Below are 57,106 nucleotides of genomic sequence, written 5' to 3' on the forward strand. Positions count from 1 at the left end.
TCATCGAGAAGCGCTCTGAGTTTGGTTTCAAACTCAATTTCGCGCTTGAGTTCTGCGTCGTTCTTGAGGCTGTTCAGCGCGGCAAGTTGTTCCGCGAGCTGTGCTTCCAGGCGTTTAAATTCGGCCAGTTTGCTCATTGCATTCTCCTTAGCGTGATGCAAATAGACACCGCAGTTGACCGATTTCGCGTGAAATTACTCTGGCGCTGGGCATTGCCCTTGGTCAATTTGCAAGGAACGCGTTGTTCGAGGCCATCAGTCCAAATTCTCAGCTATGTACCTGACTAGCTTGAGAGGTTCGGTGCTGTCGATGATGGAGAACATCACGTCCCGTTTGCTGCGGGGAAGACGTTGAGCGCAGCGTTTCGCCGTAGCTTTGATTGCTTTATCCGAACAGTGAATCTGAGCGGCGAGCAAGAGGGCAATGGTGGCGTCCAATAAAGTCAAACTGCGATGCCTTGTGTCAGTTAGTAAGCCAGTATTCGCCAACTTGTAGGTCACTTCAAGTTAGAGGATGCGCTGTTCGATGACGTCCGCCGGGGCGTTGACGTAGGCCTTGCCGGCGATGAGTTTGGCAGTGGCCTACTTGTTCTCATCGTTGGCGTTGATTATGCGGCTGGCGTCGAGCAGAGCCATTACCAGGGCCCGCGCGGTAACGGGGTTCTGCTCGACGAAGTCGCGCGAGCAACCCAGCACTTTCTCCGGATGGTCCGCCCAGATCTGCTGGGTGGTGGTGGCGGTGAAACCGATCTTGTCGAAGATCGCCGATGCACCACAGGACTCGCCGACGCAGAAGCCGTCCATGTTGCCGACGTGCAGGTTGGCGGCCATCTGCGGCGGCGGCACGGTGATGTCTTCACATCGGCTATCGAGTTGATGCCGTGGCTGGCCAGACAGTAGTAGAGCCACATGGTGTCCTGGGCATGCGCGTCGGCCCCTGGGAAACTGATATTCCATAGACCTACTGGCCATAGCACGTACCTCTGTGTCCCCCGTCAGGGGGGCAGACACTCATGCCGGCATGCTGGAACCTAACCCAAAGAAGCTTTCGGGCGGCGCTCTGCCAAGGACGTTCAATTCGGCATGCAGCGCCTTCTTTTGTCGCAAATTGCTCTTGGGAGAGATTCGGATGTCGCTTGATCCAGAGGTCACGGCACTGCTGAGTTTGATTGAGGAGCACCTACCTGCGCTTGGCAGTGTGCCAATCGATGTGTATCGCGGCATTAATGGCAGCTTGGTCTCCGCTATGCCCCCGGGGCCTGAGTTACATCAGGTGAAAGACATGGACTTCGCTGGACCTGGTGGCAACCTACGGCTACGACTGTACGTGCCGCAGGCCGTTAATCCTGAACTAGTGATCTTGTATTTCCATGGTGGTGGTTGGACCGTTGGGGATCTGGACAGCCATGACGCGGCGCTACGAATGCTGGCAAAGGACACTGGAGCAGCATTGGTGTCAGTCGATTATCGATTGGCGCCGGAGCATCCTTTCCCGGCGGCTATTGACGATGCCTACGCCGCGCTGACCTGGGTAAGTGATGCCTTACCGCACTGGTTTGGCTCCCCGCTCCCGCTGGTGGTAGCTGGAGACAGCGCGGGGGGGAATCTGTCTGCGGTGGTTTCTATTATGGCCCGCGATCGTCAGGGGCCATCGATCACTGCTCAGCTGCTTCTCTATCCCAGCACTGCCGGCTGTGAGTTTATCAATTCACCGCATCTATCTGGTGAAGAGCCACCATTTCTCCGGCTGTCGGACATCAATTGGTTCTTTGATCAATACGTGCCTGACAGTGCCACTCGCCGCGATCCTCGTTTTGCACCACTGCTCATGGACGACCTTCGTGGTCTGCCGCCAACACTGGTATTGACTGCTCAGTACGACCTATTGACAGCGGAGGGCAAGACTTATTCGCGGCGTCTCAATGATGCGGGAACCCCATGTGAATTCTTGTGTTACGACGGCACGGTACATGGGTTCTTCTCACTGGCGCCTGCTCAACGTCAGGCTGTTCAAGCACGTAAGGATATAAGCGCATTTCTGAAAAGAGTGGTGGGGAGCACACCCGTAAAGTCGTAAGAAACTTTTCATCCATATTTGTGGGTGAGAAGAATTGCAAGAAGTTCAACCCTTGCCAATGGCGTCGAGTGCGCGGCTCGCTGTAAAATAATTGCAGTTAAGGGCCGGCTGCATCAGATTCCGATTATAAAAACAAAACTAAAGTCGGGAGTATTGTAACTGTGAACGTTCAGAAAAGTAGTAATGATCACCTGGCCATTCCAGCGCGAATCGGCGCAAAAATATCTGTGGGTTCCAGCGTTCTGTTGCTGGCTGCTTCAGCCCACGGTATTGAGTTGGGATCAAACCCCGATTTACAAATAAAATGGGATAACACTCTTGCGTACACTATCGGTGCCCGCGTAAAGGATGCTGATAGACGCATTGCTACTAACGTCAATTTCGACGAATCTGACAACCTCTTTTCTGACGCTGGTGACGTGGTCACCAACCGAATTTCAGTTCTTAGCGAGTTCGATACCGTCTACAAGGAAAACTACGGTTTCCGAGTGAGTGCTTCTGCCTGGAAGGACTTCGCGTACGACAACTCATCCTCCACCGCCTCGGGTGATTTTATACCAGGGGTGCCTTACCGCGAACTGGCAAGCTATGACAATCGGCGATACTCCTCTTACACGAAGCGTAACTATGTGCAAGGCGCTGAAATATTGGATGCCTTCGTGTTTGGCGGTTTTGATTTGGGCGATCACCGAGTGGACCTTAAGCTCGGCCAGCTAATGCAATACTGGGGTAACTCGATTTTCCAAGGTTTTCACAGTATTTCCTATTCACAATCTCCTCTTGATCTGGGTAAGGCCTTGGCTAACCCGGGTGCTCGATTGAATGAACTGTTCCTGCCTCGGGAGCAGATCGCCGGTCAAATTCAGTTGACCCCGGACCTTAGTCTGGCGGCCCAGTATTTTTTTGGCTGGGATCACGATCGACTACCTGAAGGTGGCACCTACTTGGGCTTTGCCGACTTCTTGTTTAACGGGCCTGACAAGGCATTTTTGGGCCAGTTCGATCCCGTCACGGGAGCGCCAGTATTGGTACGGCGAAGCAGTGCCTTCGAGCCGGACGATAACAACGGGAATTTTGGCTTGGCCCTGCGCTGGTCGCCTGAGTTCCTACGGGGAACTGTTGGGGCTTACTACCGGCATTTTGATGAAACACAGCCTTGGGCTCCTTTGCTGGGAGTGGACCCATCCACCGGTGGTCTGAATTATCACTTGGCATACGCCAAGGGCGTCGACATGTTTGCGCTGAGCCTCGACAAGCAGATTGGCGATTACAGCTTCGGCTTTGAGCTGTCTCACCGCAGAAACACAGCTCTGATGTCCACGACCGGCCCGTTACCCAGCGATCTTTCTGGGAAAGAAGGTGCACGAGGCAACACAGTGCATGCAATCGCCAACGTGGCCATAGGCCTGACACCGACCCGGTTCTACGACACTGGCACTGCGCTTGTTGAGTTGAGTTGGGGTCACCTGCTGAGTGTCACTGAGAATAAGGAGCTCTATAACGGTGAAGGTACTGCTGCGTGCCGTCGCAAGTGGGACGGCTGTTCTACCGATGACGTGGTGAATTTGGCGTTCCAATTTGAACCACAATGGCTGCAGCCTATCGCTGGAGTGGACCTGTCGTTACCGATCAGCGGAACGTACGGGGTATATGGCAATGGCGCGACCCTATCCAGTGGATATCAGGGTTCGATGAACTATTCAGTTGGACTGAGTGCCGATATCCAGCGGCAGTACAAAGTCAAACTGGCCTACAACGGCTACTACTACCGCCCAGGCTCGCAGGCGTCCTATACGCCCGGTGGTCCTGAGCATTACGAGTCCGGCAATGGCTATTACTGGCTCAACGACCGTGACTGGGTGTCGCTGACATTCCAGGCGACTTTCTGACCATCGACCTTCACGCGAGCGAGGATTAACCATGAACCGAGGCCGTATTTACTCATTTCTTTGCATGACTCTGATTTTCAAGGCGAGCACAATTTATGCCGCTGAAGATCTGACACCATGGGGCGCAATAAAGGGTGCAAACGCTGACGGCTCAATTCCTGTCTACAGTGATGCGCCCACTCAGCCACCGGCGGGCTTTTCCGGCGAGGCCGGGCACTATCCAGATCCATTTGCCAACGAAAAGCCGCTGTACTCTGTGAGCAACGGTAACCAGGGCCAGTATGCTGACGTCCTCACTGACGGCGTTAAAGAACTTCTGAAACGATTCCCCAGCTATCGAGTTGATGTTTACCCGACCCATCGTACCCACCGCTATTCGACCTGGGAGCTTCAGCAGATTGCCAAGAACGCCACTTCAGCCAAGTTGGTAGGTGAAGGGGATGGTGTCGAAGGTTCCTACGGCCCCGTGCCGTTTCCTAAACCGAGCAACGGTTATGAAGTGCTGTGGAATCATTACAACCGGTCGGAACCGGCAGCCTTCCAGTTTCGTGCATGGGGTTACTTGGTGGATGCTTCGGGTCGGCCGACCCTCATCGAAGACCTTTCTCTAAAAACCCTCAAGCTGGTTCATGATCAGCGCAAGACTAGTCTGGAGGGCCCTTATAAGCAGAAAACTCGCATGACCTACCAAGGGCCTGCGTCTCAGTCCGGCACGCAGTTGCTGTGGTTCTACTCGCAGAACTACAGCAAGGATAATCAGATCTTTTATTCGTACACGCCTGGTCAGCGACGTGTGCGAATAGCTCCGGAGTTTGCCTATGACACTCCGGTAGCCAGCAAGGGAGGGGCAATTGTCTATGACGAAGTATCTCTTTTCGAGGGGCGTCCGGATCGCTTTGATTTCAAGATTGTAGGCCGCAAAGAAATAATTGTGCCCTATAACAACAACCGCATGAACGAACCATCTGCTACTAAGGAGTCCGTTCTCGGCAAGAATTTTATAAGCCCCGACTGGATGCGTTGGGAGAAGCATCGGGTATGGGTGCTTGAGGCGAACCTAAAACCCGGAAAGCGCCACATTTACAGTAAGCGCCGATTTTACGTGGATGAGGACAGCTGGGCGATCTTGGCTTCTGAATCCTATGATCAAGCTGGAAAGCTTTACCGTGTGGGTATGATGAACCCTGTACTGATGTATGACACCGGTACTCAATGGTGCAATTCGTTCATCATTTATGACTTAATCAAGAACAACTACTCAATCTCGGTTTGGTTGGGCGGCAACGAACGCAATTTCCTCAAGGCTCAAAAAGAGCTGTTTGCAGAGAAGGAGTTTACTCCCGAAGCAGTTCAGGCATCTGGCGTGCGTTGAAATTGCACAAAAAAGGCCCGCGTAACATTGCGGGCCTTTCATGGGATCAGGAGAGAGGAATGAAAGCTCTTGTTTATGCCGGGCCTCGGAAAATTACTTATACCGACATGCCTGACCCGATTATTGAAGAAGATCGGGATGTCATTGTGCAAGTCAGTGCCTGCAGTATTTGCGGTAGCGATCTTCATATTTATGCAGGTGAATCCTTTACAGGTGAATCGGGCGGCTTTTGCGTGGGGCACGAAGCTGTCGGCGAGGTGGTGGCAGTTGGCTCAGGGGTGCGTCACCGAAAGGTAGGCGACCGAGTCATGCTGCCAGCGGCGGTTGGTTGCGGCGAATGTCGTAAATGCCTGGCGGGCGATGTCCTGCAGTGCCTGAATTTCCGGCAGCAGTGCTACGGCTTGGGATCGGCTTTACAGGGTTGCCAAGCGCAACTGGTTCGAGTGCCAGTCGGTGACCTCAACAGCAGCATTATTCCCGATGGGCTGAGTGACGAGCAGGCGTTAATGCTGACCGACAGTATGGCCACGGCATGGTATGGCTGTCGCAACGCTGCAATTCGTCCTGGGGCGGATGTGGCTATTGTAGGGCTCGGTCCTATAGGTCTGATGGCTATTGAGGGCGCCTTTGCCATGGGGGCTGCCCGGGTGTTTGCTATTGACCCGGTGAAGGAACGGCGTGCATGGGCTCAGTCTCTGGGTGCCATTGCTCTGGAGCCGTTGACTGCAGCTGAGGTGATCCGCGACGCGACCGCCGGACAGATGCTGGATTGTGTTGTGGAGGCAGCAGGGACTACCCCTGCGTTGACGAACGCTTTGAAGTTGGCCGGACGAGAGAAAAATGTATCGGTTATCGGCGTCAACCTTTCACCCAACTTCCCCTTTCCACTTGGTGAAGTGCTTTTGCGTGGCGTGAATCTGGCGATTGGTACCTGCTCGGTCCCGCGTTACTGGCCCGAGCTGATTCCGCTGGTGCGGGAGGGACGGCTTAACCCCCATCGTTTCATCACCCATCGCGCTCCTCTGGCAGAAGGCGCCGCAATCTACACAGCTTTTGCCGAACGTCAGGAAGGCATATTGAAGGCGGTCCTTAGACCCTAAGGGGTCACAACTGAGTCCGCGGGCTCGGTACGAGGATTTGCTTGGTGCTTCGTGTCCCTCTTCAGGGGGGCAGACAGATCATGTGCCTTGCCTGAAGCTGGGGTCACGAGATGATGGCTGTGAATCGTGATTGCAGCAGATTTACCCAACCAAGGGCGCTCAAGTTCGAAGCTTGTGAAGCTGACTGACTTGTCTAGATCCGCTTGAATACGGCGCCACATTACAAGAACAACAGATGGTCCGGAGTGATGGTAGAGTGAAGAGCCTGCCTGGTAATACCTTTTCTTTGCGCCTGTTCCACCGTGGCGCATGTTCGTTCGGGCTGCGCAGCGGCGTTTTTATGGGTTTGCTGCTTAGCACAGCCACCTTGCTTGCGGCCGATTATCAATTTCGCGATCCATTGAGTCAGCCCGCATTATTTTCCCAATCGCCTCAAACACAGCCAGCTTTCGCGGTGGCCGAAGCGGGTACACGGCTAGTTGCTGTGGGGCCGCGTGGAATGATCTTGGTCTCTGAGGATAAGGGTACCAGTTGGCACCAGTCGCCCGTTGGGGTTAGCTCGGATTTGACATCTGTGTACTTCATCAACGGTCAGAAGGGATGGGCCGCAGGCCACGATGGAGTGATCTTACACAGCGAAGACGGCGGCGAGTCCTGGGTCAAGCAACTTGACGGGCGTCAGGCCGAATACGAGTTCATCCAGCATTACAAGCGCCGCGTGGACGCCGGCCAACTGGGTTACCAAAGATACTTGGACGAACTGGCGGCAAACTTCCGCAGCGGTCCTAGCCTTCCATACCTTGGCATTTGGTTCGAGAACGAGATGGTGGGCTATGCATTGGGTTCCTTCGGCATGCTCGTGGCCACGTTTGACGGCGGCAAGAGTTGGAAACCCTGGCTGGACCGCATTGATAACCCTCAGGCTCTGAACCTCAATGCCGTACGCGCTATCGATGGTGAACTCTACCTGGTCGGTGAGCGTGGCGCAGTGTTTCGTCTGGACCGCAGCCAGGGGCGCTTTGTTTCACTGCCCACTGGATATCAAGGAAGTTTCTTCGGCATCACTGGCGGCAGCGGGGTGCTGTTGGCTTTTGGTTTGCGAGGTTCTGTCTGGCGCAGTGCCGACAGCGGGCGGAGCTGGAACCGGGTAGAAAGTGGAGTCACTGGCTCCATTAGCGACGGTGACAGCAGCGCCGACGGAAGAAAAGTGCTGCTGGTCAGCGCCACTGGCGACGTGGTGGAAAGCCTTGATGCCGGACTTTCATTTCATTCGCTGACGGTACCGCCCAAGGCCTACACCGGAGCTCGGCTACTGCCTGGCAGCGCGGTGCTTGCCACCCTGCAGGGCATCTACCTCCTGCCGCTGAACCCTTGAACCATTGGCACCGAACTGAGTGGGACTTTCTTATGCGACCTGACAAACAGCAACCTGATGCTATGCCAACGGTGCCTCGTTTTGAGGATTTCAACCGGCATTCGGGAAATGTGATCGAGCGTATCGTGTTCAACAATCGACGGTCGATCATCTCGGTCTGTCTGTTGATCAGTTTGCTGCTGGGTTGGAACGCACTGCAACTGCGGATGAATGCTAGCTTCGAGAGAATGATTCCGCAGTCCCATCCCTACATCCAAAATTATTTGAACAATCAGGACGCCTTACGTGGTCTGGGCGACTCGGTTCGCATCGCAGTAGAGAATACCCAAGGCGATATTTACGATCCTGCGTACCTGGAAGTTTTGCGCACCATCAACGACCGGATCTTCCTGTTACCCGGTGTCGACCGTGCCTTCATGCGTTCGCTGTGGACGCCGCTGGTACGCTGGACTGAGGTCACCGAAGAGGGTTTTACCGGTGGTCCGGTTATGCCCGAGAGCTACGACGGTTCTGTAGCGAGTCTGGCCCAGCTGCGTGGAAATGTGCAGCGCGCAGGTATCGTCGGATCCTTGGTTGCCAACGATGGCCGCTCCAGCTTGGTCCTGGTGCCGTTAATGGAGCGCGATCCGCATACAGGGGAGCCACTAGACTACGCGGCGTTTTCCCGAGCGTTGGAGCATGAGGTCCGCAGTCTTGAGAACGCTCAGATCAAGATCCACATCATTGGTTTCGCGAAGCTGGCGGGGGATCTGATCGACGGCCTGGTTCAGGTGACGCTGTTCTTTGCTGGTGCGGCATTGATCGCACTGCTGATTATTTACCTCTACACCCGCTGCGTGCGTAGCACCTTGATTGTGGTGCTGTGCTCGGTGGTGGCAGTGGTCTGGCAGTTAGGCGTCATGCAAATCCTGGGGTTTGTCGCTGATCCCTATTCGATATTGGTGCCGTTCTTAGTGTTCGCCATTGGTGTATCTCATGGTGCGCAGAAAATGAACGGGATTATGGAGGACATCGGCCGTGGCACCCATAAGTACGTGGCTGCCCGATACACCTTCCGCCGTCTGTTCATTGCTGGCGTCACCGCATTGATAGCCGATGTCGTGGGTTTTGCGGTTCTGACCCTGATCGACATACCCGTGATCCGTGATTTGGCGCTCAGCGCCAGTATCGGCATCGGCATTCTGGTATTCACCAACTTGCTACTGTTACCGATACTGCTCTCGTACACGAGCGTCAGCCCTAAGGCTGCGGCGCGGAGTCTCAAGGCGCAGGCGAAGCAGGGCGGAGTCTACGCCGTCCTGGAAGGCTTTTGCGGGCGGCGGGGTGCGCTGCTAGCGGTAACGGCAGCGGCTTCGCTGTTACTGGTGGCTTTAGTCATCCGCACTGATTTGCAAATTGGTGATTTGGACGCCGGTGCGCCGGAGTTGCGCGCGGACTCACGATACAACCGCGATAACCAGTTCATTACCCAGAATTTTGGCCTGTCGAGTGATCAGTTCGCAGTTATCGTCAAATCTTCAGATGGTGGCCTTGGCCAGTTCCCCACGCTGATCGAGGAGGATCGCCTTGAGCAGTTACTGCTTGCTACGCCTGGCGTCCAGACCACAATGGCGGCGGCGAGCTTAGTGCGGCGCACCACGCCTGGCTTCTTCGAAGGCAACTTGAAATGGTTCACCCTGAATCGCGACCCAGCGGTAATCTCCGACGCTCTGAATCAAGTCAGTCTGGCCAATCCGGAGGTGATCAGCGAGGACCGCAGCGTCGGAACGGTAATTGCCTATCTTTCTGATCATAAGGCCGAAACTCTTCAGCGGGTGGTCAAGGCTACCGAGGCCTTCGCTGCTGCTAGTGAGGGCGGGCCGGCGCAGTTCTTGCTGGCCGCAGGCTCTTCCGGTATCGAGGCGGCGACCAATATTGTTGTTGCCGAGGCCAATCACCGTATGCTGTTGCTTGTATACCTGGCTGTGATGCTGTTGTGTTTTATCACTTTCCGGAGTTGGCGCGCAGTGATAGTGGCGGTGCTTCCGCTGATCGTGACCTCGATTCTATGTGAGGCGCTAATGGTGCTTCTGGATATTGGCATCAAGGTTGCTACCTTGCCGGTAATCGCCTTGGGTGTAGGGATCGGCGTGGACTACGCGCTGTACCTGCTTAGCGTGCAGTTGGCGCACCAGCGTAACGGCGTACCGCTGCGTGAGGCCTATAGCCGCGCCTTGCGCTTCACAGGCAAGGTCGTGGCGCTCGTGGGACTTACTCTGGCTGCGGGCGTGGTGCTCTGGGCCGTGTCACCAATAAAGTTCCAGGCAGATATGGGCATCCTGCTGACGTTCATGTTCCTTTGGAACATGGTTGGGGCCTTGGTCTTGATTCCGGCGTTGTCACATTTTCTGCTGCGTACCGAGCATGTATTCAAGCCGGGCTCTGTGAGCTTGACGGCCGCTTCCGCGACCTGAGCAGGCTTTCTGCGGGCTCGGGCTCTGTCCGAGCCGTGCCAGCTCAGCACACGTTCAGTGGTAGTTTTTCCACCAGTACCATAGTAGGGTGATTGCTAGGACGTATCAGCGCGATGGATACAGGCAAAAATAAGAATTACAAGCAATCGCTTGGGAGAATCCTATGCGAAGTTCTCACTTGGAGTCTCGCCAGAAATCAGGCCCGGTTGTCAGGATATTGGATCTGTTCCCGAATTCCTCTCAGCGTGCTACTCCTGGTGGACCGATAATCAACCGCGGCCGTCAGCCAACCCCTGCCAATCCTTTTGCCTTTAACGGATTCCTCGATCTAGTCAGCGCGATCGGCACGTCACGTATGCCTGAGAAGCTGCTGACTGTGCTGCAGGATGTTTGCGGTGCAGACCATTGCGCGGTGTTTGAGCAGCGTGCCGACCATCTAATACAACATGACTCTGCTGGCTTTGACGGAGGAAATCGCATCCTAGAAATGGGCATCACCTACGTCGAGGAGCAGTATTGGCGAGGCGATCCTGTCTACCAGCAGCTGCTGCACAGCCCCCAAGCGCAGGCGGCGGTTGTCTCAAGAATCAACACTGAGGCACTCGAAGACCAAAAATTGCGCACTCTGTACAGTCAAATCAATGCTGAACGCTTTGTCATTAGCGGTCTTCAGTCCGGAAGCGTGTATGGTCTGCATGTCCTGCGTGAGCGTCGTCGTGAAAGCATCAGCGACCTTGAAATCTGTTCCCTCAGTGGGATTGGTTCTTCGCTGATCAGCATTCTGGCCAAACACATCGAAGTGCTAGGGCAGAGACAGCGTATAGGTCGGGTTTGGCAGCTGTCGGAAATCGAGCTGCTGATCAACCAGCAGCCCTCCGATTTGAGCCTGCGAGAGCGCAGCGTATGCGCCAGGATTATCTACGGGATGTCGTCGGCAGGTATTGCGTTGGATTTGGGGATTGGCGAGGAAAGTGTGAAGACCTACCGTAAGCGCGCGTACCAGCGTCTGGGTATCGGTAGCTCTTATGAATTGGGTAAGTGGTTCACCACCTTGCAAGGCATTGCAATGGTCGAATGAGTACCGAAGATTGACGCAACGAGTCATCACTCCTCTCTGATTCCCCTAGGGCGCCGCGACAAACGCGCGCGGCGTTCTTGTTTTTTGCTCAAGAATCTCGCGATCGTAACCCGGTTCGTAAGCGTCTGCCCAACTCACCTTGCGTGAGTTAGGCGGGCTCCCACTGATGCGGCAGCAATTGCTCGATCTCACTCGGCCGCTGCGTCGGCAGCTGTGTGAGCACATCCTTGAGATAGGCATACGGATCGTGCCCGTTGAGGCGTGCTGACTGGATCAAGCTCATGATCGCCGCCGCCCACTTGAGCTGGCTGGTGCCTTTCGCAGAACGCCTGGTTCCTCTAATACTCCCCCCCCCGCTTTAGCACCCTTCTTGACGTCCCTAGCTAGGGGGACAGACAAGTTCTGTCCGCCAGCCGACCATTAACCCAACGAAAACGCCCTCGGGTGTCTCTCCGAAAAACAACAACATCGTTGGGTATTGATTATGGCTATTGCAACGCACAAAAGGCTTGTGGAACTGTCCAGCGCAGAACTCGGCTTTGATCCAGATTCGCTTCGCGAAAAATATCGCCAAGAGCGCGAGAAGCGACTCAAGCCTGAAGGCAATGAGCAATACATCGAGACTGGCGGGGAGTTTAGTCACTACGTTGATGATCCCTATGCCTCACCGGGCTTCACTCGTGAAGCATTGGATGAGGAAGTTGACGTGCTCATCGTCGGCGGTGGATTTGGAGGCTTGATTGCTGCGGCGCGTCTTCGCGAGGCAGGGCTGCACAACTTCCGAATTGTCGAGAAGGCTTCTGACTTCGGTGGTGCTTGGTACTGGAATCGCTATCCAGGCGTGCAGTGTGATATCGATGCTTACATTTACCTCCCCTTGCTTGAGGAAACCGGGTACATCCCCAAGGAGAAGTATTCCTATGGCCCCGAGATTTTCCAGCACGCGCAGCGTATTGGCAGGCATTTTGAGTTGTACCCAGTGGCGCTGTTTCAAACTCAGGTTTCTGGCGCTCAGTGGGATGAGAGCGCTGGTCGCTGGATCGTCACAACTGACCGCAATGACCGAATCCGGGCGCGCCATGTCGTAATGTCTGGTGGCCCGCTGAATCGGCCAAAGTTGCCAGGCATTTCTGGTATTCAGAAGTTCAAGGGGCACACCTTCCATACCAGCCGCTGGGACTACGAATACACCGGCGGCAATACAGAAGGCGGATTGCACAAGCTTTCGGATAAGCGGGTAGCTGTGATCGGTACAGGGGCTACGGCGATTCAGGCGGTTCCGCATCTGGGGCAGTATGCCCAGCATCTCTATGTGGTCCAGCGTACGCCCTCCTCTGTGGATGCCCGGGGCAATCGGCCGACCGATCCGGAATGGGTGAAAACCCTTACACCAGGTTGGCAGCGGCGCCGAATGGACAACTTCAACACCATTGCATGCGGTGCCCAGGCCTCGGAAGACCTGGTGCAGGATGGCTGGACAGATCTGTTTCTCAACCTGACCCAGGAAGATTTCGCCGGGTCGCCGCACGAGCTGATGCAGGCCATTGAGCTGGCGGACTTCAAGAAGATGAACCAGATCCGCGAGCGCACAGCATCTATCGTGAGCAAACCTGACACTGCGGACGCGCTGAAACCCTGGTATCGCCAGACCTGCAAGCGTCCAGCGTTCAATGATGGTTACCTCCCGACCTTCAATCGACCAAATGTCACGCTAGTAGACACGGACGGAAAGGGGGTCGAACGCCTCACCGAAAACGCGCTGGTGGTGAATGGGGTCGAGTACGAAGTTGATTGCATTGTGTTCGCCACGGGCTTCGAGGTAGGCACCAGCCAATCGCGTAAGGCCGGTTTCGAAATCGTTGGCAGTGGCGGCAAGACTCTCAGCGAGCATTTCTCCGAAGGGCCGCGCACGCTTCATGGCTACTACAGTCATGGTTTCCCGAACTTCTTCCATCTAGGCATTAGTCAGAACGGATACAAGGTCAACTTCATCGACATGCTCGAAGAGCAAGTTGGCCATGTAGTGAAGGTGCTGTCGCACCTTAAGCAACACAACGCAACTCGCATTGAGCCCACCGCCAAGGCCGAGGCCGAATGGGTCAAAACCATCCGTGATAAGTCCGAAGTCTTTGCAGCTTTCGTCGCCGAATGTACACCAGGGTACTACAACGGTGAGGGGGGCGACGTCCGCAAGGGCTTGCTGGTGGAGTGTTATGGCGGTGGCGCCGGTTCGTTGGAGTTCACTGAACTAATGGCCAGTTGGTATGCCGATGGTCGAATGAAAGGTCTCGATATCCGTTAGGTGCGTGCTGCAAGGCTGTCGTTGAAACAGTGACTACAGCCTTTTGTTTAACTCACCTATTCGGCTATCACATGAGGTCTAACGATGTCTTCGATTAATTATTCAGGTAAGTCCATCGTAGTTACCGGTGCGTATTCGGGGATTGGTGCGGCTCTGGTACCTCTGTTGCAGGCGTTTGGTGCTGAGCAGATCACTGTACTAGATGTGCGGCGCCCCACATATGAGGTGGCGCAGTTTATCGAAGTTGACTTGGGTGATCCTGACAGTATTGACGCGGCATTGCCGCTTCTGCCGTCCAGAATTGACGTTCTGTTTAACAACGCAGGTATCCCGGGAACCAGGCCAGTAGAGCAGGTTATGGGGGTCAACCTATTCGCCGTGCAGCGTCTGTCTCGAGCGTTGCTCCCACGGATCCCTCAAGGCGGTTCCATCGTTAATACCGCCTCCATTGCGGGAATAGGCTGGCCGGCAAACCTTTCGGAAATTCTATCGCTACTTCAGCTGGATGACTGGCAGGAGCAATTGGCCTGGCTGCGGGAAAAATCTGAGTTGGTTGGAAATGGCTACAACTTCTCAAAGGAGTGCCTGCAAGTTTACACGATGCTACTTGGGCGAAGTGCATGGTGTACTCGTGGTGTCCGGGTCAACTCAGTGTGTCCGTCCCCGGTAGATACGCCGATTCTCGCAGACTTCCGCGCCACCATGACCGACGCGGCTATTGATCAGGCGATCAGGGAAGGGGGTGGGCAACTCTGCACTCCCCGCCAACAAGCGCAGGTACTGGCGTTTCTCGGTTCTGAGCTCGCCTCTTACGTGAATGCCATCAATATCAATGTTGATGGTGGATACGGTGCTGGATTGATGCTCGGTGAAGTGCGGATTCCACCGTTGTCGGATTGAGTCGCCAGCACAGTCGCTTTACATTACAAGAGGCTCTCCATGTCTGAAATTTACAATCCGATACTCACCATCGGAGGCGAGTCTGTAAGTACTGCTCGCGCGCTAGAGGTAATAAATCCGGCCACTGGCGAAGTGGTTGGTCGGGTACCTGATGCTGGCCTGAAAGAACTGGAACAAGCGGTGCAAGCTGCACAGCAAGCGTTCCTTGTCTGGCGAGCGGCGTCCCTCGATGAGCGAAAAGTAGCGCTCAATACCTTCGCCAAAGTGCTTGAGGATAACGTTGATGAACTGTCTCGCCTCCTGACACTTGAACAAGGACGTCCGTTAACCCTGGCAAGGGATGAAATTCTTGGTGCTGCATTTTGGATCAGAGGAATTACTCTCCTAGAACTTCCAGTCGAAGTTCAGTTGGAGACTCCGCTCAATCGAGTTGAGGTGCACCAGGAGCCACTGGGTGTGGTCTGCGGAATCGTACCGTGGAACTATCCGGTGATGCTGGGGGCTTGGAAGATCGCCCACGCGCTCTTTACTGGCAACACGTTGGTGCTAAAACCGTCCCCATTCACACCACTGACTACCCTACGGATCGGTGAACTTACCCGAGAGATATTGCCGCCGGGTGTGCTGAACATTATCAGTGGTGGAGATGCCTTGGGCCCAATGATGACCGGACATAAGGCCTTCGCCAAGATTGCATTTACCGGCTCGACCGCCACCGGTAAACGCATCATGGCTTCTGCTGCACAAGACTTAAAACGTCTGACGCTGGAGTTGGGGGGCAATGATGCAGCGATCGTGCTCGCCGATGTCAATGTTGACGATGTAGCTCAGGCGCTTTTCGACGGTGCATTCACCAACAGCGGACAGATCTGTGTTGCCTGCAAGCGTTTGTATATACACGACAGCATATACGACGTACTTCGCGACAAGCTTCATTCTCTGGTGAAGGCTGCCAAGGTCGGGAATGGATTGAATCCGGATGTGCGCTTCGGCCCAGTCCAGAACCTATCGCAATACCGCCGAGTACGACAGCTACGTGACGAGGCCCGCGAGAGTGGCCTGATCTTACTTGAAGGTTCTCCAGTTCCTGACAGTGGCTACTTCCTTCCCCTGACCCTGGTTGATAACCCGCCGGACACTGCGCCTGTGGTCACAGAAGAAGCCTTTGGTCCAATTCTCCCTTTGTTGCGCTTCCACGAAGTTGATGAAGTGATCGAACGGGTCAACCAAAGCGACTTCGGGCTGGCGGCCGCTGTCTGGAGCAGCGATATAGAGCAGGCAAAAGCAATCGCTATGCGCTTGGAGGTGGGCACGGTGTGGATCAACCAGAACCTTGTGTTGCAGCCGGATGTGCCAATGGCTGGATACAAACAGTCCGGCTTCGGCGTAGAGAACAGTGTATCGGGGCTCTTGGCTTTTACTCAGCCTAAAGCAGTTTTCGTTCCCAAGGTTGGGTGACTACATCACCCGAAGGAGAGAGACCATGAAGAAGTCTTACACACGCGGAACGCAGGATCAGCCCCTCCTCTGCCAGACCATTGGAGAAGCTTTTGACGAGGCCATCGTGCGCTATGGTAATCGCCCTGCTCTGGTTTCGGCGCGCCAAGGGCTGCGCTACAGCTGGAAGGAGTTGGGGGAGGTTGTGGAAATATGTGCCCGGGCCTTTCTTGCATTGGGAATTGGCCGTGGTGAGCGCATTGGCATTTGGTCGACAAATTGTGCTGAGTGGACTGTTGTACAGCTGGCCAGCGCAAAGGTCGGTGCCGTCCTAGTCAACATCAATCCGGCTTACCGACGTTCAGAGTTGGAGTACGTGCTGGCGCAATCGGGCTGTTGCTGGGTGATCTGCTCCGACTCATTCAAGTCGACCAACTATCACGAAATAGTCCGCGCTGTGGTTCCGTCGATTGTCTCCTCGAGTCCAGGCAATCTGAACGTAGGCGAGTTTCCCCAATTGCGTGGCGTCATCACGTTAGCCGACGAGGCTCCTGAGGGCTTTTTGCCTTGGGCGGCTCTCGCTGGTTTGGCCGAGCACATTGGCTCAGACCTGTTGCGTCAACGTGAGCTCACCTTGCAGTTCGATGACCCAATCAATATCCAGTACACGTCCGGGACTACGGGGTTTCCGAAGGGGGCCACGCTCAGCCACTACAACATTCTAAACAACGGTTACATGGTTGGTGCTCGGTTGGGGTTGACCCAGCAGGACAAGTTAGTAATCCCAGTTCCGCTGTATCACTGCTTCGGCATGGTTATGGGTAACCTGGCTTGCTTGACTCATGGCGCAACAATGCTTTACCCCGGTCCGTCATTTGAGCCTGATGCCACTTTGCGCATGGTCGCTGAAGAGCGTGCCACCGTGTTGTATGGCGTGCCGACTATGTTCATTGCGTTGCTGGATCACCCGGCGCGGGCCCAGGTTGATCTAAGCAGCCTGCGTACAGGCATCATGGCCGGTGCCACTTGCCCTATAGACGTGATGCGTAGGGTAATCGGCGAATTGCATATGACCCAGGTGCAGATCGCTTACGGAATGACCGAAACCAGCCCTGTGTCGTTGCAGACCCATTCCGATGATGATCTGGAACTACGGGTCACCACTGTTGGCACCACGCAGCCACACCTGGAAACCAAGATCGTTGACACCGAAGGTCGCATCTTGCCTCGTGGCATTGTGGGTGAGCTGTGTACCAGGGGCTACAGCGTAATGCTCGGCTACTGGAATAACCCCCAGGCAACACAAGAGGCCATAGATAGCGCCGGCTGGATGCATACAGGTGATCTCGCCGAGATGGACGACGCTGGCTACGTACGCATCGTAGGGCGCAGCAAGGACATGATCATCCGCGGTGGCGAGAACATTTACCCGCGCGAGATCGAGGAGTTGCTTTATCGCCATCCGGCAATCGCTGACGCTCAAGTGATTGGCATTCCCGACTCGCGCTACGGGGAAGAAGTTGTGGCCTGGATCAAGTTGCGCTCAGGGCAAACTTTAAACGAAGAGTTACTGCGCACCTACTGCAAGGAAAATATCTCGCATTTCAAGGTTCCGCGCCATTTTACCTTTGTCGATGAATTCCCAATGACTGTGACCGGCAAAGTGCAGAAATTTCGCATGCGTGAAATAAGTTTTGCGGAGATAAACAAAATCTCTGATTCTCATTAATAACGTCTTGCTAATTATTGTTGTGTTTGGCAAGTGCTGTTTAAAACAATAAAGGACCTAGACTCATGCAAATACATGAAACATCTGCAGTTGTAACCGGCGGAGCTTCTGGCCTAGGCGAAGCGGTCGTACGTCGACTTTCCGCCGCTGGCGCAAAAGTGGCGATTATTGACCTGAACCGTGAACTGGGCCAACGACTTGCTGAGTCCATTGGTGGGGTATTTATTGAGACTGATGTCACCGACGAACTAGCGGTAGAGCGCGCCCTTGACGCCGCTGAGGAAGTAAATGGACTGCCTCGTATACTGGTAAATTGCGCTGGTATCGGAGCCCCGGCAAAGGCGATCAATCGCGACGGTACTGCTTTGCCGCTCCAGAAATTTAATCAGATTATCAACGTCAATCTCACGGGCAGCTTTAATGTTCTGTCGAAGTTTGCTGCGCGCTTACATGTGGCTGATGCACTGGGCGAAGAGCGTGGGGTGATAATCAATACTGCCAGTGTTGCTGCCTTTGACGGCCAAGTTGGACAGCCGGCCTACGCGGCGTCTAAAGCAGGCATCGTTGGTATGACGTTGCCACTGGCGCGAGAGTTCGCCCGCTACGGCATTCGTGTGATGACTGTCGCTCCAGGTATTTTCCTTACGCCGCTACTCGCCACTCTGCCAGAAGAGGCTCAAGTTTCTTTGGGGCAGCAGGTCCCGTTCCCGAGCCGACTCGGGCAACCGGATGAATTCGCGCAGCTAGTCGAAGCGATTGTCGTGAATCCCATGCTTAACGGTGAAGTCATCCGCCTGGACGGTGCAATTCGGATGGCCCCGCGATGAACGACGATCTGCAACAGGCTGCGGTGATCGCTGATCGGGTGGAGCGGTTTGTGCGAGACGTGGTTGTGCCCTATGAACAGGACTCTCGTCGTGATCACCACAATTGCCCTACGGACGCGCTCGCCATCGAACTGCGGGAGCTGGCTCGGGAAGCTGGCGTTTTAACACCTCATATCCTGGCTGACGGACGTCACCTGAGCCAACGTGGCACTGCGTTGGTTTTGGCAAAAACTGGTCTTTCCCCTCTTGGACCGCTGGCTTGCAATACTGCCGCGCCTGACGAAGGAAACATGTATCTGTTGGGCAAGGTTGGTAGCCCCACGATCCAAGAGCGCTTTTTGCGGCCGTTGATCGAAGGGCAAATGAGGTCGGCGTTCTTCATGACCGAACCGGCTGAAGAAGGTGGTGCCGGTTCTGATCCGTCGATGATGAAGACCACCTGTCACCGTGAAGGCAACGATTGGATCATCAACGGCCGCAAGGCATTTATCACCGGCGCTGAGGGAGCTGGCGTCGGGATTGTAATGGCCAAAGCTGAGGAAGGTGCTTGCCTGTTCCTGATTGAGCTGCCTAACCCGGCTATTCGGATTGAACGCATCCCGCGAACCATCGATAACTCAATGCCAGGTGGACACGCAGTAGTCCGCCTAGAAAACCTTCGAGTACCTGCGGAACAGATGTTGGGTGAGGCTGGTGAAGGTTTTCACTATGCGCAAGTTCGTCTCGCTCCAGCGCGTCTGTCCCATTGTATGCGCTGGTACGGCGCCTGCGTGCGAGCCCAGGAAATCGCTACTAACTACGCCAACAGACGCATGGCTTTTGGCAAGGTGCTTATCGAACACGAAGGCTGCGGCTTCATGCTCGCCGAGAATCTGATCGACCTGAAGCAAGCCGAATTGATGATCGACTGGTGCGCTGGGGTACTCGACAGTGGGGCTCAGGGCGGTACCGAAAGTTCGATGACCAAAGTTGCCGTTAGTGAGGCTCTCATGCGAGTGGCCGATCGTTGCGTACAGGTCATGGGTGGAAGCGGCCTCACCGAAGACACTGTTGTTGAGCAGGTATTCCGCGAGATTCGTGCCTTCCGTGTGTATGACGGTCCGACCGAAGTTCACAAGTGGTCACTGGCTAAGAAAATTAAGCGTGACTGGACCCGGAGGTAAACATGAGCTCGCACGAAGCAGTAGTAATCGCCGGTGCCGACAGCCTCGACGAACCGCTGAATTTCGACAGCGCTTCACTTGAACGTTGGATGATCGAACATGTCGACGGATTTATCGGCCCCCTGAATATTATGCGGCTTAAGGGCGGGCAGTCGATCCCCACGTATCGACTTGATTCACCGTCGGGGAGCTACATTCTGCGTCGTAAACCGTCTGGTCCTGTGCTCAAAGGAGCGCACAGCGTCGAACGCGAGGCACGGGTTCAGCTAGCTCTTTCCACTAAGGGCTTTGCGGTACCTCAGATCATGGGTGTCTGTGAAACCACTGATGTAATCGGCAGTGCGTTCTATGTGATGGAGCGGGTTGAGGGACGAATCTTCTGGGATGCGACCTTCCCAGGTGTGGAGCGGCGCGAAGCCTACTTCGATGCGATGAATACCACCCTTGCACAGTTGCATAGCATCGATCCTGTCACTGTTGGCTTGGCCGACTATGGCCGCCCAGGAAATTACTTCTCTCGACAGATCGAACGCTGGACGCGGCAATACCTGGATGACCCAGCTGCCGGGCGCGATGCAAACATGGACGCCCTGGTTGAATGGTTGCCGGCACACATCCCGGTCGGTGATGAATCGAGCATCGTGCACGGTGATTTTCGGTGCGACAACATGATCTTCCACCCCAGCGAGCCACGCATTGTGGCGGTGCTGGATTGGGAACTGTCGACTCTGGGAAACCCCCTGGCCGATTTCGCCTATCACGCCATGATGTACCGCATGCCTCCACACATCGTCGCCGGCCTCGCCGGGGCAGATTTGCATGCATTGGGCATTCCTTCCGAAGACGAATATGTCGCGGAATATTGTCGTCGAACCGGGCGCAACAACATTCCCGACTGGCCGTTCTACATCGCTTTCAATTTTTTCCGGCTGGCCGCGATTTTCCACGGTATCCAAGGACGCGTACTGCGTGGCACGGCAGCATCGACCAATGCCCGCGAGCGAGCCAGAAGCTTCCCGATGTTGGCTGAACTGGCGCGACGCGCCATGGAGGAGTGCAAATGAGCGCGCCTGTGCAGATGCGGATCGAAGGGGGCATAGCCTATCTGACCCTGAACCGCCCTGAAGCTGGTAATGCCATCGACCTCACGCTTGCTCATGCACTGCTGCAGGCAGTGATTCGCTGTGATCAAGACGCAGGAATTCGTTGCGTAGTTCTTAGTGGCTCTGGTCGATTTTTCTGCACGGGAGGTGACCTTGGTGCCTTCAAGGCTGCAGGGGATGAAATCTCGGGGTTCCTCAGCGAGATTGCCGGTGTGTTGCACATGTCCATTTCACGCCTTATGCGGATGAACAAGCCCATGTTAGTGCTGGTGAATGGCCCGGCAGCCGGGGCTGGATTCAGTTTGGCGCTTGCAGGAGACATTGTGGTGGCCACTCGTGGGGCCAGTTTTGCTCCTGCATATGGCTCGGTAGGCCTGAGCCCTGACGGCGGGTTGACTTGGCATCTGCCTCGCCTCTTGGGTATGCGCAGAGCGCAGGAGGTGATTCTTCTGAACCAGCGCCTGAGCGCCGTGGATGCTGCTCAGCAGGGGCTGATAACCCTAGTGGTGGACGACGACGCTCTCCATTCAGAAGGCGCACGACTGGCACGCGCTCTGGCCGATTCAGCTACTGCCGCTATCGGCCGCACCCGCCGACTTTTGTTGGAAACCTACGGTGGCGGCCTCGAATCGCACCTGGAAAAAGAAGCCCGCTGTGTCGCTGAGTCTGGCGCCGGTCCTGAGGCCCGTGAGGGAGTCACGGCCTTTAGCGAAAAACGTCAACCGAATTTCCAAGTAGGAGTCTAATAATGGCTGAAGCCTATATTGTCGGGGCTGTACGTACTGCCGGTGCTCGGCGCAATGGTCAACTCGCATGCTGGCATCCGGCGGATATGGGGGGGGAGGTGATCAATGCGCTTCTGGAGCGAAGTGGCATTGATCCGGCGGCCGTTGATGATGTGATCATCGGTTGCGTCACGCAAGCCGGCGAGCAGTCTTTCGCCTTTGCTCGAAATGTGGTGTTGGCTTCGTCCCTTCCACAAAGTGTGCCGGCTGTAACCATCGATCGCCAGTGCGGTAGCTCTCAACAGGCGGTCCATTTTGCTGCTCAGGCAGTGATGTCTGGTGTGCAAGATGTGGTAATCGCTGGCGGCGTCGAAAGCATGAGCCGAGTCCCAATGTTCTCCAACTTGTCGTTCCATGAGCGTGAAGGTTTGGGGGTGGGCCCATTCAGTGAACGGATCAAGAAGCGGTTCGGCGTCGAGACCTTTAGCCAGTTTGAGGGCGCGGAGATGCTCGCGCAAAAATATGGCTTTGATCGAGAAACCCTGGATCGCTATGCGCTCCAAAGTCACCAGCGTGCGTCGCACGCAACCACATCTGGCGTATTCCAGGACGAGATAGTTCCCCTGGCTACCGATACAGGGTTGCATTGTCGGGATGAGGGTATTCGACATGATGCGACTTTGGAGGGGATTTCTTCGGTTCGTCTAATCAGGGAGGGCGGTGTGATCAGCGCCGCCAACGCCAGCCAGATCTGTGACGGTGCATCCGCGCTCTTGATCGTGAGTGAGCGGGCGTTGAAGGAGCACAGCCTGATTCCGTTGGCGCGGATTGTGTCGATGGCCGTCACCGCCGGTGATCCGGTGATCATGTTGGAAGAACCTATCCAAGCGTCCCGACGTGCACTGCAACGAGCTGGCTTGAGCATTGCTGATATTGATCTTTATGAGATCAACGAAGCTTTTGCTCCGGTGCCCCTGGCCTGGCTGCAGGCACTGGAAGCCAATCCGGACCAGCTCAATGTCAATGGCGGGGCTATTGCTCTCGGGCATCCATTGGGCGCCACCGGTACCAAGCTTATGACCACTCTGTTGCACTCGCTCAAAGCTCGCGGCTTGCGCTATGGCCTGCAGGCCATCTGCGAGGGTGGTGGCGTCGCAAACGCGACTATCGTGGAGGTGCTTTGATATGGCGCTCCACACCCGAGTCACAGAATTACTCGGCATCGACCACCCAATCGTTCAGGGCGGCATGATGTGGGTTGGCCGCGCCGAATTGGCCAGCGCCGTTTCGAATGCCGGAGGGCTCGGCATGCTTACTGCGTTGACTCAGCCGACACCGGATGATCTGCGGCGAGAAATCGAGCGCTGCCGGAAGATGACGGACAAGCCATTCGGCGTGAACCTGACCATCTTACCCTCGGTGAGCCCCCCGCCTTATGCAGAGTACCGCAAGGCCATCATCGACAGCGGCGTACGGGTCGTCGAGACGGCGGGAAACAAACCGCACGAGCATGTCGAGGACTTCAAGGCGCATGGGCTGACGGTGATTCATAAGTGCACTTCTGTGCGCCATGCACTTTCAGCGCAGAAGATGGGCGTCGACATCGTCTCTATTGACGGTTTCGAATGTGCCGGACACCCAGGGGAAGATGATATTCCCGGTTTGGTGCTCATTCCCGCTGCCGCTGACAAGATCCGGGTGCCGATGATCGCCAGCGGTGGATTTGGTGATGGTCGCGGCCTTGCTGCAGCGCTTGCGCTAGGCGCGGAGGGTATCAACATGGGTACGCGCTTCTGCGCAACTGTTGAGGCGCCAATTCATGATGCGATCAAGCTGTTCCTGGTGAACAACGATGAGCGTGACACGCGGCTGATATTTCGGCAGTTCCACAATACCGGACGCGTGGCCCGCAACAGCATCTCTGATCGCGTGGTAGCTATGTCGCAGCAACCGGGGGTGACTTTCGAGGATATTCGCCCGCTGGTAAGTGGAGCTTGTGGGCGTGAGGCCTTGGAGACAGGAAATCTCGATGCTGGTCTTGTCTGGGCAGGCCAGGTCCAAGGGCTGATTCATGACATTCCGACCTGCGCAGAACTGTTGACCAGAATCGTTGATGACGCAGGTGAAATCATTAACCGACGCTTACCCGGATTCTTTCGTGCCCACCAGGAGGTAACTGCATGAGCTACCAGTTTATCCGTGTAGAACGTGAAGGCCGTCTGACGACAATTATCCTCAACCGACCTGAGGCTCATAACGCACTCAACGCTGCGGCGCATCTCGAGCTGCAACAAGCGTTCGACGACTTTGGGGCCGATGAGGAACAGTGGGTCGCGATCGTTACGGGCTCGGGCAGCAAGGCATTCTGTGCTGGCCACGACCTCAAGCAGCAGGCAAGTGGTGGCGGCTTGGTTACTCCGGAGAAAGGTTTTGCCGGGCTGACCGCGCGCTTCGATTTGAGTAAGCCGGTAATTGCTGCTGTGAATGGAGTGGCCATGGGCGGCGGCTTCGAACTGGCGTTGGCTTGCGACATCATCGTTGCATCTGAGAACGCAGTGTTTGCTCTGCCTGAACCTCGCGTCGGCCTGGCAGCGCTGGCGGGTGGGCTACAGCGCTTGCCTCAGGTTATTGGTCTCAAGCGCAGCATGGGCATGCTGCTTACTGGGCGCCGGGTTAGTGCCCGTGAGGGAGTGGACCTTGGCTTCGTCAACGAGGTTTGCTCCGACGATGTGCTTTCCCTGGCTCGCTGTTGGGCTGCGGAGATGTTGGCGTGTAGTCCTCTATCCCTGCGAGCCACCAAAGAGGCAGTGCTTCGTGGACTTGATGTGCCCATCGAAACGGCCCTTGTCGAGGAATGGCAGTATCCGCAGGTAGTTTCGATGCTCGAGTCGATGGATGCCATTGAAGGGCCGCGTGCTTTCGCTGAAAAGCGGCCGCCACAGTGGTCAGGTCGCTGATAAGCGAATTGCTCCCCTAGTTCCCGATCAACGCTATGGATGACCTCCAGAATTGCTCAGGCGAGATGGTTTTCTCTGCCTTGAGTTCCATTAGTTGACAAACCCGGGAACCAAATCTGGGCACAAAAATAAGGATAACCATCATGCATCCATCCATTCACGCACTTTCCGCGCCTGACAAGGCAGCCTGCATCCTTGCTTCGTCTGGCCAAATCCTAAGTTACGCAGAACTTGAGCGCTTCGCTAACCAGGGAGCACATCTGTTTCGTGCCCTTGGTCTGCAACGCGGAGACACCGTCGCGGTGCTTCTCGAAAACGGCCTTGATGTATTCACCATCTCCTGGGCGGCTCAGCGCTGTGGGCTTTATCTGACAGCTATTTCTAACCGCGCCTCTTCAAACGATGTCGCCTACATAGTCAGCGATTCTGGGGCACGGGTCTTGATAGCCTCAGACACGTTTTTTGAACTCGGTCTGAGTGCTATCCAGCGTCTGGAGGACAATGCACCACGGTTCTTCAGCACGACAGCCTTCGCTAAGGAGCGTGCAGCCAAGGCCGCAACTCGCATTGACGACGAAAGCCCGGGCGCTGACATGCTGTACTCGTCTGGAATGACTGGGCGCCCAAAAGGTGTGAAGCCGTCACTCCCCGAGGGGCCTGTCGCCAACGAAAGTCCATTGATGTCAATGGGACGTCAGTTTTATGGTATGGGATCGGATAGCATCTATCTTTCTACTTCGCCGCTCTACCATGCTGCGCCATTGCGCTGGGCGCTTGCGATCCAGGGGCTTGGTGGCACCGTGGTAGTCATGGAAAAGTTCGATGCCGAGCAGACGCTTCAGCTAATTGAACGCTACTCCGTTACACAAGCGACCTTCGTGCCGACGCACTTCGTTCGCATCCTCAAACTGCCAGCTGAGGTCCGCGACGCCTATGACTACTCATCGTTGCGTGCCGTGGTACATGCTGCGGGTCCGTGCCCTATTGAAGTTAAACACGCCATGATCCAGTGGTGGGGACCGATCATTCACGAGTATTACTCGGGCACAGAGTGTTGCGGGCTTACCGCCCTTAATGCAGAGGAATGGCTTCGCAAACCGGGTTCAGTCGGACGTGCTGTGTTGGGGACAGTCAAGATCCTCGATGAGGAGGGCCAAGAGGTACCGGCCAGAACTGTGGGGGATATCTACTTTGCCGATGGTCCTCGCTTTGAGTACCACAACGACACGGAGAAGACACGGAAGGCTTACGACCATCGAGGGTGGGCAACATTAGGTGATATAGGCTGGGTTGATGAGGACGGCTACCTTTTTCTCACTGACCGAAAGAGCTTCATGATTATCTCCGGGGGGGTAAACATCTACCCGCAAGAAATCGAAAATGTGCTCATGACACACCCCGATGTGGATGATGTGGCAGTGTTCGGTATAGCTGATGAGGAGATGGGTGAAAAGGTAGTGGCCGTTGTGAAGCCTCGCGATCAGCAAACAGCTGGACCAACCTTGGCAGAGCTCCTTCGTGCATTTGTGCGTGAGTCGCTGGGCGGAGTGAAATGCCCGCAGCGCGTCGATTTTCGCGATGAATTGCCGCGTGAACCCAACGGCAAGCTGATGAAGCGTCTGCTACGCGAGGAGTATCAGAAAAGAATGGACACCTCCTCTCCCGATTGAGCAGTGTCTGCGCCTGCAGGTAGGGCATCAGCGGCTTTGTATTGGAGTGAGGTTGTTTGGGCATCACTTTCCTCGATATGCCGAACTATTAACGACTGCATCGGCCAGGGATGGCATATGTCGGTCGTCGGCGGTGATCTGGACAGCGCAGAAAGCCCTAAACAACCAATTGCCCATGCCGAAGGCTATCCAATGATCGATGGCCCTGCACCTTCAGGGGGGCGTTTCTCACCGCACTCCATTCGCCTGTGCAATAAGGCTCGTCAGACCTCTCATGGCATAACGGAGCTGGATCATGCCCGGACTGCGCCAAGTTCCCATCAGCCACCGCCTGTGGCTGATTCTGTTGACTTCCCAGGTAATACTTCTCGCCCTAGCCGGTTTGTTGCTCATCCAGAACTTTGGAGACCTGCATACCGCGAAAGCGCTGAAAACCCAGCATGTGGTTGAAACCGCGAGCAGCATCCTGCGCTACTACCGAGAACAGGAAAACGCGGGGAAGCTCAACCGTGTGCAGGCGCAGAACCAAGCCATCGAACTGATGCGCAGCCTGCGCTACAACGGTAACGATTACTTCTGGCTAGAGGACCTCGAGACACGCATGGTCATGCACCCTAGCCCAAAAATCGAAGGCAAGGTGATGACGGGTACCCTTGATCCTGATGGCAGACCATTTTTCGACGAAATGGTGAGGGTCGCAAAGCACGATGGGGCTGGACTCGTGCACTACAGTTGGCCTCGCCCGGGCTCGGATGCGCCGGTGAAGAAGGTGTCCTACGTGGAGCTATTCAAGCCTTGGGGTTGGGTAGTTGGTTCAGGAATATACGTCGACGATGTACAGGATGAATTTCGCGCACACGTACTGAATACCTTGGGAATAGTGTTGCTGACGGGCCTTCTGCTCACTGTCCTCATCGTCCTGATCGCCCGCAGCATCACTTCGCCGTTATGCGAAGCGGTCAATGCTATGGCCAATATTGCCAGCGGGGAAGCTGACCTTACCCGTAGGCTGGACGACTATTGGCACGACGAACTCACAGATTTGGGCAATCATTTCAATACGTTCACCCTCAAGTTACAGGGGGTCATCGGCCATTCACTGGAAACTGCCGGCTCGCTCGACCATGCGTCACGATCCCTTGGCGTAATTGCAAGCGATGCCCAGTACCAGAGCCTACAGCAGTCGCGGCAGATGGAGTTGGTCGCCACCGCGGTGCAAGAACTCTCCTACTCCGTGCAGGAAGTGGCGGCAAACGCTAAGCACGCCGCCAGCGAAGTACGCGATGCCGAAGAACAGGCACGCAGGGGGCAGAACAACATCGGTAGCAGCTTGGAACAGATCGACCAGCTCTCCAGTACCATTGGCAAGGCAGTCGAAGTGATTCAGTCACTGGCCCAGGAGAGTACCCAGATCAACTCTGTGCTCGAAGTCATCCGTTCCATCGCCGAGCAGACCAACTTGCTGGCCTTGAATGCCGCAATCGAGGCAGCTCGTGCCGGTGAACAAGGGCGGGGGTTCGCCGTCGTTGCCGACGAGGTTCGCTTACTGGCGCAACGCACGCAGAAATCCACTGCCGAAATCCAGACAATGATTGAGCGTCTCCAGGCCAATTCCGAGGCTGCCGTTCAGGTCATCGACGAGAGCAGCCATGCGTCCACCCAGACCGTCGATAAGGCGCGCCTGGCAGGCATTAGTTTGGAACAGATCGCACAGTCACTGCGCAATCTGACAGACCTGAATGCATCTATAGCCAGTGCTACCTTGCAGCAGTCCCAAGTGGTAGAGGGAATCAACCAGAACGTGACGCAGGCGGCCTCACTGGCTGAAGCGAATGCCGTGGCCGCTAGCCAATCGAAAGAGGCAAGCTGCCACCTTGACGCTCTAGCTAGCCAGTTGAATCAGACCCTACGGCAGTTCCGCGTATAGGCTCGTACTGGATTCCTGGTACATGACGAAACGGCGTACCGGCAAGCACCTGGTTTAGCGCCTTGCGTTTGAAGGATTCGGGAAAAACGGAGCTGCCCTACTAGTAAAAAGGGCCAGCGAGCAATGCTCGCCGGCCCTGTTGTTTACTCTTTGATCCCCTCTATTCCTTCGGGGCAAATGGTCTCGACCTAACTGCGAAAGCCAGTTTTGGATGGCTGGCGCCGCTGCCTCCCCAGGCAGCGGCCATGCACCGTCTCGGTGCATCCGTTTCAACATTCAGTGAAAAAGTTTCAGTGTTTGTTGAAAAACTACGTGACCATAGGTTGTTAGATGCGTGTGAAATCACAGCTATTAAAATCAATGAGTTAGGAGGGAGGTTTTCAGCCAAGGCTGAATTTAGCTGTCAGGAAAAGTGAAAGAGCCTAATTTGCTGTCAGCTAGAGCTGAATCAGGGGCGACTAAGCAGAGATTTCCAGGAGGATTGGGATCAAAGCTTATAATTGTGTCGGGCCCTGATAGAGCGCAATAGTGTCGAGCGGTTGTTCGCGACGGGGGAGGTAGCCAGAAATGGCGCGTGGAATATGTACGTTTGGGATCGGTATTGATGTTCTAATTAATTATTTCGCTTATTTCAGATTTATTCATTAATAATATTGTCTTTAAAGTGTGTTACCAGATTTCTCTCTATTAGAGTGGGATGTATTGGAATCCCGCGGGGAGGAGTTGCAGGCTGAATCCTTCCGCCTATGATCAGGTTTCTTGTGTATCTTGGAGGGGCACCCAGCATAAAATCCGCTTGAGTGCATGTGCAAAATTCTTCTAGGACCTTAATAACATTCTCTTTATCTTTAGCATCTAGATACCAGTTTCCATTTATTCTGATAGGCTTAACATATTTGCTTAGAATAAAAAGCTGGGTGAAAGATTGAGGAGGTATTCCATACTTATCCAGTATTTCCGATACTGGAGTTGTGCTTTTGTAGTAGTCCAGCACCATTTTAAATTCGATAGAGGAGAGTTTTTTTATTGATTGATAGTGCAACGGGCGAAAGGGTAGGACGATGGCTTTCGTAATCATAGACAAGCTTTTAATTGTGATTCCTGTCAAGGAGCTTGCCTCGGAAAGCTTTATCAGTCTGTTGCTTGAGTGCTCTTTGTAGAGAATCTGGGTATTGGTTTCTGTTTTTTTAATTAATTCTATGGGTATGTCGCTTCTGTGAAATAGTGTTATGTCGCAACTGCCCGCTGATCTGGCAATTACCGGCGTGATCCCGTGGGCAGCCAAAATATCTGTGGTCTTTTTGCGGGGCAGAAGCAGGGTTTCAGATACCTCGGATGCGTTCATATATTTCTTATTGAAATTCTCTATTTCATCTTTGGGTATCAGGTACTCCGAAAACTTAGTTCTATAAGTAGCATTTAGTATGCCATTTCTTACTAGTTGTCTGATTATTGTTCTGTCAATATCAAGTAATTTGCTGGCTTCAGTCGTACTATAGTGGTTTGTTGTTTTGTCGCTTTCTATGACTTGGAGCTTAGCGGAAAGCTTATGTCGAACTCCGCGCTTATATGATGGGAGGAGGGCTTGGATTGCGGTTATGACTTGTTGGGCGGACTCTTTAGGTATTACAGTGGTGAATTTTGAGTTGGGCGCCAGCGGAATTGTGGGAGTGGCGAGTTGTTTAATTGCTTTTCTAACAGTGTTAAGAGAACAGCATGCTTCTTTAGCAATTGTTTGAATGCAGACGTATTTGCAGCTAAAGCTTTCAATGGCAGTTGCTGAAACCGCGTAAAAACCGTCAATTTGCCTAATTTTCTTGCCAAGCAAACCGGATTTTACCAATTCTCTGAACACATGTCGGTCTACTTTGAGATGTTGAGCGGCGGTGGATAGATTGATGATACTTGTTTCTTTCTTCAGTCGATCAGATTCGCGCTGCTTGGCGATTAATTCAATAATCTGATTAATTGCTGCTGCTTCTTGTTGGCTGTAGGTGCAGCATCGCTTTTCTTTTTTTGGGAATAGCTTGTGAGTACGAATAGTATTCCATTGTTTGTTGTTTATACCTAAATAGGCGAGAAGTTGTTGTGTGGTTAACGAGAATGTTAGGTCTGAAGCATGTTGGTTGGCTGGTCTCGCGCTAGGTGGTTTGTTTAATATGAATGACTTTATATGTGGCGGAGTGAGGTGGCTTAGCTTAGTGGAGAGGAAGCGCTCGTCAATGATGCTTTCATTACTGAATAGCCTCTGAAGACCAGGAATGATCATGTCCATATCCTCCAGAGCTATGGCTAATGCGGTGGAAAATATGCTTCTGTTTATGAACGGGTTACTATTTTTGCTTCCTAGTCCAAGGCTCTGAAGTGTGGATGAAAACAGATCAAACGCGTGTTGGGAGTTGCTTCTTAGCAATCGAAGTAGTTGTTTTTCCGGTCGAACTTCCGCTTCGGAACATTGAGGTGATTTGATTTGTTCGCCGCATTTGCACTCGGTTGTTATTTGATTGCGCCATGTGAAATTGCGTTGGCATTTCGAACAAGAGAATAGGTATTTTCGCGAGTGATAAGGGCAATTCTCAGCGAGTGAAAAATCTTTTGTGTTTTTTTCCCAGCCTTCCTCGCAGCATTCGCTACATATGGCGGCTCCCTTAAATCGGATCAGGCGCTTTTTAACTTCGATATTATTTATTAGTAGATTAGAGTTTGTTAGGACCTTGTGAGTGGCTCTATAGAAGCCGGTTTTTAAAAGTTCGCCATACTCTCCTGCTTGATAAGTTAGGCGTTCAGTTACGATAGTGTCTTGCCTAAGTAAATTGCCTCGGACAGGCAAATCTTGGAAATAGAATGAAAGAAATTCATCGATGGAGCGATAGCCGTTTCTGATTGCCGCACGCTTCAGTAAGCTAGTTGGGCTTTCCTCCGGCAACGGAAGTGGAATAAAGGCAAAATCTTTCATTTAAGATTGTCTTGAATAATGGAATAACATTTTGTAAGGCTAACTTCAAAAGGGTTATCATCATTTGATAGGCTGTGGTCTAAATCAAGAAATGCGCAAGTATCGATAAAGTCAGAAAGGCAAAGTGCTCGGTCTCCACGCTCTAGGCATATTTGAAAGGCATTTGAAAGTATAAGTCTCAAATACTCAAGATTTCCTTGTGTTGCTACAAAGAGGCGCGTAGAAATAGTTGGGTCAGTCAAGTGGATTCCTTTTCTTAAATCTCCTATGCTGTAAAGTTCCTGATCCAAACACTGTAGCGTCATTATGTATTCAGAGCTTTTATTTTCGTCAAAGCTTAGATGTTGGAGTTCTGCGACGAATGGGTAACGTCTTGCAAGTTCAGGCTTTCTGTAAATTACATCCTTACAGTTAGGCTTCCCCACTACTATTATGGGGATTTTGGATCTGTTGAGCAGGCTGAGAAGCCAGTCGGTCACATGGCTAGCTGTTTTAATAGTCTCTGGTCTTGCTAGTAAATGAAATTCATCAATAATAATGAACGCTGTTCGGCGGGTTTTCAGGAGCTCAAGGATGCGAAACTCCAAGTCTACGGTGTCTCCTCGAAGGTCAGAACAATTCAAACCAAGCAGCAATTCTTTCGCGAACGACTTTATGGTTGCTTCAGCCGGGACCTCACATTGGAGAGCCGGAAGTGTCTGATATAGTCCGTCGGGATCCACTTCTAATTTAGACTTTGAATATAGCTCGCAAAATAGTTCGCGCAGAGTTGATTTTCCGCTTCCTGACGGGCCGATTAGGATGGCGGATGAAGGAGTGCCTCGGCGCCGGGTACATTCCACCGATTTTTCGAGGATCGCGTAAGCTGTTCGAAAGCTGGGATAGAAGACAACCTTCTTCTCAAATAATCCAACTTTCCTATCTATCTCATCTATGTCTATGGTCAATGTGCACCTCCATGACTTGAGCGACAGCGGGAACCTGGCTGTTGGTTAAGTGTTTCTGGGGATCGATTTTGGAGTGGCTTTTTGATTTATTGGCCAATCCATTATCTGAGGTGAGAGCGATAGAGTTGGATGAATTGTATTCTTCTGAACGTGCGTTTTTCTTTCGGGCACGCTTTCCTTTTGAGTTAGCTAGCCTGAGATTGATTCGTACACGATTGTCTCTCGCTACTCTAAAATCAAATGTCCGTTCCTTCTCTTTGAGTTCGGCCATAACCAAGTGGTGCATGTGCATGGTTAAACCGGTCTGGTAGTCAGGGTCTACAGCATCTATGCTATATATATCGTCCGGGGCATCGGGGTGGCACACCCAGGCGGTTCCAAGTTCACTAGTGTCATAGTAAAGTGTAAGTTTGTCTTTTTTGCTATTCAATGTGCTGAGATAAGCTACGGCAGGACCAGTCCATTGCAAATTCTCAAAACCTATGCGGCCATTAACCGGAGTGGCGACTTTTTTACTAAGAAAAAGCATTTTTAAATCTTTGTTAGAGTATCTTTTTGCAGGGAAAGCGGGATCGGTATGGGCTTCCCAAAATATATCAGGCGATGTGCCCAGGCCACGATGAAAGTCACTGTGGTAGACAGAGTCAAGCCAGTCTTTGAAGGTCGCGCGAAGTTGTTCCAAGGTGAAGATGGCCTCTGCTTCCGAATCATACTCGCCCCTTTCTTGAATATTAGAGAATGTAGTTCCCTTCATGTGATGGATAAGTCCAGTCGTAAGTGTCTTAAACCACCGCTCGACGAATGGCTTCTGGTTAGGCTCTCCCGGTTCGCAGAACCTGATTTCGGCCCCCAGTAAGGTCAGGCAATCACGAAGTTTTTTAGCAACAAACTCAGGACCATTGTCAGTGACATAGAGCAAAGCCAAGCCATTGCGTTCGTGCTCGCTAGAAAGTGACATTTTGATTGCGCGTATCGTTTTCTCGATACTAGGGGGGTTAAGGGAAATGTCCCAGCCAATGATGCGGCGCGAACGGACGTCAAGGGCAACTGTTAAATAAGGCCTTCCCAAGACTTCCCCATAAGCATTGACGACAATAATATCCAGAACCTGGGTGTCGCACTCTACGCGCTCCAGTAAGTGGCGCAGTCTGCGAATTATCTTACTCCAACTTTGGTTTTTAATTGCGGTGCGACGACCAAGTTGATAAAACTCTGTTTCGTACTTGTCGAGTTCACGTATTATTCGGCGAAGCGTAGATTCGCTAGGTACCCTTAACTGGTCAGCGCTTGATCGTTTACTGTTAAGGTCCTCTATACTGAATGTTATCGCTTCAACTACTGCGCCGATAGTTGAAGGCGTCTCGGAGTGGTACAGTAATTCAATGTTGTAGTTTATGAGGTCTTGAATTTCTTCTGGCTGTTTTTGTACCCTGTACGTCTTTTTCTTCGCCCGCAATGATATCAGCGCTATTGGATTCTCTCCGGAGCGAAGGTAGGCTGTCATCCAATTGTATATGCAGGTGTAACTTGGGGGATGTGTATCACCGATTTGAGCACAGATTTCCAAGGCAAGTTCTTGGGTTCGTGCTTTCGGTAGAGATCCAGTTAGTTTTTCCAAAATTCCGCGGACATAGGCCAAGCGTCTATTTAGTCGCGCTCTGATTTTTTCTGTAAGTCCGGCTATGATCTTGTTGGCTTCTGCCAATAAGGGCGCTTCTTGTACTTTGAAGAAGTATCCTCTCCGGTGTGCTAAAGCCAGTGTGTCGTAGCTTTGGAAGCAAATATTTCTCCGTTGCTGGACGCTTCTGAGTTGAATGCGTCTTCCGGTAATGGCGATGATCTCAAACAACTGCATACGGTACTGGTAGCGTTCGCCAACGTTGAGTTCCAAGCTGTTGGTGCGGTCGCTATTGCTTTCGCCTCCGCTCTCACTAAGCATTGTCGCCTCTGCACTGAAGCTGTGTCTGGATGCCAAAAGGGCGCTGAAGGTCGGCTACGACCAGCCCATAGAACACTGCAAAAGCAATGTCTTCGGGAGGTGCGTGGTTGTCGAGGAGTTCATGGACAGTCAATTTTCCGTGTGGCGACCCGTAAAGGAGTGAGGAAACGTGGGAAGCCGATTTCCGATCAGATCCAAAACTTTTGTGATAGAGGAAGTGCAAGTTAGGTGTTCTGACAGGGTGCCAAAATTGGCTGTCACCAATGCACTCCAATGGATAACCACATTGGGCAAAGAGGGTCTGAAAGTAGCTCAGCCGGTCGCGCGTTGGGGCGTCGCTGAGCGCTGAGTTAGTTTTAATTTCATAAACGATAAGGCGTTTGTCACGAAGCCGTGCTACGAAATCTGGTGTGTAGCGTTGCCGGCTGGAGGTCAGTGCTAGAGTAAATGGCTGCGAGTGATAGGCGGTAATAATCGGGAGGCGCTCAAGCTCCAAGCAAAACGCGGCTTCGAGAAGCGACTCACAGGCGACGTTTCCACCGTTCTTGCGTGAAGGAATAAAGGTGACGTGCTTGCCGTACTTACCCCGGCGGAGTTTGGGACCTGGCAACAAAGAGAGTGTGCTTTTCAGTTCATCCGGTATTGAGATCATAGCGACCCACCCTTCCGAATCGAATCTACCGGTTGTGTTTGGCTAGAGTTACGCCATCCAGATGGTTTATGTGCGGGGTCTCTCTGCAGGCCCCAGATATTTGTCGCCTTTTCTGAGAATCACCGCTGAAGCGGCTTTGCGGACCGCGGAGCGATGTCCGCGTACTACTAGCATCCCCCCCTGTTCATACTCCCGCTAGCCCCTGCTACGGGCTTGAAACCGCTCTATCTCGGGGTAAAAAGTTTGCGCATGCGTCGGCGACCTCACCGTGTACAGCAAACGGTACTAAAACCTTACGTACGGAATTACATCCTTTGCACCGGGGGGACATACCGTGTACACCGCGCCTTACTACACGCCTCGTGAACTTGATCCGCCGATCCGGCAGACACTGGGCAAACTGTTAGTCCATACCTTGGCGGAGCAGGCTGGAGTCGACCACAGCGGAGCTGCCTTGGCTCGCTGGTATGAGCACCAGTGTGGGCAGGGCTACTGTGAACCAAGTGAAAAAAACTGGAGGCTGTTTTTCAAAGGACGAGTCCTCTCCGAACACTTGCAAGCCGAGTTAACCGTCCGTTACCCGCTTCTTCGTGAGGTGTTGAGTAACATTCTTTGGCCGACTCTGTGCGCCAACGCTCGGGGTGGGGAATCTTGGGGAGCGCTCTCTAGTGAGCTTGGTGAAGAACTTCAGTTGGATCTTGCCACATCTAAGGGGATTGACTGGTTGTCCAGGTGTGTGTCGTTGAACTATTTGAGTATTCTTTTTCTAATAATTCGTACCAAGTCGGCCAGGTATACTGCAAGTCGAGTGCGTGCTAGTCTCTTGTTTACTAAGTATCTGCAGGTGCTCTGTGTTACCTCTCCGTTGTCGTATATTGCTGGCGAGCTCTATCAGATAGTCGATTCGCTTATTTGGCGGCAAGATCTCTACGAACTAAAGAATCATTCGGACTGGCCGCATTCATTTGAATATTTTCATGCTGGTGTGAATGAGTACCGAGAACTCATTGGCGAGTTGACAGGTAGAGGGTGGTTCGACGATAAAGGGCGGGATCTATCGATATTTATGGCAATGCTAATTAACCATCCGCATGACTTCAAAGAGCTTCCCGATCTGCTGCTACATAAGAAACCTGATTGGATAGCGGCGCGAATCCGTCGTCATGTATGCGCTCTGGAAGCGTGGCAGAAAGAGATAAAGTCACTTCGCTGGAGGTTGGAGCACTTTCGCGTTGTGGAAAGCTCAATATTAGTCGTCTAGGGCGGCTACTCATTGGTAACTATGGTTGCGAGGTTGCCTGCATCACCCGCTATCCATGGTGCTGCTCTTGGTTGATTTTGAAGAGGCTTCGATTGCCGGGTTATCCGCCGCAATGGAATGCTTCAGAACGTGCTTTTGTAACTGGACTAGTTGTTCACGTTGTTGTTCACCGTGTTGCTGCATTAGTGCTAACTCGGCTTGCTTTTGCATTAGACGCTCCTCCAAAGCCGCTCTTTCAGTCTGCCGGTTGATCAAGTCTTGTTGCAGGGTGTTGATCGTCGCACGTTGTTTTTGTAGTTCCTGGGTCAGAAGGCGCTGTTGCTTGACCTGCTCACTGCTGGCGGCCATCAGCCGCTCGTTATCCCGATTCAGCGTCGCAAGCTCGTCTAATCGAATTGACAGGGTGTGCTGAAGTGTCCGGATTTCAGTTTGTAAGTGTTGAAGCTGACCGTCATGGCGCTGCAGTTCCTGCGCGCGCTGCACCTGGCTGGCTTCGCGAAAATGGGTCAGTGCGTCGCGCGCATGCTGATGTTTGTCTTCCAGCGAGCGCAATTGAGCGGCGCGTTCGTCCAGAAGCTGCTGCAAGCCGGTTTGGGCTTCCAGCAATCGCGTGCGATCTACTTCATTGCTATGGAGCTGGCTGCGCAGGAGGCCGCAGTCGGTGTTCAGGCTGTCGAGTTGGAGCCGCAACTGGTCGTTATCCGCTCGCAACTGCTCGATCCGCTCGGCACTGAACTGCCGATGGCTGCGGTATTCCTGCTGTTGGCGAGCGACCGCTTCGCGCTCCGCCGCGACGGAGGTTTCGGCCGCCTGACGGAGTCGGTCTGAGAGACCGGAGATGAAGCTGGTGATCTCTTCGCTCAAGCCGGGACCGTTGGCTACAGGCGGCGTATCGAGTTCTTTGAGGTAGCGTTGAATGGTGCTTTTCGACCCCGTATTCCCCAGTTCGATACGCACGGCGTCAATGCTGGGACGCACCCCGCGTGCCAGGAGTGCGTCTCGGGCCTTCTGCACTAACGCCTTGTTGATGCCGCTACGCGCCATGGCGCTGTCACTCCGACGATTGCGTGGTGTGACATGGAGTATGGAAGTACAGCTGTACCAGCACTCGAATTTAGGGGATTTGGCCGGACGAACTGACGTTTGAGAAGCGGGCATTCTCAAACCTCAGCGGGGGTGGCGGGGGGAAAGGGCAGTTTTTCTAGTACGCAGGAGGGTGAGGCGGTGACGGAGAAGGTCGATCGCTACCGGCAGGCCGCGCGGCGCGAGAGCACCGAGCGCCGCTATCAGCAGGCGCTCGCACATTTCGAGGAAGCCTGGGGTGGCTTCTTGCCCGCCAGCAGTGAGGCGATTGCCCGCTACCTGGCGGATTACGCCGAGACCCTGGCCAGCTCGACCTTGCGGGCTAATCTCGCCGCTCTGGCCAAGTGGCACCTCAGTCAGGGCTTTCCCGATCCGACCAAGGCGCCGCAGGTGCGCGAGGTGCTCCGTGGCATTCAGGCCCTGCATCCTCGGTTGGAGCGGCAGGCGGAGCCGCTGCAGTTGACCGAGTTAGCCCGCTGCATCGACTGGCTGATGGCGCAGGAACAGATCGACCGCCACGCCCTGCTGAGCTGCCGCCGCGATCGCGCCCTGATCCTGCTGGGGTTTTGGCGGGCGTTTCGCAGCGATGACCTCTGCCGGCTGCGCGTGGAGTTTATTGAGGCGCGACAAGGGGAGGGGATGGACTTGTTTTTGCCCAGCAGCAAAGGCGACCGCGACAATGCTGGACGGTCGTTCACGGTGCCGGCCTTGAAACGTCTGTGTCCGGTGGAGGCCTATCTTGACTGGCTCGCGGTATCGAGTTTGCACCAGGGCCCGGTGTTTCGTGCGGTGGACCGTTGGGGCAACTTGGCGGAGAACGGACTGCACGCTTACAGCATCTCGCGCATCCTCCGTCGGGCGATGGTCCGCAGTGGCTTGGAGGGCGGGCGCTACAGCAGCCACTCGTTGCGGCGCGGCTTTGCCACCTGGGCCAGCCGCAACCAGTGGAGCGTCAAGGCGCTGATGAGTTATGTCGGCTGGCGCGATGCCAAGGCCGCGTTACGCTATGTTGAGCCGGAGATGCAGTTCGGCGAGCTGCGCCGCGAATAGCGAATGCGGGACTCGTCTCATGTGCTGGGCTCAGCGTGGCATTGCTTTTTCCTTGTCGATAGATGGAGAAGCGAAATGTTGCCATATGACCAAATCCACCCGACCACCCTGGTCGGGATCAAGCGTCTTGCTAAGACAATCAAGAAAGCCAAGGGAATTCTGCACGCGCAGGCGCTGGATGAGGCTGCTAAGCAGGCGGGGTACCAGAACTTTAGGCACGCCCAACGCGCTCTTTCCTCGAGTGCCGGATCGGGAGCTACCAACGGTCGCGTCTAGGCGCCTGCATCAGAGACGGGCGAATTGGTAGTTGAACGGTATCAATTAAGAGATGCTCTCGGCTCCTCGCAGAGTCATTCACGAGCGGCTAGGCGAAGCCGGATGAATTTGCTGTGCGAGGGGAGGCTCGTTCCAGGCCGTTCGACATCTGACTGCCGCATATGCGCAGCGGCTCCAGCGCATGGGCGGGAGGCTGGCTTAAGCTTGACTTGCCGGGACCGAGTCGCGGCATCGTCCGATTGGAGAGGTTTGCTATGACATCGATACTCGATGGGCCGTATACCGAAATACTGACGCGCGCTACGCAGGTTCTGGGGAGTCGGGAGAAGGCCGAGCGCTGGATGGTGACGCCGGCCCTGGGGCTCGAGCGGCGTCGTCCAATTGACATGCTCGCCAATGCAGAGGACCTGGAAGTGCTCGAGACTTTTCTCGGGCGCATCGAGTATGGGGTCTATCACTGATCCTAAGTTTTAGGGCCGCCGTTAACGACCGGGCGTGACTGCCAGCGAGCCCCTTCGCTAACCCACTTCGAGGGTTCCGGTATGCGTGCACGATCTGCCCCTTTGTCACCGGAGGCGTTAGCTCGCCAGGGCGTCGATCGCGCGCTGCTCGATGCGGTAATCGCGCTGGTTCGGGAAGCGGGATGCCTGATCGCTGCTGAGGTGGTGCGACCTGGTGGGCCGAGAGGCGCCGGGGACAAGGCCGAAATTGATGGCGAGGTCGAGGTCATGCTGCGCCAGGGACTGACCAAGCTGCTCCCCTGCGACTTTGTCGGTGAGGAAACCGGTGTGCAGCTGACGGGGCATCACTATTGCTGGGTAGTGGATCCCAATGATGGCACCAGCGACTTTCTGCAAGGGCACCTAGGCTCGGCGATTTCCGTGGGCTTGCTACGAGAGTGTGTACCGGTGCTGGGAGTCGTCTATGCGCCGATGACGGAGCGCGGGGCGGATTGTATTGCTTGGGCTGAGGGGATTCCTCAGTTGCTACGCAATGGCGCGTTGATAGCGCCGAATGTCGCGAAGGGCGGACTGGCGGAAGGTGGCCAAGTCTTCGTCAGCTTTGCAGCGCTTGCGCAGCCCACCCAGAACGCCGAGCTCTGTGCGCCCGCTACCTTCTACCCCATGCCGAGCATTGCCTATCGGCTTGCCCGGGTGGCGGTGGGGGATGGGATCGCTGCAGTATCCTTGTACGCGGTGTCGCCCCACGATGTGGTGGCGGGTCACGCGCTACTGCGGGCGGGGGCTGGTGGCCTCTGGAACGAACAGGGACAAGCACTAGGTTACGCGACGCCAGCGGCGTTTAATCAACCTGTCAGGTTTTGCTTCGGCGGTGCAGAGAGTACCTGTCGGGAGCTGTTGGTGCGCCCGTGGCAGGTCGTTCTGGTAGACGGAGCATAATTTTTACGGCGAGCTTCCAATTGGGCATTAACTGCCATTCTTATCGTGCCAATGTGAGGGTACTAAGGTACACACTCTGACGTCCAGGAAGCGGCGAGGGGCAGGCCGACCAATAGTGCTGACAGCTCGAGGTTCGCGGACGAAATGCGCCGCGCGGCGACCCCCTTCATCAGGTCGAGTCGCCACCGTCATTGAAATAATCATTGCGAGCGACACGCCCAAAATTGCTGAGGTCTGGGTCTTCATCACTAAACATGAAGTTCACCATGCGCTCACGTCTGAGGCCTGAAAGCGTTCCGAAAAAACAGGATTCGCACAGGTGGACCTCATAACGCTCGCCATCATGGGCCGCACCATAGCCCCAACTGGCGAGAAGCGTTCCATATTGCAGTCCATACCCTTCAATGCGTGTGCTTTTGCCACAAACGTCACAAAGGACATCAGTGACCGATTCAACGGGTTGCGTCGCGGTGATTTTCATCGAGAACCTCCCCACAGAGGGCATATGCGCCCTTGTGTCTTTGGCACACGATACTCCCTCTGCGGTTCGGCTTTGTCGCCCCGTAAGGACGGCGGCGAGCAGACGCTGCTGCGCTCGATGCTCAGATACTCCGAATGCCGGCGATGTTTTCGTGGAGGAGGCCGACTCCGGTGCCCGTGAAGAGAGCGACGGGCCGCTTGAGTTCGGAAGCAACCGACCTCCAGTGGCCGGGAATCACTGGAGCCAAGATTTGACAGTGTCGGCGCCGTATTCTGCCTTCCAGGCATTCAAGACTTTGTGGTTGCCGCCTTTCGTCTCGACAACCTCATTGGTGTATGGATTCTTGTAAGACTTGACGACGCGTTGACGGCGTTTGTCCTGGTGGAGGGAAGCTGAGTCGCGAGGAGCCTTCGGGGCAAGGATGTTGATTACAGCCTTTAGTCCGACGTCATATTCCTTCAGGAGGGCATTGAGTTTGGTCTCGAACTCAATCTCTCGCTTTAGCTCTGCATCGTTCTTGAGGCTATCCAAAGCTGCAAGCTGCTCAGCAAGTTGGGCTTCCAAACGCTTGAATTCTGCCAGTTTGCTCATCGCATTATCCTAGGTGACGGTGCCCGGTTGGGCTCATGACTTAATCTACAGATAATGTACGTGATTGCTGTGGTGAATGCAGCAACTAGTGCAGTTTCGAGAGGCGATCAATAATCGCCCTCCCATTACATCTACCGTGACGAGGCTGGTATCCCGACGCACCAGGTGACGGTCACATACGTTTCCGACCGAGCGATGCCATCCTGGTCAAAGTCGATCAAGACATTGACCAGGCAACGCATCGTGGCGGAGTTAGCGTTCATCAGACGCTGCACAACGAAGTCGGAAAATTCCCATCCAGGGCCAGCCCAATAGAGGATTCGAAATCGCCGGCTAGTGTGGATAGATTTTCCGTGCGATAGATACGATGTTGGGCTGCGCTAAGAGGGTGGGTTTTACAGTTTTAATATTTAGTGAAGCTGTGATTATTTTGTAGGCATTGGAATTGATACGCGACGTGGCTACCGAGTTGCGGTAGCCACCGGCCTTATCACTCATCAGTGAACGAGTATACGGCTAGCTTGTTGCCATCGAGATCACGCACATAGCCTGCGAAAGCTGTCGGTGACCAGGTGCGCCGACCGACAGCGCCTTCATCCTTACCACCCAGCGCTAGTGCGGCTTCATGGAATGCTTTGACCGCCGCTCGGTTCGGGGCCGCAAAACTCACGGTTGCGCCATTTCCAGCCGACGCAGGTTGGCCATCTATAGGCTTGAGGACGTAGAACGACGCCGTTTCTTTCCCCCAGCCCGCCCCCTTGTCGCCGAAATCTTCGATGCGTTTGAGCCCGATTTTCCCCAACACCTCGTCGTAGAAAGCGCGGGCCTTTTCAACATTTTGGGTGCCGACGGTGACATGAGTGAACACAGACATTTCTTTCTCCAGTTTCTCAAGGATAAGCAGGTAGCTTAAGGGATTCTGGTGAAATACGCCGATCTCGTTACCCGAGTTTTCCGATGAAGCAGATGACCTGCGCTGACGCCGAGTACGCCGGCAAGCGCAAGCAGACCCGCAAGGAGCTGTTCCTGATCGAGATGGATCAGGCGGTGCCGTGGAAGGGCTTGATCGCCCTGATCGAGCCGCCTTACCCGAAGGGTGAAGACGGTCGTCCGGCCTACCCGTTGATGGCCATGTTGCGCGTGCATCTGATGCAGAACTGGTTCGGCTACAGCGATCCGGAGATGGAAGAGGCGCTGTACGAGACCACCATCCTGCGCCAGTTCGACCTTGCGAAAAGGCTGGATCAGATCCTCAGGCTTCTGCTGCACGCTCGATTCAATGTCGCGAGCAGCGGCGATTGAGTTGGCTGGCGACAATATCCGCGTCAACTCGGTCAATCCCGGGGTAATTCACACGGATATGGTTGATGACGCATTCCCGGACAAGCAAGCTATGGCCGAAGTGGTCGCTGCTCAGCCGCTGGACCGCATGGGTCTGCCTATCGACGTGGCCTATCTGGTCCTGTATCTCGCCAGCGACGAAGCGTGGTTCACCACAGGAACTTCTCAGACGATCGACGGTGGAATGTCTGTCATGGGTGGTGTTTCTCCGCATATTGATCGCTGATTGCAATATCTAACATTCGTGAAGTAACTCTCGCGCACTAACCTGGTGCGAAAAGATAAGTAATAAAAGTTCAAATGGGCTGCCGTTTCGTCGGCCCGTGGCCGCGTCCTGCGCAGACCATTCCCATAGATAGTCGTAAATGCAGCGGGGGATTTATATTAGGTCCCTTGACATGTCTGTTCATCCTGCATAGGCACATCGATGAGGCGGTATCACTCCGACCAATAAGGTAAAAACTCGATGCTGCGGGGGCGGCGTTTGGTGCAGCGCCTGACGGTTTCCTTGATGGCTCTATCTGAGCAGTAAATTTTAGCTGCGAGAAATATGGCGAGTGTGGCGTCCAATAAAGTCACACTGTGGTGACTTGTGTCAGTAAGCATGCCAGTATTCGGAAGCTTGTAAATGGGGTCAGGTCTGTTAGTGGCGCCGAGAGCAACATCATTTGGCGACTTTGATTCAGGAGAGTCTCTCACGCCGTCTGACGCTTCAGTTGTGATGGCTATATGACGTTGCTGCGGTATTTTCTCGGACATCAGCGACGCATAGGGAAGCGACAAGGGAGTCAAGAACATGGGCTGGATCATTGCGCTCCATGCAGGCTGCACTCCGCCAAGCAGAAAGGAATGCGCAGCGTAGATAGAGAGGACTGTCGAGGCGCAGCAAGTAATACGCCAAGATGGAGGCGCCACATCAGGCTGCTTGCGAGGCGGAGGTCCACCTTAATCTAGCGACCACTCGGCCGGGAGAGATCTCCTCCGCTTCTCACTGACCTCTACGTGATTTCTCCACAGAATATCGTCCGATTCCCATCGGCCGGGCCGACGCGGAGCACGATCGAATAGCCACCGGTTCGAAGCGTGCTTAGTTTTACAGGAGCGCTTCTGTAAATGGTCCATCCGCGTTTGGCGTATGCCTTGCCTGCCAGCGCGTACTGGTTCATTTCAAATGCTGGTGTCCTTTCTGGTTGCTTACAAGTGCCGGAGTAGATAAAAGTGTAGATGTGAACCGGCCTTGTTGTGTCGCTTGGAACGCCGCTGATAAAGATTGATAGGGCTGTTTCTTTTCCTGCCGATGCCAAGGTTGCCTGCCCAATCTGTCCAGCATTGTGGATGCTGGGAGTTAACGGGATATTGGCCACCTGGCGGTCCTGGGACGTCGTACAGCCAACTAGGAAAGCTGCGATTGTTATAAGTTTAGACCAGCGTTTTATATTCATGACTCGCCTCCTGCTCAATGAAGTTGGCGATTCGGGTTCAGAGTTGTTCTCGGATTCCTCCACTGGGTTGTGCAGGTGACATTGCTAGGCGAACAGTAAGAGCGTCGCACTGTTTTTAGTAAATACCTATTTTTGCTGGTTGTCGCGATTAAATGTCCCGAAATACGCGCTTCATGACCTGTCACAACCTTCAGAGGCGCTTTGGCTAACCACTCCCGCTCTGCCATCCGATCCAATGCTACCTACAGCTTTGGATGCGAATCTCGAAGCATCGTGACCGGTCATTTCGCTAGCAACGGGACCGATTTTCAGTCTGCTTCGAAGCAGGCGGTCACGGCTGAGCGAAAGCCCTCCCGTCGTCAAGCGTGGCCTGACGCGACCGTCACGCTCGACCGATTTCGATAGATGAGGGATGGTTGCGCTGCGAGTTACGTAAGCTGGCAGCAAACACACCTTCCTGATCCTTGCGTCAAGGGTAATGGTGCCCACCTATCTCAAGTGGACACCATTCTTGCTCCTGCAAGCGGATCGCCATTTGCCAACGAAACTCCTAACTAATTTCGTTCAAATCCCAGGTCGTCAAGGAATGCCTGCAACCTGGTGCCGCGGTGGCCAGTGTTGCCCTGAGCCATGGCATCAACGCCAATGTCGTGCGCAAGTGGCTATCGTTCTACCGCCACCAACCATTCACCAACATGCCCGCATTCGTTTCATTGAAGGTCGGGGCAAAGTGCCATCCCCAGGCGACGGTGACCAACGACCGGCCGTACGGGCAAGAAACGCTGATCGTGAAATGGCCAGCCTTCGATCCCGAAGGCTGCACCCGGTTTGTACGCAGGCTAACGCCGTTACCGGAGAACGAACGGTTGAGCATGGCGATTCGAGTAGCTCACACCTAGACCCGCGAGACTTAAAAAGCACGTCGCCTACAGCCGGAGCTGGCGAAAGACGGCTTTATTGCTGGGTACGACCGTATTACCCGCCTGCGTCGCAAACTGGGCTTTCGATGCCGGCAAAGGAGCAACTTCTAGGCAATCATCCATTCGACACACGCGCTACAGGTGGCAGAGAACTAACTGGAGCAGGCTGGGGCAGGTTTTCGAGCCGACCCGTCCCAACGAGGTCTGGATGGGGGCATCACATACATAGCCACCGATTAGGGGTGACTGGAATGGCTGAAGCTAGCTGGCCTGAAGGATGTAATCACTTGTGAAACTGTGGAGAGCGCTTGACCACCGAGTTGGTTAACGGGCTCTGTTCTAAGCGGTTCAGCACAAGCGGTCTTCACCCGGACTCCTTCACCATGCCGGTCGTGGTGACCAGTAATGCGCCAAATGCGAGCAATTTCCGAGATGAATCCGAGGCCTATTCGTATTGATCGTTAAAAACTCAATCCCTAGTGTCAATCCTGAGGGGCGCTCTTCAGTTCAAGCTTAGGGCTTGAGAACCTTAACTAAACGCAATCGAGGTGCTTTGCCGTGGATAATGAAACAAGAAAAAAAGTCGAGCTAGCAATTGCATGGATAGGGCCACTCTTTATTTTTGCCTACATTGTCTTCTGGGCTATCATGGGAAATAACTTGCCGCCGCCGAATATGATGGGTATGTCCGGAGAGGAGTTGGTGGCGAATCATTACGGAAAGTACCAGAACATGATCGCAGTTGGCATGATCGGGTCTGCTGTCTTTGGTATGCTCTATCTGCCCTGGTCCATTTTGCTAGCTTGGATGCTCCGAGATGAAAATGGAAGTTTCAGCCTTTTCGGCTATATGGAGTTGGGCGGTGGCATCCTGACCGCTTGGGTACTCGCTTTTTGCCCTGCAATCTGGGCGGCTTGTGCAATGTTCGCACACGAAATGAATCCCGAGATGCTTAAGCTCGTCCACGTCTTCACCTGGTTCATCTACGACACGACCTTCATGATCACGACGGTACAACTGACCGGGCTGGGTCTGTACGTGGTACTAGTCAAGAGCCAGAATCTGTTCCCGCGCTGGACGGGCTGGGGCGCGATCGCGGTGGGTATCATCTTCATTCCATTGGTGCTGATCCCCTTTGTCTCCTCTGGCCCCTTTGCCGTCAACGGCACGTGGAACTTCTACATCGTCTTTGGTACCTGGTTGTTCCTATTCTTTGCCCCGTTTAGTTACTACATGATCCAGGCAGTGAAGAAGGGCTCGACTCTAATGCCGGTAGTCGCCTCGAGCTATGCCCACTGAGGTGTGACTGTCTTGTCCCTCCCCGTCTCTGCGGCAAAGCAGTGTGGGAGGGACTCTCGCTGACCCGATGTGGGCCTATATATGACTAAGTGGCAAGAAATAACTGCTGCAAGCCCGGAGCGGATGAAAGTAGGTAAGTCCGCACCAGGTACTGAAGGTATCTGGATTTTCGTGTTGATGGACATGGGTATTTTTCTGCTGGTATTTCTGGCCTTCATGACGGAGCGGCGGGCCAATCTGGAGCAGTACATCGCGGGACAGCAACAACTGAATCCGCTATTCGGATTGGTGAACACTCTAATCTTGCTGCTGAGTTCATGGCTAGTGTTCGAGGCTGTCTGCAGCGCGCGCCAGTCGCTTTCGGTACGAGCTGCACGGCAGCTTGGATTTGCGATAACACTGGGGGGCGTTTTCTGCCTGAGCAAACTGCTTGAGTATTACCAGAAGTTGAGTGTTGCGATTGATATAAATAACTCGTTCATCGCTTTCTATTTTTTCATTACGATGGTGCATCTGCTACATGTTCTGGCAGGCCTGTTGTTTTTGAATGGCTATCGGCGGGCGTTTCAGGAAAATAGTCAACCTGCAGTTCATTTATCAGGGATCGAGAATGCTGGGTTGTTCTGGCATTTTATCGATGTGTTGTGGATTTTTATTTTTCCATTATTGTATCTTATATGAAAGGACAATCCATAGTGACGAGTTTGGTGCGTACACCGGTTTTTCTGTGCGGATGTCTAATGCTGCTAACCTTGGTCTCGGTCTATTCTGGAGAAATTGGTTCCGTGCAGAAGGGTGTGGCATTGCTTGTGATACTGATTGCCGCAGTAAAGGCTCAGTTGGTGATCATGTTTTACATGGAGGCTCGGCATTTTCCCGAACCCTGGAGGCGGCTGTATGGAAGCTGGGTATATGCCGCCGCGTCAGTCATACTGGTAGGTGTTTATATCGTACCTTGAGATCGGCGCTCCGAATTCTCAGTGCCGTAATAGGAGAGGAGAAGGTGGTTCGGCAAGCAGGTGGCTTAGTATGGTTCGGGATAGGTGTGCGAGAAAGTCTTCCTCGCTGAGTTGCGTCGGTGCGGACTTGATGTACTGCTTTATGGTACTGGTGACCATCAACATGAGATAAGCATGTGCAGACTGCAGATCATGCTGCGCAAATCGATCCTCGTATATCTGCAGGTACATGAAGCTGGCTCGGTAAATCAGCCGTTCAAAGGAGTAGGCTTCTGCCGCCCGCAGCTCAACGACCTCATCCACTAAGTCAATCAGTATGGACTGGTGATCCCGGTAGCATTGATAAACGCCGCGGATGATCTTGGGCAGATTGGTTTCGATATCCTCGATACCCGGATCAATCAGCAGCTTCCGCGAGTCCAGTGCAGCTTGTTGCGAGGTCAGCTCATATAGGGTCAGAGCAATGGCATGCTTATTGGTAAAGTAATCGTATACTGACCCTATTCCCACCCCAGCCTTTTCGGCAATTCTCTCCAGCGTCGTGGCTTCGTAACCATGGGTGACGAACAGTGCTTCTGCAGCGTGCAAAATGGCTTCGACTGTCAGCCTTGAGCGCGCCTGTTGCGGTTTCTTTCGCCAGCTTTCTGAGGGGGCCATCCTATCTCCTGCAATATTGTTGTCGCAGATCATGGCCTGCCACGCAGTTGCAGGCGAGGGCTGATTTTTCGGCGGTGGGGGGCAATGTATTCAGTTTGGGGTAGTAGTAGCCGACTACCGCCAGATAGTCGTTCACCTTTTAAGTAGATGCCTGCTTGACTTTGATCTTTCTGCTCAACGGATGCCGCCATTGATAGTCGATTATCGATGATATGGCTGTTGGCAAGGCTGTCCATGCGGTACTGATCAGAAGCTCGCTGGCTTCGCCGGTATCCTCGGCATAGCTGGTGGCCGAGTCGCTGTCTTCAGCAGCAGTTAGCGGGAGTCCAAGGAAGCCGGTATGTACGAAGGAATAGTCCCCCAGTAAACATGTTCAGAGTGTCCTTGTTGGGGATTGGTAGACAGTAGGCGGGACGTAAATGAGAGTTTTAGCTTAGGTTAGCCGTCATTGATGAGGATCTGAGCTCGCAGGCATTCAAGATGTGTGCGAACCAGGAGACGGTGGGCACCTGACCCAGTTCATGCGGCGCCAGCCAGACTGAGGCGTCGTTTTCCCAGTTAAGCGTGAGCGTTCGAGTCAGGCTGTGGAAGTGAAAGGCGTAAACGCGCCACGTCCGACCATCTTGCCCCAGCAGGTGCAACACGCTGCTACTGAGCAGTTTCAGGTGATGCTTTGAGATACCGGCTTCTTCTTCAACTTCGGTCAGGGCCTGAGAAAGCGGATCGCGATCGTGGTCGAGAAACCCGGTAATGCAATTCCAGCGCCCGACATCACCTGTTACCAGATTGCTGCGACGTAGCAGAGCTAGCTCCCCCTTATGGGAAAGAACGGCCGCAACAATCTCGCAGACGCTTCCGGAAAATCGTTGTATAGCTGATTCGCGTTGACTTCCCATGGTGTGCTCCATTAGTCAGCACAAGCGGTGGTGTAGGGGACTGGCGTTGTCGTAATGATTAGCCGTAAATCGACAACAGTCAACTCGCGCGTTGACTTTTTCTGCCGCTCTCTGATTTGTCAAATTTCAGCCTGTCTGGGGCGCGTTTGTGGTTGAAACCTGAGGTGGGGGCTCCAGCCGAATGGCTGGAGCCTTTGGGACGCCTAGCGTACAGCGATCAGGCCACCATCCACCGGGAACATCTGACCGGTCATGAAGTGGGACGCGTCGCTGGCGAGGAACACCATTACCGGTGCCAGATCCTTGTCGGCATCGCCGAATTTTCCGCCCAGCGGTATGTCGGTCTTGGTGGCGGCATCATGGGCAGCTAGATCTTCCGATGACAGTGCATTGCGGAATTCGACATACATGGGGGTGACCATATAAGGCAGAACGGCGTTGATGCGGATGCCGTCAGGACCCCATTGGCGGGCGACATTGCGTGTCCAAGTGTGAACCGCCGCCTTGGTGGCAGAATAGAGGGCATTGTTAATTTCGCCCGTCAGTCCCGATTCTGATCCGAAGTTGATGATATTGCCGATACCTTGCCCCTTCATAAGCCGATAGGCAACGGCATTGGTGTTGATGGTTCCTAGTACATTGACGCGGAAAAGCATGTCGTACAGTTCTTCCGCTATGGCGTCCGGCGGGGAGTGGCGTTGCACCCCAGCCACATTGACCATGACATCCAGGCCGCCCATATCCTCAGCAGCTGCAGCAAAGACCTTTTCCACTTCGGGGCGGTCGGCAATGTTGCAATGGTAGTAGCGGGATTTGCAGCCGGGATTGGCCTTGCCAGCTTCGGAAACCACCTGCTGTCCGAGCGTGTCGTTCATATCCATTGAGGCAACAGTTGCACCCGCGGCAATGTAGGCCCGCACCACGGACGCACCAATGCCCTGTGCGCCGCCGGTTACGATGATTCGTTTACCTTCTAGCTGTTTCATGTTGCCTTCCTGTTCTCTGTCTTATTGATCGAAGGGCTGTGTACCTAAGCCTTAGGTTGTGTAAGGAGTCGTGCCGAACCTACCGACCGTTCCGGAAATTGTCCTGCCAGGTTGCTGCGCAGCGCCGGCGCTTTCAAGGATGGTGCTATAGGACTGTGCCAGTCAACATTCATGTTGGATTTTTCCGAAAAAAATCAACATTGATGTTGACTTGATGGCGTTAGTGATGTAACCATGATTTGAACTTAACCCCAGGCCGGGCGGGCGCTCGGGCCTGCCTTCCTTTGATCAACCCAGGTTCCGCTGCCATATGACGCTTACGAGTACGCAGTCAGCTGATGCGCCGGCCCTTTTGGAGATCGCTGGAGCGATCGCCATCATCACGCTCAACCGTCCTGGCTCATTCAATGCGATAGATGTGGATATGGCGGTATGCCTTGAGCAGCTGGCCTCGACTGTCGAGCGAAATCACAGCGTCCGGGTACTGGTTATTCGTGGTGCAGGTAAGGCGTTCTGTGCTGGCGGTGATGTCAATCTGTTTCTCTCCCATATCGACGATCTCGCACTACCAATCAGTAAGTTGCTGGCGCATTTCAACCGCTTTCTTTTAGTGCTGCGGCGCATGGACAAGCTGGTGCTGACCAGTGTGCATGGAGCGGTCGCCGGTGCCGGCTTTTCCATGGCCTTCATGGGGGACTTCTGCATTGCTGCCTCTAATGCCCGTTTTCGTCCGGCGTATGCGCAGATCGGGGTTTCACCTGACGGCGGCGGCACGATCGGTCTGGTGCAAGCTCTAGGGGCACGACGCGCCCTGCAGATTTTTCTGGACGAGCCGGAGTTGAGCGCCGATGGGGCCAGTCAACTCGGCTTGTTGTCTAGGGTGGTCGAGCTAGCCGAGTTGGAAGCTAAAACCCGTGAATACGCTGAGCGACTGGCTGAACTGAGCCCGACAGCGGCGTCCGGCACAAAACGTCTGGTCTGGCAATCGGCATCAGTTCCGCTGGAGCAACAGCTGGAGGCCGAGGCGCAATCCATCATCGCCTGCATGGCTACCCGCGAGTTTAGAGAGCTGCTGGAAGGCTTGCGGCGTCGCTAAGGCTGGGTTCATCCGCTCGATCTCTGGAGGGCTAGTTTCAAATTGAAAATCAACTCTTGTGTAAATTTTACGGTTATATGCAGGAGTATTCCTAAAGTGCACAAATATAAGAAGGGGTTAGCATGTCGAGATTGCAGGGCAAGGTAGCTATCGTCACCGGCGGCGCGCGGGGTATTGGCAAGTGCATTGTCGAGACCTTCGTTGCCGAAGGTGCGAAGGTGGTGGTCGGTGACATCAATGATCAGGCTGCCGAACTCGAATCGCAGCTTGGCGCGGAGGTGGTTGCCTTCAAGCGTACGGATGTGACCAGCGATGTTGAGATTGAGGCGTTGGTTACCTATGCGGTTGAACGCTTCGGACGCCTGGACATCATGATTAACAACGCCGGTGCCCTTGGCGATCAGACCGCGCTGATCGACCTTGATGCGGACGGTTTTACCAAAACGGTAACCCTGCTGCTTCGCTCCGCGGCACTTGGTCACAAGTATGCTGCGCGTCAGATGATTGCCCAGGGGCAGGGCGGTAGTATCGTTTCAATTTCCAGTATTGCCGGTATCGAAGCCGGCTGGTCATCGGTTTCCTACGATGCAGCTAAGGCCGCAGTACTGCACCTGGCGCGTTCAGCCTCTTATGAACTGGCGCCCAAGCAAATCAGATCCAACGTGGTCGCGCCCGGTCTAATTCTCACGCCAATCATTGGTACCGCTTGCGATGTGGCACCTGAGCATTACGCGGCCTTCACTGAAAGTCTTGAGGAGCCCTACGGCAAGCTGATTCCTCTGGGCCGGGCCGGCAAGCCGAAGGATATTGCAGAAGCGGTACTGTTCTTTGCCTCCGATGCTTCTGCGCATGTCACCGGCCAGTCCATTGCCGTTGACGGAGGTTTAACCTCCATGACCGGCTTTGATATCGGCGGAGTTGTGGCGCAGGCGGTTGAGAGTTTCAACGCGCGGATCGGTAATACCGAGAGCGGAAAGGTCGGCTGGCTACCGAACAGGAATGGCTGAATATAGGGGCAAAGCGAACTTCCGGTAATTACTCTGAAGTTCGCGCTTCCGGTTTAGTTTGTGGCAACGCTCCATTTTGGGCCGCTGGCAGATAATGTCAGTCAGGCCCTTCTTTTTTAAGGTATAGGGGCGGCACTGTCGCCAAGGCCGCTACCAATTTACTGATTAGGATGGCTACACATGACACAGCGTCAGGTATTTGTGGTGGGGGCTGCACGCACTGCAATTGGCAGCTTTGGTGGTTCCCTGAAGGATCTTCCGCTTTCCACTCTGGCTACCGTAGCGGTACAGGCGGCAATTGAGCGTGCCGGCATCGAGCCGGGACAGGTCGGGCACGTGGTCATGGGGAATGTGATTCCCACCGAGCCCAGGGACGCCTACCTGAGCCGAGTCGCTGCCATCGATGCCGGTGTGCCGCAGGAAACTCCAGCGTTCAACGTTAATCGTCTGTGCGGCTCCGCTCTACAGGCCATCGTATCCGCTGCGCAGTCGGTTCTGCTAGGTGACACGGATATTGCCATCGGTGCCGGAGCGGAAAGCATGAGCCGCGGTCCGTTCATCATGGGTAATCTGCGCTGGGGGGCGCGGCTCGGCAATGCTGAGGCCATCGATTATATGAACGGCATTCTGCATGACCCCTGGAAGCGCATTCACATGGGGGTCACCGCCGAGAATGTGGCTGTCCGTTATGGCATTGACCGTACTTCGCAGGATGAACTCGCGGTTGAAAGTCAGCGCCGCGCTGCCCGTGCAATTTCCAAGGGCTATTTCGACGAGCAGATTGTGCCGGTCGAACTCAAGACTCGCAAAGGCACCAGCTACTTCAGCCGCGACGAAAATGTCCGCGCCGACGTGACAATCGAGCAACTGTCAGCCATGAAGCCGATTTTTGTCAAAGAAAATGGCACGGTTACCGCAGGAAATGCCTCCAGTCTGAACGACGGTGCCGCAGCATTAGTACTCATGGAGGGCAAGGCAGTAGAGACGTTGGGCCTGACTCCCCTAGCCCGTCTAGTTGGCTACGCCCATGCCGGCGTCGATCCAGATTACATGGGGATAGGCCCGGTGCCGGCGGTTCGTCAGGTGCTTGAGAAAACCGGCATCAAGCTCGACCAGATTAGTGTGATTGAGGCTAACGAAGCCTTTGCCGCCCAGGCCTGTGCGGTGATCAAGGAGTTGGGGTTGAATCCAGAGATCGTGAACCCCAATGGTTCGGGTATCTCTCTCGGGCACCCGGTCGGTGCTACCGGTGGAATCATTTCCATCAAGGCCATTTATGAGCTGCAACGTACCGGTGGGCGTTATGCCCTGGTCACCATGTGCATCGGCGGCGGGCAGGGTATTGCCGCCATATTTGAGCGTGTGTAATAGACAGCATTTTTTAGAGGTTGGACGACAGCTATGCAGATCAACAAGGTTGGTGTTGTCGGAGCCGGTACCATGGGTAACGGTATTGCTCAGGTGTGTGCCATTGCGGGGCTGAGTGTGGTCATGCTGGACATTGATCAGCGGTCACTGGAGCGAGGTCTCCATACTGTGTCTGGTAGCCTTGAGCGCTTAGTGCGCAAGGAAAAGCTGTCGCCGACCGATCGCGAATCTGCCCTGCAGCGTATCAAGAGCACTACCGATTACGCCGATCTCGCTGATGTAGATCTGGTGATTGAAGCTGCCTCCGAGGTGGAGAAAATCAAGCTGGCCATCATCCAGACCCTAGACAAAACGGTACGTAAAGACGCAATTATTGCCAGCAATACGTCATCCATGTCCATCACCAAACTGGCGGCGGCAAGTAGCGCGCCGAACCGCTTCATAGGCATGCACTTTTTCAACCCAGTGCCGGTTATGCTGCTGGTCGAATTGATTCGTGGGCTGCAGACCGATGATGCCACCCATCAGGCAGCCGAGCAGTTTGTAGAAAATATCAGGAAGACTGCTATCTCGGTAAAGAACAGCGCGGGCTTTGCCGTGAATCGGATTCTGGTACCGATGATCAATGAGGCGGTATTCGTTTTGCAGGAAGGGATCGCCAGTGCTAGGGCGATCGATGAGGGCATGCGCCTGGGCTGCAACCATGTCATCGGGCCGCTGGCGCTGGCAGACCTGATTGGCTTGGATACCCTGTTGTCGGTGATGGAAGTGTTTTACAGCAGTTTCAATGACTCCAAGTACCGTCCTGCACCGCTATTACGTGAGATGGTCGAAGCTGGCTATTTGGGGCGCAAGAGCGGCCAAGGCTTTTACAGCTATTGAGGCTGCCTACGACATTGAATTGGAAGTAGGCCGGCACGCGCCAGGTTTGAAGCTGGTGCGTGCCGGCTGTAGATTGTTCAGGTGCCGCAGCGTGAGGTTGCAGCAGTCAGGACGCAATATCTTCTTCTTTACGCACGCGTTGATAACCGTTAGCATCGCTTGAAAAGTGATCAAAAACTGGGTCACTACATTTGACTTAAGGAAGAACCTGCAGCATGGCCAATTCGCCACCTCCTAGTAGCAATATATCCCGACGTCGAAAGACTGCTTTGAATGACGGGGGAGTCAAGTACAAAGCCAAGAGAGATGAGTTGATCCGTCTTGCTGCTGATCTTTTCAAGGAAAAGGGATATCAGACAACTACTCTCAACGACATCGCCAATTATGCTGGTATGGATCGGGCCAGCGTCTATTATTACGTCGGCAACAAGGAGGAGTTCTTCCGCGATGCGGTTAAGGGTGGTGTTGAGCAGAATGCCAAGAATATCGAGCAGATGCTCGCCCGCGAGGATATAGGTACCCGGGAAAAGCTCAGGCAACTGGTACAACTGCTGATGCAGTCATACAGCGATAGCTATCCTTACATGTATGTCTATATTCAGGAGGAGATGCACAAGATCGCCGATGCCAAAACCCCTTGGGCGCAGGAAATGCTCGAAAAAACCAAGGGTTTCGAACATGCGGTGCTAGCTCTGATTAAGCAGGGCGTGGCCGAGGGTAGCTTCCGGGATGATATTCCCGCTAGCCTGGCAGCCAACACTATCTTCGGCATGTTGAACTGGACGTATCGCTGGTACACCCCAAAAAGCAAGTTTTCGGCCAAGGAAGTGGCAGATGCTTTTTGCAATATATTTTTTACTGGAATGCAGAAATCCTGACCTGACGTCAGCATCAAGAGACCTGGTTCAAGAGCTGAGCCCGGTCATGATGTCGGGGCAACCTTAAATTCATGAAATGTCTTTGTCGGTATCTCGATCTACTGTTATGTGGTTTTGACAGTAAGGGAGAGCATTTCATCGAAAAATTATGACATTTCTATGTGCGCAGTGTCGGCACTATACTCTCGCGCCACCCGTTTGCAACTTTTCATCTATGTTGCACGTTTCTGATGGTCCATCCTTGCAAATACCTTCAAGCATGAAACGCACGCCTTGACGGCCTCTGCCGTGCAAACAATGGATAGGATCTTATTGAAGCGAGTAAAGCCTTTGCCTTGCAGGCGCTGGTGTTCAGGTGGGGGGGCGGGGAACCGCAGTCGCAAGGTTCACGTCAAGGCCTTGCAACCCTTTGCAATTGCGGCAATCAGGGCTTATCTGGAAATGCTGCCGGACAGAGTCTGTCCGGCAGGCTTTGTTCGCTGTTCGTTAATACTGCAAATCACCATTGCTTGTCTGGTATGTTCACTACAATACCGTCCAGGTCAGAGGTCATGAATATCTGGCAGCAAAGTCTGCTGTTCGGCTTCACTTCGGCCGCAGCACAACTCAGCATTCCTGTTTCCCGCTCGGTGGGAGTCGGCACCTTGTCCATGAAGGTATTGTCAACATACACATGGCATGTTGCGCAACTGGCACTGCCGCCGCAATCGCCGACAATATCGTAGATGCCATTGGAGACTGCAGCCTGCATAAGATTTACTCCGTCGGCAACATCCAGTTCGCGGCGCGTTCCATCATGTGACACATACACTACTTTAGACATTTTTTATTCTCACTTTTTTGGTCAATAACAGCGATCTATAGCGGGTACCGATAGCGGGAAAATTTCAGGCACTATTCAATTCAGCGTTGGCTATCGCAATTATTTCTTTCAGCGGCACGCTTTCGTCATTCAGTAGGTTTGGTTCAACCGGAAGTCGATCTGTGATGATCTGCTTTGACAGGTTGAATTCCACCGGACGGTTCACTGTATCAACCGCCAGCACTCGGTTCCCCTGCAGGTAGAAAACGCTGAAGTCGGGCTGCTCCAAAGAGCCCCGGATAATGATCCGATCGTATCCCTCGGACAGCCCAACCATTTTCAGCCCGACTTCATACTGGTCGGACCAGAACCACGGGGCAGTCTCGTTGCGCGTTGGCTTGCCGCAGACAATAGCGGCAACTTTCCGCGCCTGCTCCAATGCATTGGGCACCGACTCGATACGTACCCAGCGGCCATAGATCTGGCTGTGAAACCGCGCGCAGTCGCCGATCGCCATGATCATGGGATCAGAGGTCTGCATCTGCTCGTTGATCACGATACCGTTATCTACCAGGAGCCCGGCCGCACTGGCCAGCTCACAGTTCGGGACCAGACCAATCCCGGCAACCACCAGATCTGCTGCCAGTCGCGTGCCGTCCTCACACAGTACGGCCGTCACTCTCTGCTGGTCGGTTGACATTTCAAACCCGCACACCTGCATGCCGGTTCGTATGTCAACGCCGGCGTCACGATGCAGGCGTTCGTAAAACGCCGAAACCGGTGGAGCGGTAACTCGCGCGAGAACACGGTCTGTCGTGTCGAGCAGGGTGACTTGCATGTTCGCCTTGACGGCGGTCGCAGCCACCTCAAGGCCGACATAGCCGCCGCCAATCACCACCAGGCGATTGCCGGGAGTCAGCTGTTGGCGGATGCACTCGGCATCCTCAAGTGTGCGCAGGTATCGAAAGTTGGCCGCCTTGCCAGCTGCGCCACTTGCGACCGGTAGCAGCCTCGGGCGTCCGCCGGTAGCCAACACCAACCGCTCGTAGTCCAGTACTTGGCCATCCGATAGGCTGACCTGCCGTCGGTCGCGGTTGATTGCTGTTACCTGTGTGCCACTGAGCAATTGGATGTTCTGCGCCGCGTAGGCATCTGGGGCTCTCAGATACAGGCTTTCCGGTGGGGCCTTGCCAGCCAGATAGGCTTTGGACAAGGGCGGTAGATGATGGGGAATAACTGCTGCATCCCCCACCAGCAAGATATTGCCTTCCCAGCCGTTGGCGCGCAGGCCAAAAGCAACCTCAACCCCAGCGTGGCCTGCGCCTACTATGACCAGATTTTTGTTTGCGTTCACTGCACGCACCCTCACGTGTCTATACCGCTATAGTGGTCGCTGGATCCCAGACCAGCGGTAGTGCATGCACGCCGCTGACAATGCCACTCTGGTGGCGCACCTGGGCGCCCGGGGCAATGGCAAAGTCAGGAATCCGGGCTAGCCATTCCCTTAAGGTGGTGACGATTTCGCGGCGGGCAAGATGCTGGCCAAGGCACAAATGACTGCCGTGACCAAAGGTCGTATGCGATACCTTCTGGCGGCTGAAGTCGACGTGCATCGGGCAGGCGTTTTCACGCTCGTCCAGGCCGGTGAGCATCTGCGGCAAGAGAATCTGGTCGCCCTTCTTCAGTTGCACGCCATGGAACTCAAGGTCGGACTTGAGAATGCGGCCATCAGCAACCAGCGAAAAGCGGCGGAGCAGTTCCTCGGTGGCAGCGGGAATGCGCTCTGGATGATCAATCAGCTCTTTGCGGTGCTCCGGGCTCTTGGCGAGAAACTCCATGCTGAAGCTGAGGAAG

50 protein-coding genes and 6 pseudogenes (1 of these 56 cut by a window edge) are annotated in these 57,106 nt (G+C 54.2%); 36 read left to right on the top strand and 20 right to left on the bottom strand.

Translation table 11 applies throughout. From position 1 onward, the window contains the following. Window positions 1-137, bottom strand: a pseudogene (locus tag E8E95_RS02000) (transcriptional regulator); the annotation flags it as partial. Between the two features lie 372 nt (window positions 138-509). Further along, window positions 510-910 (bottom strand): annotated as a pseudogene (locus E8E95_RS02010) (CmpA/NrtA family ABC transporter substrate-binding protein); the annotation flags it as partial. A 218-nt stretch (window positions 911-1,128) separates the two neighbouring features. On the opposite strand from E8E95_RS02010, the gene E8E95_RS02015 reads away from it, so the two are divergent. The 7 genes from E8E95_RS02015 (at window position 1,129) to E8E95_RS02045 (ending at window position 11,343) form a co-directional block, all read left to right on the top strand. Next, window positions 1,129-2,076 (top strand): alpha/beta hydrolase, encoded by a 948-nt coding sequence (locus tag E8E95_RS02015; RefSeq protein WP_280347766.1) that lies wholly within the window; start codon window positions 1,129-1,131, stop codon window positions 2,074-2,076. Between the two features lie 161 nt (window positions 2,077-2,237). Beyond that, the gene (locus E8E95_RS02020; protein WP_280347768.1) at window positions 2,238-3,965 is read left to right on the top strand and encodes a DUF1302 family protein; all 1,728 of its coding nucleotides are present in this window, start codon (window positions 2,238-2,240) and stop codon (window positions 3,963-3,965) included. Between the two features lie 31 nt (window positions 3,966-3,996). Next, window positions 3,997-5,337 (top strand): DUF1329 domain-containing protein, encoded by a 1,341-nt coding sequence (locus E8E95_RS02025; protein WP_280347770.1) that lies wholly within the window; start codon window positions 3,997-3,999, stop codon window positions 5,335-5,337. 59 nt (window positions 5,338-5,396) lie between these two features. Beyond that, on the top strand, window positions 5,397-6,437 hold the full coding sequence (locus tag E8E95_RS02030; RefSeq protein WP_280347771.1) for an alcohol dehydrogenase catalytic domain-containing protein: 1,041 nt from the start codon (window positions 5,397-5,399) through the stop codon (window positions 6,435-6,437). 256 nt (window positions 6,438-6,693) lie between these two features. Then, complete coding sequence (locus E8E95_RS02035) at window positions 6,694-7,812, top strand: YCF48-related protein (RefSeq protein ID WP_280347772.1); 1,119 nt, start codon at window positions 6,694-6,696, stop codon at window positions 7,810-7,812. Window positions 7,813-7,844: 32 nt separating this feature from the next. After that, window positions 7,845-10,265, top strand: coding sequence for an MMPL family transporter (locus tag E8E95_RS02040; protein WP_280347773.1), 2,421 nt, complete (start codon window positions 7,845-7,847; stop codon window positions 10,263-10,265). 163 nt (window positions 10,266-10,428) lie between these two features. Continuing rightward, entirely contained in the window at window positions 10,429-11,343 is a 915-nt protein-coding gene (locus E8E95_RS02045; protein ID WP_280347774.1) for a helix-turn-helix transcriptional regulator, read from the top strand. 148 nt (window positions 11,344-11,491) lie between these two features. On the opposite strand, the pseudogene E8E95_RS02050 reads toward E8E95_RS02045, so the two are convergent. Continuing rightward, window positions 11,492-11,638: pseudogene (locus E8E95_RS02050) on the bottom strand (transposase domain-containing protein); the annotation flags it as partial. A gap of 189 nt (window positions 11,639-11,827) precedes the next feature. Here E8E95_RS02050 and E8E95_RS02055 point away from each other — a divergent pair. The 14 genes from E8E95_RS02055 (at window position 11,828) to E8E95_RS02120 (ending at window position 28,499) form a co-directional block, all read left to right on the top strand. Continuing rightward, a complete protein-coding gene (locus tag E8E95_RS02055) occupies window positions 11,828-13,645 on the top strand; it encodes an NAD(P)/FAD-dependent oxidoreductase (protein ID WP_280347775.1) in 1,818 nt (605 codons plus the stop codon). Window positions 13,646-13,729: 84 nt separating this feature from the next. After that, a complete protein-coding gene (locus E8E95_RS02060; RefSeq protein WP_280347776.1) occupies window positions 13,730-14,545 on the top strand; it encodes a coniferyl-alcohol dehydrogenase in 816 nt (271 codons plus the stop codon). A 39-nt stretch (window positions 14,546-14,584) separates the two neighbouring features. After that, window positions 14,585-16,003 carry an aldehyde dehydrogenase family protein gene (locus E8E95_RS02065; protein ID WP_280347777.1) on the top strand — a complete coding sequence of 473 codons (1,419 nt, stop codon included), beginning with the start codon at window positions 14,585-14,587 and terminating at the stop codon, window positions 16,001-16,003. Between the two features lie 25 nt (window positions 16,004-16,028). Next, on the top strand, window positions 16,029-17,711 hold the full coding sequence (locus E8E95_RS02070; protein WP_280347779.1) for an AMP-binding protein: 1,683 nt from the start codon (window positions 16,029-16,031) through the stop codon (window positions 17,709-17,711). 65 nt (window positions 17,712-17,776) lie between these two features. Then, complete coding sequence (locus tag E8E95_RS02075) at window positions 17,777-18,538, top strand: SDR family NAD(P)-dependent oxidoreductase (RefSeq protein ID WP_280347781.1); 762 nt, start codon at window positions 17,777-17,779, stop codon at window positions 18,536-18,538. Next, entirely contained in the window at window positions 18,535-19,701 is a 1,167-nt protein-coding gene (locus E8E95_RS02080; RefSeq protein WP_280347783.1) for an acyl-CoA dehydrogenase, read from the top strand. The genes E8E95_RS02075 and E8E95_RS02080 overlap by 4 nt, the downstream gene beginning before the upstream one ends. Window positions 19,702-19,703: 2 nt before the next feature. Beyond that, window positions 19,704-20,765, top strand: a complete 1,062-nt coding sequence (locus E8E95_RS02085) for a phosphotransferase (protein WP_280347785.1) — start codon at window positions 19,704-19,706, stop codon at window positions 20,763-20,765. After that, window positions 20,762-21,550: an enoyl-CoA hydratase-related protein gene (locus E8E95_RS02090; RefSeq protein WP_280347787.1), complete on the top strand. Its 789-nt coding sequence runs from the start codon at window positions 20,762-20,764 to the stop codon at window positions 21,548-21,550. The genes E8E95_RS02085 and E8E95_RS02090 overlap by 4 nt, the downstream gene beginning before the upstream one ends. A gap of 2 nt (window positions 21,551-21,552) precedes the next feature. Continuing rightward, window positions 21,553-22,713, top strand: a complete 1,161-nt coding sequence (locus E8E95_RS02095) for an acetyl-CoA C-acetyltransferase (RefSeq protein ID WP_280347789.1) — start codon at window positions 21,553-21,555, stop codon at window positions 22,711-22,713. Window position 22,714: 1 nt separating this feature from the next. After that, window positions 22,715-23,713 carry a nitronate monooxygenase family protein gene (locus tag E8E95_RS02100; RefSeq protein ID WP_280347791.1) on the top strand — a complete coding sequence of 333 codons (999 nt, stop codon included), beginning with the start codon at window positions 22,715-22,717 and terminating at the stop codon, window positions 23,711-23,713. Continuing rightward, entirely contained in the window at window positions 23,710-24,486 is a 777-nt protein-coding gene (locus E8E95_RS02105; RefSeq protein ID WP_280347793.1) for an enoyl-CoA hydratase-related protein, read from the top strand. The genes E8E95_RS02100 and E8E95_RS02105 overlap by 4 nt, the downstream gene beginning before the upstream one ends. Before the next feature lie 143 nt (window positions 24,487-24,629). Next, window positions 24,630-26,156: an acyl-CoA synthetase gene (locus E8E95_RS02110; protein ID WP_280347795.1), complete on the top strand. Its 1,527-nt coding sequence runs from the start codon at window positions 24,630-24,632 to the stop codon at window positions 26,154-26,156. 295 nt (window positions 26,157-26,451) lie between these two features. Next, window positions 26,452-28,083, top strand: coding sequence for a methyl-accepting chemotaxis protein (locus tag E8E95_RS02115; protein ID WP_280347797.1), 1,632 nt, complete (start codon window positions 26,452-26,454; stop codon window positions 28,081-28,083). Between the two features lie 245 nt (window positions 28,084-28,328). Further along, window positions 28,329-28,499, top strand: coding sequence for a hypothetical protein (locus tag E8E95_RS02120; protein WP_280347799.1), 171 nt, complete (start codon window positions 28,329-28,331; stop codon window positions 28,497-28,499). A 221-nt stretch (window positions 28,500-28,720) separates the two neighbouring features. Here E8E95_RS02120 and E8E95_RS02125 read toward each other — a convergent pair whose 3' ends face one another. The 4 genes from E8E95_RS02125 to E8E95_RS02140 are packed head-to-tail and all read right to left on the bottom strand — an operon-like array spanning window position 28,721 to window position 34,577. Next, window positions 28,721-31,039 (bottom strand): hypothetical protein, encoded by a 2,319-nt coding sequence (locus E8E95_RS02125; RefSeq protein ID WP_280282335.1) that lies wholly within the window; start codon window positions 31,037-31,039, stop codon window positions 28,721-28,723. Further along, the gene (locus tag E8E95_RS02130) at window positions 31,036-31,986 is read right to left on the bottom strand and encodes a TniB family NTP-binding protein (protein WP_179060114.1); all 951 of its coding nucleotides are present in this window, start codon (window positions 31,984-31,986) and stop codon (window positions 31,036-31,038) included. The genes E8E95_RS02125 and E8E95_RS02130 overlap by 4 nt, the downstream gene beginning before the upstream one ends. Next, window positions 31,967-33,925, bottom strand: coding sequence for a DDE-type integrase/transposase/recombinase (locus E8E95_RS02135; RefSeq protein WP_280282336.1), 1,959 nt, complete (start codon window positions 33,923-33,925; stop codon window positions 31,967-31,969). Before E8E95_RS02135 ends, E8E95_RS02130 begins: the two co-directional genes overlap by 20 nt. Next, the gene (locus E8E95_RS02140; protein WP_280282337.1) at window positions 33,918-34,577 is read right to left on the bottom strand and encodes a hypothetical protein; all 660 of its coding nucleotides are present in this window, start codon (window positions 34,575-34,577) and stop codon (window positions 33,918-33,920) included. The genes E8E95_RS02135 and E8E95_RS02140 overlap by 8 nt, the downstream gene beginning before the upstream one ends. A 334-nt stretch (window positions 34,578-34,911) precedes the next feature. On the opposite strand from E8E95_RS02140, the gene E8E95_RS02145 reads away from it, so the two are divergent. After that, window positions 34,912-35,838: a hypothetical protein gene (locus E8E95_RS02145; protein WP_179060111.1), complete on the top strand. Its 927-nt coding sequence runs from the start codon at window positions 34,912-34,914 to the stop codon at window positions 35,836-35,838. A gap of 42 nt (window positions 35,839-35,880) precedes the next feature. Here the strand turns inward: E8E95_RS02145 and E8E95_RS02150 are convergent, their stop codons facing one another. Further along, window positions 35,881-36,882 carry a DNA-binding protein gene (locus tag E8E95_RS02150; protein ID WP_280282338.1) on the bottom strand — a complete coding sequence of 334 codons (1,002 nt, stop codon included), beginning with the start codon at window positions 36,880-36,882 and terminating at the stop codon, window positions 35,881-35,883. A gap of 180 nt (window positions 36,883-37,062) precedes the next feature. On the opposite strand from E8E95_RS02150, the gene E8E95_RS02155 reads away from it, so the two are divergent. Next, on the top strand, window positions 37,063-37,971 hold the full coding sequence (locus E8E95_RS02155) for a site-specific integrase (RefSeq protein WP_280347801.1): 909 nt from the start codon (window positions 37,063-37,065) through the stop codon (window positions 37,969-37,971). 30 nt (window positions 37,972-38,001) lie between these two features. On the opposite strand, the gene E8E95_RS02160 is transcribed toward E8E95_RS02155, so the two are convergent. Beyond that, complete coding sequence (locus E8E95_RS02160; RefSeq protein WP_280282341.1) at window positions 38,002-38,190, bottom strand: hypothetical protein; 189 nt, start codon at window positions 38,188-38,190, stop codon at window positions 38,002-38,004. A gap of 311 nt (window positions 38,191-38,501) precedes the next feature. Between E8E95_RS02160 and E8E95_RS02165 the strand changes: the two genes are divergently transcribed. Continuing rightward, a complete protein-coding gene (locus tag E8E95_RS02165; protein WP_280282342.1) occupies window positions 38,502-38,708 on the top strand; it encodes an antitoxin Xre/MbcA/ParS toxin-binding domain-containing protein in 207 nt (68 codons plus the stop codon). Window positions 38,709-38,789: 81 nt separating this feature from the next. Continuing rightward, window positions 38,790-39,647, top strand: coding sequence for an inositol monophosphatase family protein (locus E8E95_RS02170; protein WP_280282343.1), 858 nt, complete (start codon window positions 38,790-38,792; stop codon window positions 39,645-39,647). A gap of 169 nt (window positions 39,648-39,816) precedes the next feature. Here the strand turns inward: E8E95_RS02170 and E8E95_RS02175 are convergent, their stop codons facing one another. The 3 genes from E8E95_RS02175 to E8E95_RS02185 form a co-directional block, all read right to left on the bottom strand. Beyond that, on the bottom strand, window positions 39,817-40,128 hold the full coding sequence (locus tag E8E95_RS02175) for a hypothetical protein (protein WP_280282344.1): 312 nt from the start codon (window positions 40,126-40,128) through the stop codon (window positions 39,817-39,819). Window positions 40,129-40,362: 234 nt separating this feature from the next. Beyond that, on the bottom strand, window positions 40,363-40,719 hold the full coding sequence (locus E8E95_RS02180; protein WP_280282345.1) for a histone-like nucleoid-structuring protein, MvaT/MvaU family: 357 nt from the start codon (window positions 40,717-40,719) through the stop codon (window positions 40,363-40,365). A gap of 490 nt (window positions 40,720-41,209) precedes the next feature. After that, window positions 41,210-41,593: a VOC family protein gene (locus E8E95_RS02185; RefSeq protein WP_280282346.1), complete on the bottom strand. Its 384-nt coding sequence runs from the start codon at window positions 41,591-41,593 to the stop codon at window positions 41,210-41,212. An 83-nt stretch (window positions 41,594-41,676) separates the two neighbouring features. Here E8E95_RS02185 and E8E95_RS02190 point away from each other — a divergent pair. Both E8E95_RS02190 and E8E95_RS02195 read left to right on the top strand, forming a co-directional pair. Next, a pseudogene (locus E8E95_RS02190) lies at window positions 41,677-41,943 on the top strand (transposase); the annotation flags it as partial. Window positions 41,944-42,022: 79 nt separating this feature from the next. After that, window positions 42,023-42,286: an SDR family oxidoreductase gene (locus tag E8E95_RS02195; protein WP_280282347.1), complete on the top strand. Its 264-nt coding sequence runs from the start codon at window positions 42,023-42,025 to the stop codon at window positions 42,284-42,286. A 212-nt stretch (window positions 42,287-42,498) separates the two neighbouring features. On the opposite strand, the gene E8E95_RS02200 is transcribed toward E8E95_RS02195, so the two are convergent. Both E8E95_RS02200 and E8E95_RS02205 read right to left on the bottom strand, forming a co-directional pair. Next, window positions 42,499-42,870, bottom strand: a complete 372-nt coding sequence (locus E8E95_RS02200) for a hypothetical protein (RefSeq protein ID WP_280282348.1) — start codon at window positions 42,868-42,870, stop codon at window positions 42,499-42,501. A 188-nt stretch (window positions 42,871-43,058) separates the two neighbouring features. After that, a complete protein-coding gene (locus E8E95_RS02205) occupies window positions 43,059-43,502 on the bottom strand; it encodes a hypothetical protein (protein ID WP_280282349.1) in 444 nt (147 codons plus the stop codon). Window positions 43,503-44,059: 557 nt separating this feature from the next. On the opposite strand from E8E95_RS02205, the pseudogene E8E95_RS02210 reads away from it, so the two are divergent. The 4 genes and pseudogenes from E8E95_RS02210 to E8E95_RS02225 all read left to right on the top strand — a co-directional run. Further along, a pseudogene (locus E8E95_RS02210) lies at window positions 44,060-44,167 on the top strand (transposase); the annotation flags it as partial. A gap of 189 nt (window positions 44,168-44,356) precedes the next feature. Beyond that, window positions 44,357-44,825: pseudogene (locus E8E95_RS02215) on the top strand (IS3 family transposase); the annotation flags it as partial. A 155-nt stretch (window positions 44,826-44,980) separates the two neighbouring features. Continuing rightward, the gene (locus tag E8E95_RS02220) at window positions 44,981-45,721 is read left to right on the top strand and encodes a hypothetical protein (protein ID WP_280282350.1); all 741 of its coding nucleotides are present in this window, start codon (window positions 44,981-44,983) and stop codon (window positions 45,719-45,721) included. An 81-nt stretch (window positions 45,722-45,802) separates the two neighbouring features. Then, on the top strand, window positions 45,803-46,402 hold the full coding sequence (locus E8E95_RS02225; protein WP_280282351.1) for a cytochrome c oxidase subunit 3: 600 nt from the start codon (window positions 45,803-45,805) through the stop codon (window positions 46,400-46,402). 296 nt (window positions 46,403-46,698) lie between these two features. Here the strand turns inward: E8E95_RS02225 and E8E95_RS02230 are convergent, their stop codons facing one another. The 3 genes from E8E95_RS02230 to E8E95_RS02240 all read right to left on the bottom strand — a co-directional run bounded on the left by E8E95_RS02230 (window position 46,699) and on the right by E8E95_RS02240 (window position 49,219). Beyond that, on the bottom strand, window positions 46,699-47,337 hold the full coding sequence (locus E8E95_RS02230; protein WP_280282352.1) for a TetR/AcrR family transcriptional regulator: 639 nt from the start codon (window positions 47,335-47,337) through the stop codon (window positions 46,699-46,701). A gap of 428 nt (window positions 47,338-47,765) precedes the next feature. Further along, entirely contained in the window at window positions 47,766-48,233 is a 468-nt protein-coding gene (locus tag E8E95_RS02235) for an NUDIX domain-containing protein (RefSeq protein WP_069084982.1), read from the bottom strand. Window positions 48,234-48,436: 203 nt separating this feature from the next. Beyond that, window positions 48,437-49,219 carry an SDR family oxidoreductase gene (locus E8E95_RS02240; RefSeq protein ID WP_280282353.1) on the bottom strand — a complete coding sequence of 261 codons (783 nt, stop codon included), beginning with the start codon at window positions 49,217-49,219 and terminating at the stop codon, window positions 48,437-48,439. A gap of 310 nt (window positions 49,220-49,529) precedes the next feature. Between E8E95_RS02240 and E8E95_RS02245 the strand changes: the two genes are divergently transcribed. The 5 genes from E8E95_RS02245 to E8E95_RS02265 all read left to right on the top strand — a co-directional run bounded on the left by E8E95_RS02245 (window position 49,530) and on the right by E8E95_RS02265 (window position 54,450). Continuing rightward, the gene (locus E8E95_RS02245; protein WP_280282354.1) at window positions 49,530-50,315 is read left to right on the top strand and encodes an enoyl-CoA hydratase-related protein; all 786 of its coding nucleotides are present in this window, start codon (window positions 49,530-49,532) and stop codon (window positions 50,313-50,315) included. Between the two features lie 122 nt (window positions 50,316-50,437). Continuing rightward, a complete protein-coding gene (locus tag E8E95_RS02250) occupies window positions 50,438-51,322 on the top strand; it encodes an SDR family oxidoreductase (protein ID WP_280282355.1) in 885 nt (294 codons plus the stop codon). Between the two features lie 180 nt (window positions 51,323-51,502). After that, window positions 51,503-52,690 carry an acetyl-CoA C-acyltransferase family protein gene (locus E8E95_RS02255; protein WP_280282356.1) on the top strand — a complete coding sequence of 396 codons (1,188 nt, stop codon included), beginning with the start codon at window positions 51,503-51,505 and terminating at the stop codon, window positions 52,688-52,690. A 33-nt stretch (window positions 52,691-52,723) separates the two neighbouring features. Further along, complete coding sequence (locus E8E95_RS02260) at window positions 52,724-53,572, top strand: 3-hydroxybutyryl-CoA dehydrogenase (RefSeq protein ID WP_280282357.1); 849 nt, start codon at window positions 52,724-52,726, stop codon at window positions 53,570-53,572. 311 nt (window positions 53,573-53,883) lie between these two features. Continuing rightward, window positions 53,884-54,450 (top strand): TetR/AcrR family transcriptional regulator, encoded by a 567-nt coding sequence (locus E8E95_RS02265; protein WP_280282358.1) that lies wholly within the window; start codon window positions 53,884-53,886, stop codon window positions 54,448-54,450. A gap of 499 nt (window positions 54,451-54,949) precedes the next feature. On the opposite strand, the gene E8E95_RS02270 is transcribed toward E8E95_RS02265, so the two are convergent. The 3 genes from E8E95_RS02270 to E8E95_RS02280 form a co-directional block, all read right to left on the bottom strand. Beyond that, window positions 54,950-55,273, bottom strand: coding sequence for a 2Fe-2S iron-sulfur cluster-binding protein (locus E8E95_RS02270; RefSeq protein ID WP_280282359.1), 324 nt, complete (start codon window positions 55,271-55,273; stop codon window positions 54,950-54,952). A gap of 64 nt (window positions 55,274-55,337) precedes the next feature. Next, on the bottom strand, window positions 55,338-56,606 hold the full coding sequence (locus E8E95_RS02275; RefSeq protein WP_280282360.1) for an FAD-dependent oxidoreductase: 1,269 nt from the start codon (window positions 56,604-56,606) through the stop codon (window positions 55,338-55,340). A gap of 19 nt (window positions 56,607-56,625) precedes the next feature. Continuing rightward, window positions 56,626-57,106 carry the 3' end of a cytochrome P450 gene (locus E8E95_RS02280; protein WP_280347803.1) on the bottom strand. Its footprint extends 767 nt past the window's final position, so only the last 481 of its 1,248 coding nucleotides appear in the window; the start codon falls outside the window, past its right edge — the gene reads right to left on this strand; it ends in the stop codon at window positions 56,626-56,628.

Source organism: Pseudomonas sp. BN414 (assembly GCF_029871275.1).
Classification (GTDB): Bacteria; Pseudomonadota; Gammaproteobacteria; order Pseudomonadales; family Pseudomonadaceae; genus Metapseudomonas; species Metapseudomonas resinovorans_C.

What these genes read in the sequence shown, in the direction of transcription:
- E8E95_RS02025 (WP_280347770.1), top strand. Translation starts at nt 3,997, where the DNA reads ATGAACCGAGGCCGTATTTACTCATTTCTTTGCATGACTCTGATTTTC.
- E8E95_RS02230 (WP_280282352.1), bottom strand. Translation starts at nt 47,337, where the DNA reads ATGGCCCCCTCAGAAAGCTGGCGAAAGAAACCGCAACAGGCGCGCTCA.
- E8E95_RS02255 (WP_280282356.1), top strand. Translation starts at nt 51,503, where the DNA reads ATGACACAGCGTCAGGTATTTGTGGTGGGGGCTGCACGCACTGCAATT.
- E8E95_RS02260 (WP_280282357.1), top strand. Translation starts at nt 52,724, where the DNA reads ATGCAGATCAACAAGGTTGGTGTTGTCGGAGCCGGTACCATGGGTAAC.
- E8E95_RS02070 (WP_280347779.1), top strand. Translation starts at nt 16,029, where the DNA reads ATGAAGAAGTCTTACACACGCGGAACGCAGGATCAGCCCCTCCTCTGC.
- E8E95_RS02140 (WP_280282337.1), bottom strand. Translation starts at nt 34,577, where the DNA reads ATGATCTCAATACCGGATGAACTGAAAAGCACACTCTCTTTGTTGCCA.
- E8E95_RS02075 (WP_280347781.1), top strand. Translation starts at nt 17,777, where the DNA reads ATGCAAATACATGAAACATCTGCAGTTGTAACCGGCGGAGCTTCTGGC.
- E8E95_RS02045 (WP_280347774.1), top strand. Translation starts at nt 10,429, where the DNA reads ATGCGAAGTTCTCACTTGGAGTCTCGCCAGAAATCAGGCCCGGTTGTC.
- E8E95_RS02105 (WP_280347793.1), top strand. Translation starts at nt 23,710, where the DNA reads ATGAGCTACCAGTTTATCCGTGTAGAACGTGAAGGCCGTCTGACGACA.
- E8E95_RS02065 (WP_280347777.1), top strand. Translation starts at nt 14,585, where the DNA reads ATGTCTGAAATTTACAATCCGATACTCACCATCGGAGGCGAGTCTGTA.
- E8E95_RS02185 (WP_280282346.1), bottom strand. Translation starts at nt 41,593, where the DNA reads ATGTCTGTGTTCACTCATGTCACCGTCGGCACCCAAAATGTTGAAAAG.
- E8E95_RS02270 (WP_280282359.1), bottom strand. Translation starts at nt 55,273, where the DNA reads ATGTCTAAAGTAGTGTATGTGTCACATGATGGAACGCGCCGCGAACTG.
- E8E95_RS02100 (WP_280347791.1), top strand. Translation starts at nt 22,715, where the DNA reads ATGGCGCTCCACACCCGAGTCACAGAATTACTCGGCATCGACCACCCA.
- E8E95_RS02175 (WP_280282344.1), bottom strand. Translation starts at nt 40,128, where the DNA reads ATGAAAATCACCGCGACGCAACCCGTTGAATCGGTCACTGATGTCCTT.
- E8E95_RS02015 (WP_280347766.1), top strand. Translation starts at nt 1,129, where the DNA reads ATGTCGCTTGATCCAGAGGTCACGGCACTGCTGAGTTTGATTGAGGAG.
- E8E95_RS02150 (WP_280282338.1), bottom strand. Translation starts at nt 36,882, where the DNA reads ATGGCGCGTAGCGGCATCAACAAGGCGTTAGTGCAGAAGGCCCGAGAC.
- E8E95_RS02235 (WP_069084982.1), bottom strand. Translation starts at nt 48,233, where the DNA reads ATGGGAAGTCAACGCGAATCAGCTATACAACGATTTTCCGGAAGCGTC.
- E8E95_RS02205 (WP_280282349.1), bottom strand. Translation starts at nt 43,502, where the DNA reads ATGAATATAAAACGCTGGTCTAAACTTATAACAATCGCAGCTTTCCTA.
- E8E95_RS02135 (WP_280282336.1), bottom strand. Translation starts at nt 33,925, where the DNA reads ATGCTTAGTGAGAGCGGAGGCGAAAGCAATAGCGACCGCACCAACAGC.
- E8E95_RS02090 (WP_280347787.1), top strand. Translation starts at nt 20,762, where the DNA reads ATGAGCGCGCCTGTGCAGATGCGGATCGAAGGGGGCATAGCCTATCTG.
- E8E95_RS02040 (WP_280347773.1), top strand. Translation starts at nt 7,845, where the DNA reads ATGCGACCTGACAAACAGCAACCTGATGCTATGCCAACGGTGCCTCGT.
- E8E95_RS02120 (WP_280347799.1), top strand. Translation starts at nt 28,329, where the DNA reads ATGCACCGTCTCGGTGCATCCGTTTCAACATTCAGTGAAAAAGTTTCA.
- E8E95_RS02200 (WP_280282348.1), bottom strand. Translation starts at nt 42,870, where the DNA reads ATGATCCAGCCCATGTTCTTGACTCCCTTGTCGCTTCCCTATGCGTCG.
- E8E95_RS02055 (WP_280347775.1), top strand. Translation starts at nt 11,828, where the DNA reads ATGGCTATTGCAACGCACAAAAGGCTTGTGGAACTGTCCAGCGCAGAA.
- E8E95_RS02225 (WP_280282351.1), top strand. Translation starts at nt 45,803, where the DNA reads ATGACTAAGTGGCAAGAAATAACTGCTGCAAGCCCGGAGCGGATGAAA.
- E8E95_RS02115 (WP_280347797.1), top strand. Translation starts at nt 26,452, where the DNA reads ATGCCCGGACTGCGCCAAGTTCCCATCAGCCACCGCCTGTGGCTGATT.
- E8E95_RS02030 (WP_280347771.1), top strand. Translation starts at nt 5,397, where the DNA reads ATGAAAGCTCTTGTTTATGCCGGGCCTCGGAAAATTACTTATACCGAC.
- E8E95_RS02170 (WP_280282343.1), top strand. Translation starts at nt 38,790, where the DNA reads ATGCGTGCACGATCTGCCCCTTTGTCACCGGAGGCGTTAGCTCGCCAG.
- E8E95_RS02180 (WP_280282345.1), bottom strand. Translation starts at nt 40,719, where the DNA reads ATGAGCAAACTGGCAGAATTCAAGCGTTTGGAAGCCCAACTTGCTGAG.
- E8E95_RS02085 (WP_280347785.1), top strand. Translation starts at nt 19,704, where the DNA reads ATGAGCTCGCACGAAGCAGTAGTAATCGCCGGTGCCGACAGCCTCGAC.
- E8E95_RS02165 (WP_280282342.1), top strand. Translation starts at nt 38,502, where the DNA reads ATGACATCGATACTCGATGGGCCGTATACCGAAATACTGACGCGCGCT.
- E8E95_RS02080 (WP_280347783.1), top strand. Translation starts at nt 18,535, where the DNA reads ATGAACGACGATCTGCAACAGGCTGCGGTGATCGCTGATCGGGTGGAG.
- E8E95_RS02240 (WP_280282353.1), bottom strand. Translation starts at nt 49,219, where the DNA reads ATGAAACAGCTAGAAGGTAAACGAATCATCGTAACCGGCGGCGCACAG.
- E8E95_RS02060 (WP_280347776.1), top strand. Translation starts at nt 13,730, where the DNA reads ATGTCTTCGATTAATTATTCAGGTAAGTCCATCGTAGTTACCGGTGCG.
- E8E95_RS02245 (WP_280282354.1), top strand. Translation starts at nt 49,530, where the DNA reads ATGACGCTTACGAGTACGCAGTCAGCTGATGCGCCGGCCCTTTTGGAG.
- E8E95_RS02125 (WP_280282335.1), bottom strand. Translation starts at nt 31,039, where the DNA reads ATGAAAGATTTTGCCTTTATTCCACTTCCGTTGCCGGAGGAAAGCCCA.
- E8E95_RS02250 (WP_280282355.1), top strand. Translation starts at nt 50,438, where the DNA reads ATGTCGAGATTGCAGGGCAAGGTAGCTATCGTCACCGGCGGCGCGCGG.
- E8E95_RS02110 (WP_280347795.1), top strand. Translation starts at nt 24,630, where the DNA reads ATGCATCCATCCATTCACGCACTTTCCGCGCCTGACAAGGCAGCCTGC.
- E8E95_RS02095 (WP_280347789.1), top strand. Translation starts at nt 21,553, where the DNA reads ATGGCTGAAGCCTATATTGTCGGGGCTGTACGTACTGCCGGTGCTCGG.